Annotated in this window: 56 protein-coding genes, 1 tRNA gene and 1 riboswitch (2 of these 58 running past the window's edge); of the genes, 29 read left to right on the plus strand and 28 right to left on the minus strand. The window is 66.5% G+C overall.

What is annotated here, in order from left to right; translation table 11 throughout:
* From glmM to Q8M85_RS17465, 9 genes are all read right to left on the minus strand, one after another.
* Positions 1-574, minus strand: partial view of a phosphoglucosamine mutase gene (gene glmM, locus Q8M85_RS17425; RefSeq protein ID WP_305546928.1) — the 5' end (the start) only. It extends 770 nt beyond the left edge of the window; 574 of the gene's 1,344 nt are visible here — the first part of the coding sequence; it begins with the start codon at positions 572-574; its stop codon lies beyond the left edge, outside the window.
* A complete protein-coding gene (folP, locus tag Q8M85_RS17430; RefSeq protein WP_305546931.1) occupies positions 571-1,590 on the minus strand; it encodes a dihydropteroate synthase in 1,020 nt (339 codons plus the stop codon). The genes glmM and folP overlap by 4 nt, the downstream gene beginning before the upstream one ends.
* Before the next feature lie 45 nt (positions 1,591-1,635).
* The gene (locus Q8M85_RS17435; protein WP_305546933.1) at positions 1,636-2,544 is read right to left on the minus strand and encodes a dihydroneopterin aldolase; all 909 of its coding nucleotides are present in this window, start codon (positions 2,542-2,544) and stop codon (positions 1,636-1,638) included.
* Between the two features lie 85 nt (positions 2,545-2,629).
* Positions 2,630-3,244, minus strand: coding sequence for a cell wall hydrolase (locus Q8M85_RS17440; protein WP_305546936.1), 615 nt, complete (start codon positions 3,242-3,244; stop codon positions 2,630-2,632).
* A gap of 185 nt (positions 3,245-3,429) precedes the next feature.
* Positions 3,430-5,976, minus strand: a complete 2,547-nt coding sequence (locus Q8M85_RS17445) for a putative PEP-binding protein (protein WP_305546938.1) — start codon at positions 5,974-5,976, stop codon at positions 3,430-3,432.
* Between the two features lie 163 nt (positions 5,977-6,139).
* Positions 6,140-8,287 carry a glycine--tRNA ligase subunit beta gene (glyS, locus tag Q8M85_RS17450; protein WP_305546940.1) on the minus strand — a complete coding sequence of 716 codons (2,148 nt, stop codon included), beginning with the start codon at positions 8,285-8,287 and terminating at the stop codon, positions 6,140-6,142.
* A 9-nt stretch (positions 8,288-8,296) separates the two neighbouring features.
* A complete protein-coding gene (locus Q8M85_RS17455; protein ID WP_305546942.1) occupies positions 8,297-8,962 on the minus strand; it encodes an FkbM family methyltransferase in 666 nt (221 codons plus the stop codon).
* A 2-nt stretch (positions 8,963-8,964) separates the two neighbouring features.
* Complete coding sequence (locus tag Q8M85_RS17460) at positions 8,965-9,483, minus strand: DUF6446 family protein (RefSeq protein WP_305546944.1); 519 nt, start codon at positions 9,481-9,483, stop codon at positions 8,965-8,967.
* Positions 9,438-10,364, minus strand: a complete 927-nt coding sequence (locus Q8M85_RS17465) for a glycine--tRNA ligase subunit alpha (protein ID WP_305546946.1) — start codon at positions 10,362-10,364, stop codon at positions 9,438-9,440. The genes Q8M85_RS17460 and Q8M85_RS17465 overlap by 46 nt, the downstream gene beginning before the upstream one ends.
* A 187-nt stretch (positions 10,365-10,551) precedes the next feature.
* On the opposite strand from Q8M85_RS17465, the gene Q8M85_RS17470 reads away from it, so the two are divergent.
* A complete protein-coding gene (locus Q8M85_RS17470; RefSeq protein ID WP_305546947.1) occupies positions 10,552-12,327 on the plus strand; it encodes a serine protease in 1,776 nt (591 codons plus the stop codon).
* 86 nt (positions 12,328-12,413) lie between these two features.
* Here the strand turns inward: Q8M85_RS17470 and Q8M85_RS17475 are convergent, their stop codons facing one another.
* The 3 genes from Q8M85_RS17475 to metZ form a co-directional block, all read right to left on the minus strand.
* Positions 12,414-13,862, minus strand: a complete 1,449-nt coding sequence (locus Q8M85_RS17475) for a TrkH family potassium uptake protein (protein ID WP_305546950.1) — start codon at positions 13,860-13,862, stop codon at positions 12,414-12,416.
* Positions 13,863-13,903: 41 nt separating this feature from the next.
* The gene (gene folE2 / locus Q8M85_RS17480; protein ID WP_305546952.1) at positions 13,904-14,989 is read right to left on the minus strand and encodes a GTP cyclohydrolase FolE2; all 1,086 of its coding nucleotides are present in this window, start codon (positions 14,987-14,989) and stop codon (positions 13,904-13,906) included.
* 243 nt (positions 14,990-15,232) lie between these two features.
* Complete coding sequence (gene metZ / locus Q8M85_RS17485; protein WP_305546954.1) at positions 15,233-16,414, minus strand: O-succinylhomoserine sulfhydrylase; 1,182 nt, start codon at positions 16,412-16,414, stop codon at positions 15,233-15,235.
* Positions 16,415-16,477: 63 nt separating this feature from the next.
* Positions 16,478-16,556: riboswitch (SAM riboswitch) on the minus strand.
* 130 nt (positions 16,557-16,686) lie between these two features.
* On the opposite strand from metZ, the gene Q8M85_RS17490 reads away from it, so the two are divergent.
* Positions 16,687-17,616, plus strand: a complete 930-nt coding sequence (locus Q8M85_RS17490; protein ID WP_305546955.1) for an alpha/beta fold hydrolase — start codon at positions 16,687-16,689, stop codon at positions 17,614-17,616.
* Positions 17,603-18,793 (plus strand): tetratricopeptide repeat protein, encoded by a 1,191-nt coding sequence (locus tag Q8M85_RS17495; protein WP_305546957.1) that lies wholly within the window; start codon positions 17,603-17,605, stop codon positions 18,791-18,793. Before Q8M85_RS17490 ends, Q8M85_RS17495 begins: the two co-directional genes overlap by 14 nt.
* A 45-nt stretch (positions 18,794-18,838) precedes the next feature.
* On the opposite strand, the gene Q8M85_RS17500 is transcribed toward Q8M85_RS17495, so the two are convergent.
* The 6 genes from Q8M85_RS17500 to ftsY form a co-directional block, all read right to left on the minus strand.
* On the minus strand, positions 18,839-19,471 hold the full coding sequence (locus Q8M85_RS17500; protein WP_305546959.1) for a hypothetical protein: 633 nt from the start codon (positions 19,469-19,471) through the stop codon (positions 18,839-18,841).
* A 95-nt stretch (positions 19,472-19,566) separates the two neighbouring features.
* Positions 19,567-20,175: an inner membrane-spanning protein YciB gene (locus Q8M85_RS17505; protein WP_305546961.1), complete on the minus strand. Its 609-nt coding sequence runs from the start codon at positions 20,173-20,175 to the stop codon at positions 19,567-19,569.
* A complete protein-coding gene (locus tag Q8M85_RS17510) occupies positions 20,175-21,074 on the minus strand; it encodes an EamA family transporter (protein WP_305546963.1) in 900 nt (299 codons plus the stop codon). The genes Q8M85_RS17505 and Q8M85_RS17510 overlap by 1 nt, the downstream gene beginning before the upstream one ends.
* Positions 21,071-21,952, minus strand: coding sequence for a hypothetical protein (locus Q8M85_RS17515; RefSeq protein ID WP_305546965.1), 882 nt, complete (start codon positions 21,950-21,952; stop codon positions 21,071-21,073). The genes Q8M85_RS17510 and Q8M85_RS17515 overlap by 4 nt, the downstream gene beginning before the upstream one ends.
* The gene (locus Q8M85_RS17520; RefSeq protein ID WP_305546967.1) at positions 21,942-22,856 is read right to left on the minus strand and encodes a hypothetical protein; all 915 of its coding nucleotides are present in this window, start codon (positions 22,854-22,856) and stop codon (positions 21,942-21,944) included. The genes Q8M85_RS17515 and Q8M85_RS17520 overlap by 11 nt, the downstream gene beginning before the upstream one ends.
* A complete protein-coding gene (gene ftsY, locus Q8M85_RS17525) occupies positions 22,853-24,028 on the minus strand; it encodes a signal recognition particle-docking protein FtsY (RefSeq protein WP_305546969.1) in 1,176 nt (391 codons plus the stop codon). Before ftsY ends, Q8M85_RS17520 begins: the two co-directional genes overlap by 4 nt.
* A gap of 705 nt (positions 24,029-24,733) precedes the next feature.
* On the opposite strand from ftsY, the gene Q8M85_RS17530 reads away from it, so the two are divergent.
* The 7 genes from Q8M85_RS17530 to Q8M85_RS17560 all read left to right on the plus strand — a co-directional run bounded on the left by Q8M85_RS17530 (position 24,734) and on the right by Q8M85_RS17560 (position 28,139).
* Positions 24,734-25,828 carry an alkane 1-monooxygenase gene (locus tag Q8M85_RS17530; protein WP_305546971.1) on the plus strand — a complete coding sequence of 365 codons (1,095 nt, stop codon included), beginning with the start codon at positions 24,734-24,736 and terminating at the stop codon, positions 25,826-25,828.
* A gap of 56 nt (positions 25,829-25,884) precedes the next feature.
* The gene (locus Q8M85_RS17535; protein WP_305546973.1) at positions 25,885-26,277 is read left to right on the plus strand and encodes a hypothetical protein; all 393 of its coding nucleotides are present in this window, start codon (positions 25,885-25,887) and stop codon (positions 26,275-26,277) included.
* A 72-nt stretch (positions 26,278-26,349) separates the two neighbouring features.
* Positions 26,350-26,580, plus strand: coding sequence for a hypothetical protein (locus tag Q8M85_RS17540; RefSeq protein WP_305546975.1), 231 nt, complete (start codon positions 26,350-26,352; stop codon positions 26,578-26,580).
* Positions 26,581-26,583: 3 nt separating this feature from the next.
* Positions 26,584-26,973 (plus strand): hypothetical protein, encoded by a 390-nt coding sequence (locus Q8M85_RS17545; RefSeq protein ID WP_305546978.1) that lies wholly within the window; start codon positions 26,584-26,586, stop codon positions 26,971-26,973.
* Positions 26,973-27,356 (plus strand): hypothetical protein, encoded by a 384-nt coding sequence (locus tag Q8M85_RS17550; protein ID WP_305546981.1) that lies wholly within the window; start codon positions 26,973-26,975, stop codon positions 27,354-27,356. Before Q8M85_RS17545 ends, Q8M85_RS17550 begins: the two co-directional genes overlap by 1 nt.
* Before the next feature lies 1 nt (position 27,357).
* Positions 27,358-27,750: a hypothetical protein gene (locus tag Q8M85_RS17555; RefSeq protein ID WP_305546983.1), complete on the plus strand. Its 393-nt coding sequence runs from the start codon at positions 27,358-27,360 to the stop codon at positions 27,748-27,750.
* Positions 27,750-28,139 carry a hypothetical protein gene (locus tag Q8M85_RS17560; RefSeq protein WP_305546985.1) on the plus strand — a complete coding sequence of 130 codons (390 nt, stop codon included), beginning with the start codon at positions 27,750-27,752 and terminating at the stop codon, positions 28,137-28,139. Before Q8M85_RS17555 ends, Q8M85_RS17560 begins: the two co-directional genes overlap by 1 nt.
* A 183-nt stretch (positions 28,140-28,322) precedes the next feature.
* Here Q8M85_RS17560 and xseA read toward each other — a convergent pair whose 3' ends face one another.
* From xseA to Q8M85_RS17575, 3 genes are all read right to left on the minus strand, one after another.
* A complete protein-coding gene (gene xseA, locus Q8M85_RS17565; RefSeq protein ID WP_305546987.1) occupies positions 28,323-29,891 on the minus strand; it encodes an exodeoxyribonuclease VII large subunit in 1,569 nt (522 codons plus the stop codon).
* A gap of 80 nt (positions 29,892-29,971) precedes the next feature.
* On the minus strand, positions 29,972-30,532 hold the full coding sequence (locus Q8M85_RS17570) for a type 1 glutamine amidotransferase domain-containing protein (protein ID WP_305546989.1): 561 nt from the start codon (positions 30,530-30,532) through the stop codon (positions 29,972-29,974).
* 96 nt (positions 30,533-30,628) lie between these two features.
* Positions 30,629-30,901: a hypothetical protein gene (locus Q8M85_RS17575; protein ID WP_305546991.1), complete on the minus strand. Its 273-nt coding sequence runs from the start codon at positions 30,899-30,901 to the stop codon at positions 30,629-30,631.
* Between the two features lie 64 nt (positions 30,902-30,965).
* Here Q8M85_RS17575 and purD point away from each other — a divergent pair, with 64 nt between their 5' ends.
* The 4 genes from purD (at position 30,966) to Q8M85_RS17595 (ending at position 35,430) form a co-directional block, all read left to right on the plus strand.
* The gene (purD, locus tag Q8M85_RS17580) at positions 30,966-32,234 is read left to right on the plus strand and encodes a phosphoribosylamine--glycine ligase (protein ID WP_305546993.1); all 1,269 of its coding nucleotides are present in this window, start codon (positions 30,966-30,968) and stop codon (positions 32,232-32,234) included.
* A complete protein-coding gene (locus Q8M85_RS17585; protein ID WP_305546995.1) occupies positions 32,231-33,109 on the plus strand; it encodes a bestrophin family protein in 879 nt (292 codons plus the stop codon). The genes purD and Q8M85_RS17585 overlap by 4 nt, the downstream gene beginning before the upstream one ends.
* 75 nt (positions 33,110-33,184) lie before the next feature.
* Positions 33,185-34,441, plus strand: a complete 1,257-nt coding sequence (locus tag Q8M85_RS17590) for an aspartate kinase (RefSeq protein WP_305546997.1) — start codon at positions 33,185-33,187, stop codon at positions 34,439-34,441.
* 179 nt (positions 34,442-34,620) lie between these two features.
* The gene (locus Q8M85_RS17595; RefSeq protein WP_305546999.1) at positions 34,621-35,430 is read left to right on the plus strand and encodes a class I SAM-dependent methyltransferase; all 810 of its coding nucleotides are present in this window, start codon (positions 34,621-34,623) and stop codon (positions 35,428-35,430) included.
* 134 nt (positions 35,431-35,564) lie between these two features.
* On the opposite strand, the gene Q8M85_RS17600 is transcribed toward Q8M85_RS17595, so the two are convergent.
* On the minus strand, positions 35,565-36,464 hold the full coding sequence (locus Q8M85_RS17600; protein WP_305547001.1) for an NAD(P)/FAD-dependent oxidoreductase: 900 nt from the start codon (positions 36,462-36,464) through the stop codon (positions 35,565-35,567).
* 168 nt (positions 36,465-36,632) lie between these two features.
* Here Q8M85_RS17600 and ptsP point away from each other — a divergent pair, with 168 nt between their 5' ends.
* The 3 genes from ptsP (at position 36,633) to Q8M85_RS17615 (ending at position 40,173) form a co-directional block, all read left to right on the plus strand.
* On the plus strand, positions 36,633-38,879 hold the full coding sequence (ptsP, locus tag Q8M85_RS17605) for a phosphoenolpyruvate--protein phosphotransferase (RefSeq protein WP_305547003.1): 2,247 nt from the start codon (positions 36,633-36,635) through the stop codon (positions 38,877-38,879).
* 78 nt (positions 38,880-38,957) lie between these two features.
* The gene (locus Q8M85_RS17610) at positions 38,958-39,353 is read left to right on the plus strand and encodes a RidA family protein (protein ID WP_305547005.1); all 396 of its coding nucleotides are present in this window, start codon (positions 38,958-38,960) and stop codon (positions 39,351-39,353) included.
* Positions 39,354-39,438: 85 nt separating this feature from the next.
* Complete coding sequence (locus Q8M85_RS17615) at positions 39,439-40,173, plus strand: YafY family protein (protein ID WP_305547128.1); 735 nt, start codon at positions 39,439-39,441, stop codon at positions 40,171-40,173.
* 79 nt (positions 40,174-40,252) lie between these two features.
* Here Q8M85_RS17615 and Q8M85_RS17620 read toward each other — a convergent pair whose 3' ends face one another.
* A complete protein-coding gene (locus Q8M85_RS17620) occupies positions 40,253-41,443 on the minus strand; it encodes a PqqD family peptide modification chaperone (RefSeq protein WP_305547007.1) in 1,191 nt (396 codons plus the stop codon).
* A 125-nt stretch (positions 41,444-41,568) separates the two neighbouring features.
* Between Q8M85_RS17620 and Q8M85_RS17625 the strand changes: the two genes are divergently transcribed.
* Positions 41,569-41,712 carry a hypothetical protein gene (locus Q8M85_RS17625; RefSeq protein WP_305547009.1) on the plus strand — a complete coding sequence of 48 codons (144 nt, stop codon included), beginning with the start codon at positions 41,569-41,571 and terminating at the stop codon, positions 41,710-41,712.
* Positions 41,713-41,963: 251 nt separating this feature from the next.
* On the opposite strand, the gene Q8M85_RS17630 is transcribed toward Q8M85_RS17625, so the two are convergent.
* The 3 genes from Q8M85_RS17630 to Q8M85_RS17640 form a co-directional block, all read right to left on the minus strand.
* The gene (locus Q8M85_RS17630) at positions 41,964-43,436 is read right to left on the minus strand and encodes an AMP-binding protein (protein ID WP_305547011.1); all 1,473 of its coding nucleotides are present in this window, start codon (positions 43,434-43,436) and stop codon (positions 41,964-41,966) included.
* Positions 43,437-43,493: 57 nt separating this feature from the next.
* Complete coding sequence (locus Q8M85_RS17635; protein ID WP_305547013.1) at positions 43,494-44,240, minus strand: EcsC family protein; 747 nt, start codon at positions 44,238-44,240, stop codon at positions 43,494-43,496.
* Positions 44,241-44,306: 66 nt separating this feature from the next.
* On the minus strand, positions 44,307-44,792 hold the full coding sequence (locus Q8M85_RS17640; protein WP_305547015.1) for a GNAT family N-acetyltransferase: 486 nt from the start codon (positions 44,790-44,792) through the stop codon (positions 44,307-44,309).
* A gap of 110 nt (positions 44,793-44,902) precedes the next feature.
* Between Q8M85_RS17640 and Q8M85_RS17645 the strand changes: the two genes are divergently transcribed.
* The 6 genes from Q8M85_RS17645 (at position 44,903) to Q8M85_RS17670 (ending at position 48,549) form a co-directional block, all read left to right on the plus strand.
* Positions 44,903-45,490, plus strand: coding sequence for a flavin reductase family protein (locus Q8M85_RS17645; protein WP_305547016.1), 588 nt, complete (start codon positions 44,903-44,905; stop codon positions 45,488-45,490).
* On the plus strand, positions 45,487-45,906 hold the full coding sequence (locus Q8M85_RS17650) for a PACE efflux transporter (protein WP_305547018.1): 420 nt from the start codon (positions 45,487-45,489) through the stop codon (positions 45,904-45,906). Before Q8M85_RS17645 ends, Q8M85_RS17650 begins: the two co-directional genes overlap by 4 nt.
* A gap of 153 nt (positions 45,907-46,059) precedes the next feature.
* A complete protein-coding gene (rpsF, locus tag Q8M85_RS17655) occupies positions 46,060-46,503 on the plus strand; it encodes a 30S ribosomal protein S6 (protein WP_305547020.1) in 444 nt (147 codons plus the stop codon).
* A gap of 20 nt (positions 46,504-46,523) precedes the next feature.
* Complete coding sequence (gene rpsR / locus Q8M85_RS17660; RefSeq protein ID WP_103256213.1) at positions 46,524-46,751, plus strand: 30S ribosomal protein S18; 228 nt, start codon at positions 46,524-46,526, stop codon at positions 46,749-46,751.
* A gap of 13 nt (positions 46,752-46,764) precedes the next feature.
* The gene (gene rplI, locus Q8M85_RS17665) at positions 46,765-47,334 is read left to right on the plus strand and encodes a 50S ribosomal protein L9 (RefSeq protein ID WP_305547025.1); all 570 of its coding nucleotides are present in this window, start codon (positions 46,765-46,767) and stop codon (positions 47,332-47,334) included.
* A 270-nt stretch (positions 47,335-47,604) separates the two neighbouring features.
* Positions 47,605-48,549, plus strand: coding sequence for a DMT family transporter (locus Q8M85_RS17670; protein ID WP_305547026.1), 945 nt, complete (start codon positions 47,605-47,607; stop codon positions 48,547-48,549).
* Between the two features lie 27 nt (positions 48,550-48,576).
* On the opposite strand, the gene tig is transcribed toward Q8M85_RS17670, so the two are convergent.
* Together tig and Q8M85_RS17680 are read right to left on the minus strand one after the other, a co-directional pair.
* The gene (gene tig / locus Q8M85_RS17675; protein ID WP_305547027.1) at positions 48,577-49,911 is read right to left on the minus strand and encodes a trigger factor; all 1,335 of its coding nucleotides are present in this window, start codon (positions 49,909-49,911) and stop codon (positions 48,577-48,579) included.
* Positions 49,912-50,059: 148 nt separating this feature from the next.
* A tRNA-Leu gene (locus tag Q8M85_RS17680) sits at positions 50,060-50,144 on the minus strand.
* Positions 50,145-50,389: 245 nt separating this feature from the next.
* Between Q8M85_RS17680 and Q8M85_RS17685 the strand changes: the two genes are divergently transcribed.
* From Q8M85_RS17685 to pstA, 5 genes are all read left to right on the plus strand, one after another.
* Entirely contained in the window at positions 50,390-50,809 is a 420-nt protein-coding gene (locus Q8M85_RS17685; RefSeq protein ID WP_305547028.1) for a Hint domain-containing protein, read from the plus strand.
* Between the two features lie 174 nt (positions 50,810-50,983).
* Positions 50,984-52,576, plus strand: a complete 1,593-nt coding sequence (locus Q8M85_RS17690; protein WP_305547030.1) for a GMC family oxidoreductase — start codon at positions 50,984-50,986, stop codon at positions 52,574-52,576.
* A 110-nt stretch (positions 52,577-52,686) separates the two neighbouring features.
* Complete coding sequence (locus tag Q8M85_RS17695; protein WP_305547031.1) at positions 52,687-53,736, plus strand: substrate-binding domain-containing protein; 1,050 nt, start codon at positions 52,687-52,689, stop codon at positions 53,734-53,736.
* A 58-nt stretch (positions 53,737-53,794) separates the two neighbouring features.
* Complete coding sequence (pstC, locus tag Q8M85_RS17700; RefSeq protein WP_305547032.1) at positions 53,795-55,255, plus strand: phosphate ABC transporter permease subunit PstC; 1,461 nt, start codon at positions 53,795-53,797, stop codon at positions 55,253-55,255.
* Positions 55,252-55,423, plus strand: the start of a protein-coding gene (pstA, locus tag Q8M85_RS17705; RefSeq protein WP_305547033.1) for a phosphate ABC transporter permease PstA. Its footprint extends 1,181 nt past the window's final position; only the first 172 of its 1,353 coding nucleotides appear in the window; its start codon is at positions 55,252-55,254; its stop codon lies off the right edge, out of view. Before pstC ends, pstA begins: the two co-directional genes overlap by 4 nt.

Here is a 55,423-nt window from a genome sequence, read left to right on the forward strand (position 1 = left end):
GCGCCGCCTTGTAGGCAGCCCCGTTCGCGCAATCGATCACCACCTTCAATCCGTCCAGGCGCAGGCCGTTGGGGAAGGAGGTCTTGACGAATTCCTGATACCGGCCCCGCCCGTCCTCGATCCGCTTCGCCCGCCCGATGTTCTCCGGCTTGGCAGGCTGGATCTCGCCCTCGACCATCGCCTCGATCTCGGCTTCGGCACTGTCCGAAAGCTTGAAGCCATCCGGCCCGAAGAACTTGATCCCGTTGTCCTGGTGCGGGTTGTGGCTGGCGCTGATCATCACCCCCACATCCGCCCGCATCGACCGCGTAAGATACCCCACCGCGGGCGTAGGCACCGGACCCAGCAGGAGAACATTCATCCCCGTCGAGCAGAACCCCGCCGTCAGCGCGTTCTCCAGCATGTAGCCAGACAGCCGGGTGTCCTTGCCGATCACCACCCGATGCGCCGATGACCCATCCCGGCGGAAATACCGCCCTGCCGCTGCCCCCAGCTTCAAAGCAAGTTCCGCCGTCATCGGCCAGCTGTTCGCACGCCCCCGGACGCCATCGGTACCAAACAGCTTGCGGCTCATGCCTCGTCCTCCAGATGATCGGTGTTCATCGCCTGCCACAATCGCAGGGCCTGCCTTGTCTCGGGCACGTCATGCACGCGGACGATCTGCGCCCCTTGCGCCACCCCTGCCAGTGCAGTGGCGATGGACCCCGGCGCCCGGCTCTCTGGCGCATCGGCCTGCCCGATCCTTCCGATGAACCGCTTGCGCGAGGTGCCAAGCAGAATCGGGCAGCCAAGCCCGTGGAACAGCGCCAGGCCGCGCAGCAAGGCAAGGTTGTGCGCTTCCGTCTTCCCGAAGCCGATGCCCGGATCAAGCACGATCCGTGCCCGGTCGATCCCCAACGCCTCGGCCCGTGCGAGGCGGGTTGCAAGCGCGTCGTAGACGTCCAGCAGGACGTCTCCATAATGCGGATTGTCCTGCATCGTTGCGGGCACGCCCTGGGCATGCATCAGGACGACCGGCACGTTCCGCTGCGCTACCAATGGCCCTAACGCCGGATCGAAGTCGAAGGCCGAGACGTCATTCACGATGGAGGCACCGGCCTCAAGCGCCGCTGCAGCGACCAGAGCCTTGCGGGTGTCGATGGAAATCGGCGCAGTCAGTCCCCCGTCCCGCAGCGCCCGGATCACCGGGGCGGTGCGGTCGATCTCCTCCTCGACCGGGACCTCAACTGCACCGGGACGGGTGCTTTCGCCGCCGATGTCAATGATCTCGGCCCCTGTCGCCATCGCGCGGGCCTGCGTCCCGGCGGCCTCGGCCCCCAGGAACTTGCCACCGTCGGAAAAGCTGTCCGGCGTCACGTTCAGGATGCCCATCAGCCGCGGCCGGTCCATCGCCACCCCGGCAAAGTCGGGTCGACGCGCGGTCAGCCGGTGCAGAACCGATGCGGGGACTTCTGACGCGGGAACGATCCGGGCCGCCGCGGCGCGCGACAGGACCTCGACCCGGTCAAACCAGCACCAGCCACCGGCCAGCACGAAAGCCGCTGCCGGACGGGCGGGATCGGTCATCGCGATGGGGCGGAAGTATTCCATGCCCCCGGAGTGGCCGATGGTCCGCCGCTTTTCAAGGGGGAAGCTTCAGGCGCGCCGCACCGGAACGCGGCTTCCTGCCGGGACTGCAACGTCGCCGTGAACAACCAGCGCCGAGGCCGACATTGTTTCCGCCAGCCACAGGGCAAGGCTGACCGGCTCGGATCCCTTCGGCCCGTCCACGGCATCCAGCACCAGCTTTGATGGTGCCCAGACGACCGATTGCCCGCGCTTGATCGCCCAGTCGATTTCCGTCCGCGTCGCCACCACCACGCAGCGCGGGTCGCGGGCGGCAAGGGTCCAGGCGTTCTGCTCCATTGCCAGCAGATCCACCCGGCGCTGGGTCGGCTTGTGGCCGGTCACCGGGCGCGGCAGGTCGGGCAGTCCGACCGCCAGGATCAGTGGCAGCCCCTCGGCCAGCAGCGCATCCAGCCGGGCCGAAAGGTCGGGCGCATGGATCGACAGGTTGTCAAGATAGACGACCAGCGGATGCACCGCCTCCATCCCTTCGTCGCCGGCCTTCTGCACCGGGCGTTCAGCGCGCGACCGAACGATCTCGACCCCCAGGGCATAGGGGCCGATGTCCAGCTTCTCGATCCGCACGAAGACCCGCATGGCAGCGGGCTCGGCCAGAATTCGCTCGGCCACCCGTTCGGCCAGCGTTTCCAGAAGGTTCAACCGCTCGGCCGCAAGTTCCGCGTCGATCGCCTCGGTGATCCGGTCGTATGAGAGGATGCGGTCGACGTCATCGTCCAGCGGCTCGGTGACCGGCCGGACTTCGACCACCACGTTGAAGCGCAAACGCTGCTTGTGGCCGCGCTCTTTCTGGAACGCCCCGATATCGGCTTCGACCACATGGTCGCGCAAACTGATCCGGTCGCGCGGGGCAGCCCCTGCCGAGGCCTCGGCCCGATCTTCGGGATGGGCGAAGGCAAGCTCGATATCGGACATGGTCATGGGCGCCTCCGCAGTTCCGCCCGTCATAGCATGCAGCGCGCGGTGGCCAAGCGAGAAGGCGTCACCGAACGCGCAATACCCGACATCAGCCCCGAGTGCCGGGCTGGCGGTAGAAGAGATGCGCGCCGATGGCTGCCGTCCGGGCAAACCGCTTCGACCAGCTTGGCTTGACGGCCCGCGTATGGAAATGCGTGGCCCCGTCGGTCAACAGCCGTGGCGCGCCGTCCAGCATGGCGTGCGCGATCCGACCTGCAAGATCGGCGGCGCGCGTCTCGCGCATCTTCACCATGCCCTGACAGACGTATGAGAACTGGCACCCCCCGCCACCGCGCTGCTTGACCACGCCGCAGATGGTGCGGGGATAAAGCGGGCTGTCGACGCGGTTCAGGATGACTTCCGCCACCGCGATCTGCCCCTCAAGGCTTTCACCGCGCGCCTCGAAATACAGCGCCTCGGTCAGACATTTCCACTGCTCGTCGCCGGTCGGCTCGGGGCGGGACATCAGCCAGTCCTCGGTGATCCCATCGGTCATGGCGATGGCAGGCAAGGGGCCGGTCAGATCGGGCGCGGGCAGGCGTTTCAAGTCGGGACTCAGGGCGGCCGACTGAAAGCCGAACATGCTGGCTGGCCAGCTGCCATCCGCCGTGGCGGCCGTGGCTGCCAAAGCCATCGCCAGCGCGAGGGTCAGAACGCGTTTCATCTGCTCAATTCCGTCTTTGGTGGTGGCGGACGTATCCCCGCCTTTGCAAGCAGCAGGCCACCTAGGGGTTCTGTTCCCGCCGGTCCACCGCTGTTGCCCAAATGTCACGGAATTCGATGCTGCGTAAGCGAAATGCCGCCTAAAATCGGGGGATTCTCTTAAGAAATGGTTATAATTAACTGATTTTAAACGTTTTTCGCCCTATCGTTGAGCGCAAGGTGCGCCGCAGCCAACCGCGCCATCGGCACCCGGTAGGGCGAGCAGGACACGTAATCGAAGCCCGCCTGCCGACAGAAATCGATCGACTCCGGGTTCCCGCCATGCTCGCCGCAGATGGAAAGCGTCAGGTCTTTCCGCGTCTTGCGGCCCCGCTCGGCTCCGATGTGCAGAAGCTCGCCCACCCCGTCGATGTCCAGGATGTGGAACGGGTCCTCGGGGAAAACCCCCAGCCGGACATAGGTGTTCATGAAGCGACCGGCGTCGTCGCGGCTCAACCCATAGGTCATCTGGGTCAGGTCGTTGGTGCCAAAGGACAGGAAGGCGGCGTGCTGGGCGATCTCTCCGGCCCTTAGTGCGGCGCGGGGGGTTTCGACCATGACACCCAGCTTGAAATCGAAGCTTGCCCCGGCCTTGGTGCGCACCATCGCCGCCACCGCGTCGATCCGGGTCTTGACCAGCTCGACCTCACGCCGGGCGCTGACCAGCGGGATCATGATCTCGGGCACCACGGGGGCACCCCGGCGGGCGGATTCCAACGTCGCCTCGAAGATCGCCTGGGCCTGCATGTCATAGATTTCCGGCAGGACCACCCCCAGCCGGACCCCGCGCATCCCAAGCATCGGGTTCACCTCGGTCAGCGCCTCGGCGCGGCGGGTGACTTCGCTAAGCGGGCGGTCCAGGGCTTCGGCCAGATCGCGCAGCCCCTCACGGTCCGAGGGCAGGAATTCGTGCAGAGGCGGGTCAAACAGGCGTATGCAGACCGGAAGTCCCTGCATGATTTCAAAGAGCTGCACGAAATCGGCCCGCTGCATCGGCAACAGCCGCGCAAGTGCCGCCGCCCGGTCGCCGGGGCTGTCGGCGAAGATCATCTCGCGCATCACGATCAGGCGGTCTTCGTCGAAGAACATGTGTTCGGTCCGGCAAAGCCCAATGCCCTCGGCCTCGAACTTGCGTGCGGTTTCGGCGTCGGCGGGGGTGTCGGCGTTGGCCCGGATGCCGATGTCGCGCACCTCGTCGGCCCAGGCCAGCAGCCGGCGGAAACTGTCGTCCAGAGCAGGGGGCAGCATTTCGGCCGCGCCCGCCAGCGCCTCGCCCTTGGTGCCGTCCAGTGTCACCAGGTCGCCCTCGCGGAAGACGCGTCCGTCCGCTGCCGTCAGTTTCTTGTCCCGTGTGTCCATCCGCACTTCGGACGCACCCACCACGCACGGAAGACCAAGCCCCCGCGCGATCACCGCCGCATGGCTCGTCATACCGCCGCGTTCCGTCAACACTGCCGCCGACGAATGCATCCCCCGGATGTCCTCGGGCGCCGTTTCGCGCCGCACCAGGATGCAGGCCTCGCCCCGCGCCGCGGCCGCCTGCGCTGCCGAGGACGAGAACACCAGAATTCCCGTCGCCGCCCCAGGGGACGCCGCGATCCCCCGCGCGATCACGTCGCGCTCTCCGCGTGGGTCGACCTGATGGTGCAGAAGCTCCGACAGCGCGCGCGGTTCGACCCGCAGCACAGCCTCGTTGCGCGGGATGATCCCGTCCTCGGCCAGCGCCACGGCGATCCGCAACCCTGCGCGGGCCGAGCGTTGTACCTTCACCGCGTCCAGCACGGCCAGGCGGCCATCCTCGATGGTGAACTCGATCTGCATTTCCTCGCGCAGGCGCTGGCGGCAGACCGTCCCGTGCTCCACCAACCGGGCGAAGATCTCGGGGGCCACATCTTCCAGCGACGGGCCGCGCGCATCGCGGGTCAGATACAGTGCTTCGGTCGTCTTCAGCGCGTCACGACCCTGGCTCTGGCCCAGGTACCGCCCGGTGATCTGCGGCTGGCCGGTCACCGGATCGACGAACTGCATGACACCCGAGCCCGAGATCCCCTGCCCGATCCCCTGCGCCATTTCCTGCACGACCAGCCCAAGCGCCGCCTCCTCGGGCGCACCCTTGGCCTGGCGCAGAAGCCGGGCCGAGGTCCCCTCCCAGGCCCGCGCCATCGACCGCAAGACCTCGGACAACTGGCGGGAGGGCTCTTGCGGGAAGGGCTCGTCGGTTTCGACTTCGTATTCGCGCAAGGCGTCGCGCAGGGCACCCGGCCCCGGCTTCAACCCATCAAAGACCTCGGGGTCCAGCCGCGCCACATGGATCGCATAAGCCTGCACGAAGCGCAGATAGAGCGCATCCGCAGCCGCCTCGCCATGCGTTTCGGCCAGGCGCGCATGGCGCTTGGCGTTCAGCCCGATGTTCAGGATCGTCGCCGGGCCGCCCCAATCCGGGTTGGCAGGGCTGGGGCGCACGCTGATCAGCGGCCCATCGCCGAAATTGTCAAGGATTCCAGCCGCATCCACCCCATGCCCGGCCGCGATGGCGCGCACGGTGGTCGAGGGCAGCGCCACGGATTTCGGCACGGGAAGGTCCAGCCTCACCAGCCGCTGCAGGCATTTGGCCCGCCAGCCGTGGTTTGCGGTCGCGATCTGCGCGCTTGGCGTGATCTGCGCAAACTCCGCGATGGGGTCATGTTTCTGCACTGCAGCACCTTTTGTTCAGGTGCAGAATACGCCGAAACCCCTGTCAATCAAGCGTGACATGTCAGTTGGATGACGAATCTTTGGGCAAACGCGAAACCCGCCCCGGACTTGATCCGGGGCCTCCCCTTCTCGCACAAGGCCCCGGATCAAGCCCGGGTCGGGTTCACCCTTCGATGCGCGTCAGATCCGCGACGCCGGAACAGACCGCCCGGATGCGGTGCAGAAGGTTCAGCCGGTTGCGCCGGACGATCTGGTTGTCGCTGTTGACCTGAACGGCGGTAAAGAACGCGTCGATCGGCGCGCGAAGGGCGGCCATCGCCGCCATCGCAGTGCCGAAATCCTCGTTCGCCATCGCCGGGGTGATCGTCGCCTCGGCGGTGTCGAGCGCCGCGAACAGCGCCCGTTCCTCGTCCGTCTCGGCAAACTTCGGGTCCGCGCCGAACGAGTATTCGACACCGTCCTTGGCCTCGGCCTGGCTGAGGATGTTGTTCGCCCGCTTGAAGCCCTGCAACAGGTTCGCCCCGTCCTCGGTCTTGAGCGTTTCGGAAAGCGCTGTGGCCCGCTTGACGAGCAGCGTCAGGTCGTCGTTCCCCGGCATGGCAAGGCAGGCGTCGATGATGTCGTGCCGCACGCCCTGGTCCTTGAGGTAGACCTTGAGGCGGTCGTGGAAGAAGGAGAGGAGGTCGGGCGCAAGCGATGACCCTGTTTCATGCAGAGCCGCCGAATACCGGTCTGTGCCGACATCCTTGGACCGTGCTTGGTCAAGAATCTTCGCCGCAAAGCCCAACTGAACAACGAAGTAGGAGACTTTCTGAGCGAGCCTTATCCGCACCCCATTCCCGAGCACCAACCGAATAACCCCAAGCGCCGCCCGCCGCAGCGCAAACGGGTCCTTTGACCCCGTCGGCTTCTCGTCAATCGCCCAGAACCCGGTCAGCGTGTCGATCTTGTCGGCCAGCGCCACGGCGACTGACACCGGCTCCGAAGGCACCCCATCACTCTCCCCCTTCGGCCGCCAATGGTCCCGCGCGGCATCTGCAACGGAAGCCTTCTCCCCGGCCTCCAGCGCATAGTAGCGGCCCATCACGCCCTGCAACTCGGGGAACTCGCCCACCATCGCCGAGCGAAGATCCAGCTTCGCCAGCTTCGCGGCGTGGGCAGCATCGTCAGCATCCGCCCCCACCAGCGGCGCAATCTCGCGCGCCAGCGCCGCGATCCGCTCGATCCGATCCGCCTGCGAGCCAAGCTTGTTGTGGAAGGTAACCGCCTTCAGCCCCTCCACCCACTCACCCATCCCGGACTTCGCGACGCGCAAGTCATTCTCCCAGAAGAACTTCGCGTCCGAGAGACGCGCCGCGAGGACCTTCTGGTTGCCCTTCAGGATCACCTCGCCGCCATCCGCCGCCTCGATGTTCGCCACGGTGACAAAGCCCTCGATCCGCCCGGTCTTGGGGTTCTTCACCGAAAAGAACTTCTGGTGTTCCTTCATGCTGGTCTGCAGCACCTCGGGCGGCAACGAAAGGAACTGGTCCGCAATCCGGCCCATCAGCGGCACCGGCCATTCCACCAGCCCCGCCACCTCGGTCAGCAGACCGGTGTCAGGAACAACCTCCATCCCCGCCGCAAAGGCCAGGTTCTGCGCGCCCTGCCAGATCGCGGCCTCGCGCTCGGCGCTGTCCAGCACCACCTTGGCGCGCTTCAGCTTGACGGCGTAGTCGTCAAAGCCCGTCACCACAAAGCGCCCCATGCCCATGAAGCGGTGGCCCTCGGTCACATTGCCCGAGACGATCCCGTCCACCGTCAGCGGCACGACATGCGCGCCGGTCTCATCCGACAAGAGGCAGAGGATCGACTGCAAGGGCCGGACCCAGCGCAAACTGCCCGCGCCCCAGCGCATCGACTTCGGCCAGGGGAAATTGCGGATCACCGCTTCCAGCACCTCGGCGACGATCGCCGACGCCGCACGGCCCGGCTTTTCCACCACCGCATAGAAGGTCTCGCCCTTCTTGTCCGCCCGCCGCTCCAGTTGGTCCAGCGTCAGGCCCGTCGACCGCAGAAACCCCTCCACCGCCTGCGCGGGGGCCAACACCGACGGCCCCTTGCGTTCCTCCCGCACCGGGCGGCTTTCCGCGGTCAGCCCCTCGACCGACAGCACCAGCCGCCGCGGGGTCGAGAAAGCCCCGGCAGAGGCATAGGTCAGCCCGGCCTCGACCAGCCCGTCGGTCACCAGCTTGCGCAGGTCCTCGCGGGCGCGGGCCTGCATGCGCGCCGGGATTTCCTCGGAGAAGAGTTCGATCAGAAGGTCGGGCATGTCAGGTTCCTAGATCCAGTCGAGGTTCACGCGGGCGGGCGGATAGGCGGCGACGATGGCGGCGCGCAGGTCGGCAAAGCGCGGGCGCAGGTCCTTGAACTTGCGCTCATGGGTCTCGGCGACGGTCAGCTGGATATGGTCGAAAAGCCGCGCCTCCAGCATGGCGCCCAGAAGGTCCAGTTCGGCCCCCTCGATGTCCATCTTGATAAAGGCGACCCGGTCGTGCGCGTCCAGAAGTCCGCGCAGGAAGGCCGGGAAGTCGATCAGCGCCACGTCGATCCCCTCATCCTCGGCGATATTGTGCCCCCCAGCGACGACCGTGCTTTTCACCGACGCGAAGTCCGGGTTGTCGTCCCAGTTCGCCGCCCGCATCAGCCGCACGGTCCCGGCTTCCACCCCTACCGCCGCCGCATGCAGCACCACGTTCGACGCGGTGGCGAAGCGGTCCTGCAGATGCGCCAGGTTGTAGGGGTCGGGCTCGAAGGCATGGACCGTGGCACCGGATGCGGCCAGCACCTCGGTCACATCGCCCCGGTTCGCGCCGCAGTCCACCACCACATCCCCCGGCCGCAGCATCGAGACGACGCCCGCCAAAAGCCCCTCGGCCCGCGCATGGCGCAGGTCGCGCTTGTGACGGCGCTTCAGCTTCCTCAGGGCGTCCTCGGCCTCGGCCATGCTCACTCCGCGAGGTTGCCGTTCAGCTGGTGCCAGGCGAAGGCGCGCCCGTCGGGGAAGACGGCCACGACCCGGTCGACGCCGGGATGGATTTCGGGCTCGGACAGGAAGGCCAGCGCCTCGCCCGCCTCAAGCGCCTTGCCGATGGCCTGCGCGTCAAAGCAGTCGAACCCGCGCGGGGCGACCAGCGGCTCGGCTGCGGGATAGTCGCGGTAGGTCTCGGTCAGCATCGCCAGCGACAGCGGCGTGGTGAAACAGGCGCGGAACTTGATGGGAGAGCTGGCCGCGTCGATCCCCTCGACCCTCTCGACCACGATGGCTTCGGGCTGGTCGCCGGTCAGCGGCACCAGCCGGATTTCGGCACCGGGCTGGAAGGCCACGGGTTCATAGAAAGCGCGTTCGGCGGTGTACCACAGGAACCCGCCCGCGACGGCTGCGACGATCAAGATGGCCCCCACGATGATCTTGCCACCATTCACTGATCCGCCCCCGCTTCGGTCAGGCGGAAGGCGTCGGCGCATTGCTTTGCCAAGGCCCGCACCCGACCGATATAGGCCTGCCGTTCCGTGACCGAGATCACGCCGCGCGCGTCCAGCAGGTTGAACAGGTGGCTGGCCTTGATCGTCTGGTCATAGGCGGGATGCGCCATGATGATGCGCTTGCCCGACTTGGGGTCCTGCGGTTCAAACGCCAGCAGACGCTCACATTCCTTTTCGGCCGCCTCGAAATGCCGGAACAGCATTTCGGTATCAGCGCCGTCAAAGTTGTGGCGGCTGTATTCCTCTTCGGTCTGGCGGAAGATGTCGCCGTATTTCAACGGGATCGGGCTTTGGGGGTCGTTGAACGGCATGTCCATCACGTGATCGACGCCCATCACGTACATCGCCAGCCGCTCCAGCCCATAGGTCAGCTCGCCCGAGACCGGCTTGCAGTCATGTCCGCCGACCTGCTGGAAATAGGTGAACTGGCTGACCTCCATCCCGTCGCACCAGACCTCCCAGCCCAGGCCCCAGGCACCCAGCGTCGGGCTTTCCCAATCGTCCTCGACAAAGCGGATGTCGTGCAGGCCAAGGTCGATGCCGATGGCCGCCAGCGAACCCAGGTAAAGCTCCTGCAGGTCGGGCGGGCTTGGCTTGATGATCACCTGATACTGGTAATAGTGCTGCAGGCGGTTCGGGTTCTCGCCATAGCGCCCGTCGGTGGGCCGACGCGAGGGCTGCACATAGGCCGCCGCCCAGGGCTTTGCCCCCAGGGACCGCAGGGTGGTCGCCGGGTGGAAGGTCCCGGCCCCGACTTCCATGTCATAGGGCTGCAACACAGCGCAGCCCCGCGACGCCCAATAGGATTGCAGCCGCAGGATGATTTCCTGGAAGCTTCGGGGCGTGGCGGGGGCTTCGGACATGGGCAGCCTCTGGCAGGGGGCGTTGGGCGGGGACGTTTAGCGGGTGTGGAACGTGCCGCCTTCCCTATCCACTGGGGGCCAAAGGGTCAATTCAGGAAAGAACCGGCGCAAACGTGACCGGTTTCACCCTTGCCGCCGCACGCGCACTGTCTAAAGGTGCACGAAACGCCCAGTTCAGGACCGCCTCATGTTCAGACCCGTTGCCCTGTTTGCACTACTTCTGTCCGCCCTGATGCTGGTGTACCCCAAGGCAGGTGTTGCCCAGGACGGCCGGGTCTACATTCAGGTCGAGGCGCTGCCCGACCGCGCCACCGCCGAAACCCGCGCCCGGGCCTATAGCGCGCTCTTCCCCGAAACTGCCGGCTTCGGGCTTCGCTCCGGCTGGTTCGGCATCCTCCTTGGGCCCTACCCGCCCGCAGAAGCGGCCGCGCTTCTGGCCAGCCTGAAATCCGAACGCCTGATCCCGTCCGACAGCTTCATCGCCTTGCCCCGCGACCTGCGTGACCCGTTCTGGCCCGCCGAGGGCACCGCTGCGCCCGCGCCGGTCGAACCCGCCGCAGACTCTGGTGTGGACCCGGCAACCGAGACGACAGCCCTAGAACCTGCCCCGGTCCCCCAGCCGGTCCAGACCCCGGACGAAGACCGGCAACAGGCCCGCGACAGCGAGGCGCTCTTGACCCCCGAGGACCGCCGCGACCTCCAGTCCGCGCTGCAATGGTTTGGCTACTACCCCTCGGCCATCGACGGCGCCTTCGGGCCCGGCACCCGCAACTCCATGTCCGCCTGGCAAGAGGCCCGGGGCTATGAACCGACCGGCATCCTGACCACCCGCCAGCGCCGCGCACTTCTGGACGCCTGGCAGGGCGAGCTTGCCGCCTTCGGCTTCCAGCAGGTGATCGAGGCCGAATCCGGCATCACCGTCACCCTGCCCCTGGGCCTGGTGGAATTCGATCACTACGAGCCGCCCTTCGTCCACTACCGCGCCAAGATGGACGGTGCGCCGATGATCGTGCTGATCTCGCAGCCCGGCGACCAGGCCGCGCTTTACGGCCTCTATGACGTGCTGCAGACGCTGGATGCCGTCCCGCTTGACGGGGCGCGTGACCGCGACGACCGCAGCTTCCGCATCCGTGGCACTTCGGCCAAGGCCGATACGACCGTCTATGCGACGCTGAACGGCGACCGGATCAAGGGCTGGATGCTGCTGTCCACCCCTGGAAATGAGGGTCGTGACGCCCGCATCCTCAAGGTTCTTCAGGACAGCTTCTCGCCGGACGGCGATAGCGTCCTTGACCCCGGCATGGTCGCAATGGACGCTGGCGCGAAGGCCGGCCTCCTTGCGGGGCTTGAAGTGCGCAAGCCGAAGCTCAGCCGCACCGGGTTCTTCGTCTCGGCCGATGGCCTGGTTGCCACGACGGTTGAGGCGGTGGCCCAATGCGGCCGCGTCACGATCGACCGCACCACTGACGCCGAGGTCACGCTCGCCGACGCCACCTCAGGCCTTGCGCTGCTCAAGCCCAAGTCCGCCCTCGCCCCCCGTGCGGTGGCCGCTTTCGCCACTGCGTCAACCCGCCCCGGCAGCGAGGTCGCCGTCCCCGGCTATTCCTACGAAGACCGTCTGCCCGCCCCGGTCCTGACCTTCGGGACCTACGAGGATGCCCAGGGCCTGAACGGCGAAGCCGACCTGTCGCGCCTGTCACTGCAATCGCTTCCGGGTGACGCGGGCGGGGCGGTCCTGGACGGGACCGGCGCAGTCCTGGGCATGCTGTTGCCCCCAGCGCCGACGGGTGGCAAGCAGCTTCCTGCCGGGGTGGCCTTCGCGCTGTCGGGCGCCGAGATTGCCCGCCTTCTGACCGCAAACGGCCTTGCCCCGCAGACCCCGACGGCACCCGCCCCGCTGACCCCCGGCGCACTGGCCGAGGTGGCGACGGGCATGACCGCGCTCGTCTCCTGTTGGGAGTGACCTCGCGGGCCGCCTGCCGGTGACTGCGTTTGACTGGGCGGCGGCCCGTCCGAGGAGGAGACGCAGTCGAACGACGAGGTTTGCCTTCAGCGCCGCCAGAAGCTTGGCAGCACCATGACAAGGATCGCCAGCAGGCCCAGGCGGCCCAGGATCATGCACAGCGTCATGATGGCGATGGCACCAGGCGGAAAGTCGATGAAGGTCCCGGTCCGCTCGACCATCGGGCCGAAGCCGTAGCCGACGTTGCCCAGCGTGGTCCAGACCGCGAACAGCGCCGATACGCTGTCCACCCCCATCAGCGTTATTGCAACGCTCATCACGCCCAGGATCAGGATGAAACTGGACACGAAGAGGATCAGCGCGTTCAGCACGTCCTCTTCGACGGGGCGACCGTCATAGCGGATCGGATCGACCGCCGAGGGATTGCCGATCCGCCGGACCTCGCGCTTCAGGACGGCCACGACCAGTTGCACGCGGAAGACCGACAGTCCCGCCGCCGATGATCCCGAACAGGCACCGATCACTCCGATGACAAAGGCCACAACCAGCATGAATCCGCCCCAGCCGGAAAAGCTGGCCGTGCCGAACCCGGTCGACGACATGATCGAGGTCAGGTTGAACAGGCTCTCGCGGAAGGCCAGTTCCACCCCGATGTTGGTCGTCCAGATCCGCCACAAGGCGACAGCCGCCACCGCCGTTCCCAGCCAGCGCGCATAGGCACGAAGCTGGGCGTCCTGCCACAGCGGGACGGCCGATCCGTTCATCAGCTGGACGAAGCGGATGTAAGGCAGGCTCGCCAGGAACATGAACAGCGCCGCGGCATAGAGGATCGAGGCGTTGTACCGGGTGAACGAGTCGTCGTTGCTGGAAAAGCCACCCGTCGCGACCGTTGCCAGGCCATGCACCACCGCCTCGAACGCCGGCATGCCAAGAACGGCATAGACCACCATCGTCGCAACAGTCAGCGTCAGATAGACGATCAGCAGTTGCTGCGCTATGTCGGTCGCGCGCGGCAAGACCTTGCCGAACGTGTCGAAGCCCTCGGTTCGAAAGAACTGCATGCCCCCGATGCGCATCAGGGGCAGGAAGATCATCGCAATGAACGCGATTCCAAGCCCCCCAAGCCAGTTCAGCATCCCGCGCCACAGGATCACCCCGCGTGGCAACTCGGCCAGGCCCGAGATGACCGAGGCCCCGGTGGTGGTGATCCCCGAAACAGCCTCGAAATAGGCGTTGTTCAGGCTAAGGCCCGGCGCCCCAATCCAGAAGGGCAGTGCGCCGAAAAAGGGGACCAGCGCCCAGATACCGGCCGTCAGCAGATAGGCCTGCCGGGTGTCCAACCCATGTCCCAGCGCATTGCCCGTGGACAAGGTCAGCGCCGCGCCCACGACGCCGGTCAGGGCGGCGCTGGCCAGAAAGTCGTAGCCATTCGCCAGCCCCGCGCGCCAATCGATGATTGCGGGGGCCAGCATCAGGATCGCAAGCACGATCAGGATGCGGCCGATGACGTAGGCGACAGGGCGGAAGTCAACCATGGTCGGGCATGGCTACGCGGCCCCGCGCCTTAGGTCAATCGTCAGCGCGCGTGGATCAGTGTCCGAAACAGATGCGGGTCCAGGCTTGCCGCGGCAAAGGTCTCGCCCTCGGTCAGAAGGCTGATGGCGTCGTGGCTGTGCAAAGACTCCTGGTGGCTGGCGACAACCCGGAAATCGCCGATCCGCCCGTCACGCCGCAGCGCCTCGCAGAACAGACGCGCTGCGTCCTCGACGAAGATCGGATTTGCCGCGTTCAGTTCCGCGAAGGCCTGCTCGTCCTCGCGCTTGACCATGACCTGCGTCTCGGTCACGACCGCGCCGCGCGCAAGCTCCACCAGGTCTTCCAGCGCCATCTCGCCGGTCAGCACCACCGACAGCCGCGCCACCGACCGCTGCGAATGTGGCGTGGCAAGTTGGCCGCGCACCATGCGGGCATGCTCCGACAGCTCCAGACTGCACGGGCAGGTCGAGGAATACACATAGTCCAGATGCACGATCCGCTTGCGGACCCCTGCCTGCTCTACCAATTCCAGCGCGATGTCGTAGTACTGCCAGCCGGTCAGGTCCGACCGCAACGACACCATCTGCATCGGGAACGACAGCCGCATCTGGATGCGCGCATCGAAGGACCCAAGGTCGGCCTTGTAATCATCCAGCGCAGCCTCGATCACGCCAAAGGAAAACTCCTTCTCGGCATGGACATAGAACGACCGCATGATGCGGCTCATGTTGATGCCCTTCTTCTCGGCCTCCAGGCTGACTGTCCCCGTGACCGAGGTTTCCAGCACCACCGGCGCCCCGTCGCGGGTCGCAAAGCGGACCGGCAGGCGGAAATTGGAAATCCCGACATGCTGGATGCGCGACTTGGCACCCCGGATCAGGCTGGACGGACCGTTCTGAAGGTCCGGCATCGACGCCTTGTAGCCCGCATCGGGGCGAAACGCCTCGGGATAGATCCGGCCCAGTGCCGGATAGCCCTGGCCGGGCAAAAGCCAGCCCACAGCGGAATCCAGCTTGGCGATGTCCTCGTCCGAGGATTTCCCCGCCCACTGGCGCAGCACGGCCAGCGCCGCTTCGGCCTCTTCGCGCGAAGGAAGACGGTCAAGCTCGGGAGTATGGATGTTCATCTGGGCAGGTCCTTTCGGTTCGGGCGTGCCCACGGGCCGACGCCTTCAATTTCCGGATAGTTTACGTGCAGACCCCGCCGCCGGATCACCCTGGTCCGAGGCAGATGTCCATCAGATAGGGATTCCCTGACGGGACGCAAGACAAATCCCGACGCGGTCACGCCCTTTGTGACCGCCGCCCTTTGTGACCACCACCACGCAATCCGCAGACTGCGGCCCCAGGCCCCAGGCCTGGGCGCCACCTCAGGCGGCAGCCAGCGCCTGCGCAAGGTCGGCGATCAGGTCGCCCGCATCCTCCAGCCCCAACGACAGCCGGATCAGGCCGGGAGTGATCCCCAGCGCATCCTTCTGATCCTGCGGCAGGCGCTGGTGCGTCGTCGTCGCAGGGTGCGTCGCAATCGACTTGGCGTCGCCCAGGTTGTTGGAAATCTTGGCGATCTCCAGCGCGTTCATGAACCGGAAGGCCGCCTCTTTCCCGCCTGCCACCTCGAAGGTGACCAGCGTCCCCCCCGACCCCATCTGCGCCATGGCCAGACCGTGCTGCGGGTGGCTTTCCAGGCCCGGATAGATCACCTTCGTGACCTTCGAGTGCGCCGTCAAAGCCTTGGCCACCGTCAACGCCGTATCCGCCATCGCCCGGCAGCGCAGGTCCAGCGTCGCCATGCCGTTCAGGTGCATCCAGGCCGTGAACGGGCTCATCGATCCGCCGGTATGCTTCATGTAGGGTTCCAGGGTCTTGCGCACGAACTCCTTCGTGCTGCAGACCACGCCGCCCAAGGCACGGCCCTGACCGTCGATGTGCTTGGTCGTGGAATAGACCACGACGTCGGCCCCCTGCTCCACGGCACGAGAGAAGATCGGCGTCGCAAAGACGTTGTCGCAGATCACCAGCGCGCCCGCCGCGTGGGCGATATCCGACACCCCCCGGATGTCCACCAGCTCCAGCGTCGGGTTCGACATCGACTCGAAGAACACGGCCTTCGTTCCGGGGGTCACCGCCTTGCGCCACTGGTCCAGATCCGCGCCGTCCACGAAAGTCACCCTCACGCCAAAGCGCTGCAAGACCTCTTCCAGCACATACAGGCAGGACCCGAACAAGGCGCGCGCCGAGACCACATGGTCCCCCGCCCGCAGGCAGGACATCAGCGCGCCCGAGACCGCCGCCATGCCGCTGGCTGTGGCAAAGGCATCCTCTGTCCCCTCCAAGGCGGCGATCCGCTCTTCGAACATCCGGGTCGTGGGGTTGCCGTAGCGGGCGTAGATGAACTCGTCCTCGCCCGCCTTGAGGAAGCGGGCCTCGGCGGCCTCGGCGGTCGGGTAGACGAAGCCTTGGGTCAGGAAGATCGCCTCGGCCATCTCGCCATACTGGCTGCGGCGCGTTCCTTCGTGCACCAGGCTTGTGCGGGTCTTCCAGTCCTTCGTCATCGCCCCATCTTCCCCAGTATGGCCCCTCGGCCAACAAAAAGCCCCGGACAACCGAAAGGTGCCGGGGCCATGCCCTTCACCTCTTTAGCGGCTTGTTTAACGTGGCCCGCAATCCGGAGGACAAATCGCCACGGCGCCTGAATACGCCTGCAAGGGGGTGTGGTCAACCCGCCACAACATCTGGTGCGTCATGCGTCTGTCACCGCCGCGTCACCGCCGCGTTTCCGGGGCGGGCGAGAGATTGGACAACAAGCCCTGGTGGTGCCATCGCCATGACCCACGATCCCCAGCCCATCCGCGCCGATGCCGAACCCGGTGGGCTGCGCCTGGACCAGGACCGCCTGGCGCGCAAGCTGGACGCCCTGCCCCCCGAAGCCCCCGTCGTCGTCATGATCCACGGCTGGCGGTATGCCCCCGGCTTCGCCCGCGACTGCCCGCATGGCTCGATCCTCTCGCTCGACCCCGCGCCTGGGGACCGCCGCGCCGTCAGCTGGCCCCGGCACCTGGGCCTCGACGGCACCCAGGGTCTGGGCATCGCGCTTGGCTGGAATGCCCGCTGCAATCCCTGGCGCGCCCAACATCGGGCCTTGCAGACCGGCGCCGCACTGGCCGAAATCGCGCGCTGCGTGCATGACCGGACCGGGCGCGGCGTGCAGGTGATCGCGCACTCGATGGGCGCCCGCGTCGCACTCGCCGCGCTGCCCTTGGTCAAGCCCGGCCAGATCACCCGCCTGATCCTCCTGGCCGCCGCCGAAACCCGAGGCCGCGCGCTGAAGGCGCTGCAGACCCCCGCCGGACGCGCCGCCCAGGTGATCAATGTCACCACGCGCGAGAATGACCTCTTCGACGCCTTCTTCGAATGGGGCATCCATCTGGGGTTTCGCACCTCGATCGGCCAGGGGCTCGGCGTTGCAGGACGGGGCCAGACCAGGGCGAACTGGCGCGATCTCTGGATCGACCAGCCGGCCACGCTGAAGGTGCTTGCCGCTCTGGGCCATCCTCTCTGTGATCCGCCGCGCCGGATCTGCCACTGGTCGCCCTACCTGCGGCCCGGGACCATCGCTCTTTATCGTGCCCTGATCGACGGTCGTGTCTGCCTTGGCGAGCTGCCTGTGGCCCGTCCCGGACGGCGCTGGTCGCGCCTGGTCCTGGGCGCAGGCGGCTTTGGCCTGGAGGCCGGAAAGCCCCTTGGCCGGACTTGATTTCTGCCGCCGGGTAAAGGACGCTGCCCCCGAAGTCGCCCCTGACCGCAAGGCCCCCATGCGCCGCCTGATCTTCGTCCTTGCCACCCTCGCCCCCGTCGCCCCCGCCTGGGCGCAGTCCTGCACCGACCGCGTGGCCGCCCCCGAGACCCAGGTCAGCCTCTGCGACCAGGCCTTCCAGGCTGCCGCCACGCCCGAGGACGCCTCCCTCGCTCTCGCCTACAAGGGCGAGGCGCAGCGCATGCTCGGCCAGTACGATGCGGCCGCCGCAACCTTGCAGCAGGCGCTTGGCTACACCCCCGCAAATGCCTGGGTCTGGGTCGAACTGGGCAATGTCCGCTACGACCAGGGCGACAGTGCCGGGGCGCTGGCGCATTACTCCGCCGCCCTTGCGACCGAAGACTACATCTCGGCCTGGGCCAATCGGGCCGAGACCTGGTGGCAGTTCCGGGAAGGCCAGCGCTGTTCGGATGACGCCGACAACGCGCTGCGGCTTGATCCGCACTACGCCTATGCCAACGAGATCAAGGGCCGCTGCCTGATCGATCTTGGCCGCGCGGACGAGGCGCTGTCCTATTTCGACACCGCCATCTCGCTCGCCCCCGGCTACCAGAACGCCTACCGCAACAAGCTGGCCGCGCTTGCCGCCCTGGGACGCCACCAAGAGGTCGTCGCCGTCGCGGATGAGGCGCTGCGCCCCGGCACCGTCCCGGACCCGAATCCCGTGATCGAAGCGGACATCCTTGCGCGCCGTCTGCTGGCCCTTGGCGAATATGCGCCCCCCGCCACAGTGGCGACCGAAGTCGCCGCCCTTTTGCAGCGCTTCCCGCAGAACTTGGCCGCGCTCAACGTCCAGGGTGCCGCCCTTCTGGCCGACGGCAAGGTGGCAGAGGCGGACCAGGTCACCCAGGTCCTGCGCCAGAACCCCGACGGCGCCCGGATGGAGGCGGTCTACCACGACACCCTTGCCCGTATCGACGCAAGCCTGGGCCGGATGGAGGACGCCTTCGCCAATTACGAGGCCGCGATGTCCCTCGACGCGGCCCTGTCCAGGACCTACGCCCGCAAGCTGTCGGAACTGGGCTTTTTGCCGCTGTCGAACGCGCCCGCAGGCGTTCTGACCGCGCTGCGCCGCTGCATCGACGTCAAGAAGGCCGCCTGCGTGATGGCGAAATGACAAAGGGCGCCGTTGGGGCGCCCTTTCGATCCATGTCGGGGTGGGTCAGGCCTCGTGGCCGGCGTCCAGGTTGATCACGGTCAGCACCATGGCCCGCAGAACCATGTGGCCGATGACCGGCAACACCGCCCAGAACAGCAGCCACTGCGACGGCTCGACGAGGCGGATCATGGTTTCGTTCAGCATCAGGAAGGTAAAGTTGTAGACCACCATCATCTTGGTCAGGTTCGGCAGGTGCGCCCGCATTTCCTCATGCGGCCAGAAGCTTGCAGCGGTCGCAGTGCGGCCGTTCAGCACGTCCTGCAGGAAGACCCCCGCGATCACCACATAGAACAGGCTCTGCATCCGCTGGCACCACAGCGGATCGTCCGCCAGCGCCAGAACGGCCAGCGGCAGCCCGGCGAAAAGCAGCGCGAAGACGACCGCCTGGGTCGGCGAATAGCGGGTCAGCATCCGCTTCACCATTCCCTCGAAGCCCATGCCGATCTTGACCGCCAGCGCCGCCAGGAAGGCCGTGGCGAAGGCCTGGCCGTTATGATCCGGCCCCAGCAGGACCGACAGCACCGGATAACCGATCAAGAGCACCGCGCCCGGCAGGTACAGCGACCGCGACAAGGGCGGCAGGTCCTGGAACAGGCTAAGGAAGAGACGGAGCAGATCAAGTGGCGAGCGATACATGGCAGGACCCTTCTGACGTGTCCTGAAGCTAGCCACGCATCAAGGCAGACCTGCGGCAGAAGACGGTCCCTGAGGGGGCATTTGCCCCCACTCCGTCACTCTTTCTCGGCCTCCGGGTCGATGAGGTAGCGCTGCAGCGCCATGAAGTTTCCCATCAGAAACAGAAACAATGCCGCGGGCATCGCGAAAGTCTCCAGCTTGACCCAAAGTTCGGTCGACTGGGTTCGCCAGATGATCTCGTTGGCCACGGCAAGGGCCGCGAACATACCCGTCAGGCGCCGAGTCAGGATCATCCAACCCTCTGGTTTCATTGGCAAAGCCTCGGCCATTACCCATTGCAGCAGACTTGTCCCGCGCATCAGGCCGATCCCCAGGATCACCGCAAAAGTCCCGTAGACGATGGTCGTCTTCATCTTGAAGAAGCGTTCATCGTTGAACCAGGCGGTCAGCCCGCCGAAAAAGATCACCATCACAGCCACGAAAATCTGCATCCGGCTGATCGTTCCCGTCAACAACCACAGCGTAAGCGTCGAGGCCAGCAAAAGCGGCACCAGGATCAGGGCCGCCACAATGAAGCCAGAATACTCGGTGCCCGCGAAGCTGTAGCTGTCGTCCTTGATCCGCATGTAGACCAGGAAGAACAGAATCGTCGGCCCCAGCTCCAGCGCCTGCTTCAGTATCGGGTTGATCTTCCGCTCGGCCATTATCCCGCCCATTCCATGACTACCGCGCCCACCGCGATCAGGGCCATCAGCCCCGCCCGCACCGGCCCCACCTTCTCGCCCAGAACCAGCCAGCCGATCAAGGCGGCAAATACGGTCGAGGTCTCGCGCAGGACCGCCGCCTCGCCGACCTTGTCCAGCCGCGTGGCCAGCATGATCGAACCAAAACTGAAATAGGCGACGAAGGCGCCCAATACACCCCGCTTCAACAAGGGCACGATCTCGGCGGCGGGAAGCTGCCGCCAGCGGCGATGCGTGACGACGGGGATGAAGATCCCGTCCAGCAGGAAGAACCACGCGAGAAAGGTGAACGGGTCCGCCGTCGCCCGGATGCCATAGGCGTCATAGGTCGTATAGGCCGCGACCATCGCCCCCGTCGCCACGGCAAGCCACAGCGCCGGGACCATCGTCGCGCGGTCCATGGTGACGTGGCGCAGGTTCCAGGCCGCCAGCCCCAGGATGCCGCCCACCAGCAGCAGCACCCCCGCCCACTGGCCGGGCGCAAAGGTCTCGCCAAAGACGAAGCCCGCCCCGATCACGGTGAAGAACGGCCCCGTGCCGCGTACCACGGGGTAGACCACGGTAAAGGCGCCCCGGGTATAGGTCATCGCCTGCAAGACCTTGTAGACCGCATGGATCACGAAGGCCCCCGCAAAGATCGGCCACATATGAGGTTCCGGCCAGGGCACGACAAAAAGCGCGAACGGCAGCGCGATGACGCCATAGCTGACATCAATCGCCGCGCGCGAAAGCCAGGGATCGTGCCGCCCCTTCTGCAACGCCCCGAACAGCGCATGCAGGACGGCGGCCAGCAGCGCCAAGGCCAGCGCCATGTCATGCCCCGCCGGGGTGCCCTCGATCGACCGCAGGAAGTCGGTCAAGGGGCCAGTCCCGGCTGCCAGTCCACCGTCATTTCCGCCCCGGCGAACAGGCGCGCCAGCGCCTCGGGACCCAGCGGGTCGCCCGACAAAGCCGCCATCGCCACCTGCGCCGCGCCGATCCCCCGGGTCGAGCGGAACTCCAGTGCCAGCCGCCCACGGCCCTGCGGCAGGGCGGCAAGCGCGTCCTCCAGCCTGTCCTGTCCCTCGCCCTGAAACAGCGACCCCGGCAGGTTGCGCGCGATCTGCCGCAAGGCCAGCCGCGCCGCGTCGACGGCCGCGCCCCCGTCAGCTCCGTCCACCAGGCTTTCGCCCCAGCTTTCCATCACCGGCCGGAAAAGCCGGCCGTCGTTGCGCCAGTCCAGCCTTGCCCAGGTCAGCCGCCCCGGCAGCAGCGATCCCGCCGACAGTCCTGCCCCCGCGACATCCGCCTCGACCTCGACCACCGTCCCGCCGGAAAGACGCAGCCGCCCGCCCCGCACGGCAAGCCCCTCCGGCCCCGCCGTCGCCATGAAGGCAAGGTCGGCCACCTGCAACCGCAGCGTCTCGCGCAGGATCGGGTCAAGGTCCCGCTGGCCCAGACCGGGTGCCAGCCGGACGCCGCCCGCCTCAAGCGCAAGGTCGATCACGTCCGTCGCCACCGCGCCCCGCAGCCGCAACCGTTCAGCCGCGATCTCGGGCGCGCCCCTTGCGGTCAGCACCGCCCGGTCGAACACGCACCATCCGCCCTGCGACCCCGCAACCGGCGCGGCGATCCGATAGCCTGTCAGCGTCTCAAGCCGGTCTGCCAGGTCCGCGCAACCGGCCGGCTCGGCGGCGGCCGCTCCTGCTGCCGCACCCGTCAGCGCAGCAGCCAGTATCCATCCGCGTCTAAGGCGCATCCGCATGGGTCCAGCCCACCTCGACCGTCACCCCGTCCAGCACCCCCGCCGCCTCGCTCACCGTCCGCGGCACCCCGGTCATCGCCCAAGGCATCAGCCGCGACGGCCCGAACCCGGCCTCGGACCGCAGGGAAACCGTCAGATCACCCGAGGGGTTTGGCAGCTCGTCGATCAACGCGCCAAGCGCCGCCTTGCTGGCGTCCGGGAAACTGTTTCCGGGCAAGTCCGCCACGGCGGCACGCATCTCGGCGCGAAGGCCCTCCGCCGCCGCGTCCATGTCGCCCTCATAGGGCAACATGCTAGGTCCCAGCGCCATCAGCACATACCATTCGAACAACCCATGCGTGGTGATCCGCGCATCGAACTCGGTCAGCGCGAAGCTGGTCGCCGACATCTGCGCAGCCCCGGTCGAGGACAGGTCAACCCCCGCCACGACCGCCGAAAGCTCCACCAGGTTTTCGCCCGGAAAGTCGATGCTCAGCCCCTCCAGCCGCAGTTCCCGTGCCGCCGCATCCCAGGACAGCGACGTCTCTGCGCGGATGGCGTTGGGCCGCGCCTGTGCGGCGAAAAGCCAGTCCATCTGCGGGTTTCCGGTCTGGACCACCAGCCGCAACCCCTCGACGCCGATCTCCAGCCCGTCAGGTGCGCCCGCCCCCTCTACCAGCCAGCCCAGCGCCGAGCCCCGCATCCGCAGTCGGTCCGCGTGCCAGTCCGGCAGATACTGCCCATCCAGGTCAAGGATCACACCCTGAACGACACACCAGTCGCCCTCTTGCCCCACGGTGCCGCTGACCGTTCCAAAGGACACCAACCCGGCCAAGACCTTCTCCCAGGCCGCATCGCACAGCCCCTCCGCCCCCGCCGGCCCCGCCAGCAGCAGCACGAGAACGCCCGCCCGGATCACCCCTCGGCCCCGACCAGCGCGCGCGCAAAATCCTCGGGGTCGAAGGGGGCAAGGTCGTCGATTTGCTCGCCCACGCCAATCGCATGGATCGGCAGCCCGAACCTGTCGGCCAGCGCCACCAGCACGCCGCCCTTCGCCGTCCCGTCCAGCTTGGTCATCACCAGACCGCTGACATCGGCGATCTTGCGGAAGATATCGACCTGCGCCACCGCGTTCTGGCCCGTGGTCGCATCCAGCACCAGCAGCGTATTGTGCGGCGCCGAGGGGTCGACCTTGCGGATCACCCGCACGATCTTCGCCAGTTCCTCCATCAGGTCCTGCCGGTTCTGCAACCGCCCCGCCGTGTCGATCATCAGAAGGTCCGCGCCATCCGCCCGCGCCTTGGTCAACGCATCGAAGGCCAGGCTTGCGGGGTCCGACCCTTCGGGTGCGGTCAGCACCGGCACCCCGGCCCGCTGGCCCCAGATCTGCAACTGTTCCACCGCCGCCGCGCGGAACGTGTCGCCCGCCGCGATCACCACGGTCTTGCCCGCCGCCTTGAACTGGCTGGCCAGCTTCCCGATCGTCGTGGTCTTGCCCGAGCCATTCACGCCCACGACCAGCACGACCTGAGGCTTCTGCGGGTACAAGGGCATCGGCCGCGCCACCGGCTCCATGATCCGCGCCACTTCCGCCGCCAGCGCCGCCCGCAGCTCGCGGGTCGAGATCCTCCGCCCGAACCGGCCTTCGGCGATGTTCGCCGTCACCCTGACCGCCGTATCCACGCCCATGTCGGCCTGGATCAGAAGCTCCTCCAGGCTTTCCAGCATCGCATCATCCAGGATGCGCCGCGGCTCTTCAACCGTCGTCCGGCCGAAAAGCCGCCCCAGCAGCCCCGGCTTCGCCGGCCCGGGCTCGGGCGCCACCACAGTCATGCCGCCCTGGTCGATCGGCATCGGATCTTCGGGCATCGGCAGGTCCGGCTCGACCTCCACCGGCTCCGGCAGTTCGGGCAGGTCCGGCTCCGGCAGCTCGGGCGCAGGCGGCTCGGGCAGCTCGGGTATCCGGTCGGGCAGTTCCCGCAGCGGGTCTTTCGGCCCCTCGGCCCCTTCTGCCACCAGTGCATCCAGGCCCTCGCCGATCTTGTCCGATGACCGGAACATCCGCTCCTTGAGCTTCTTGAAGAACGACATGGGCAGGCTCTCCGGGCTGTTTCCTTTCACCTAGTCCCTTTGGCAGGCCATTGGAAGGCCGTGACACCTTAGGGCAAGCTCCTCGTTCGACTTCATCTCCTCGTCGCAGGACCGCACGGTGCGATGAGTGTCGAAGTCATCGACGAGCCCGCCCGATCAGCTCCTGCCCGGCCCATCAGGCGGGCCGAAGCGTCAAAGCAAGTCCTCGCCGCAGACCGTCCCGCTTCACCACGAACCGCTGCTGCACCATCATCAGGGCCGAGCCAATGAAAAGCCCCGCTCGAAGTTGCCGGACGCCCCGCCCGGATGCGCAGGCAGCACCGCCGCCGCCGCGCCCATCCACCCGATCAGCCCGACGCAATCCCGCACCAGCCACCGCCGGGCGCCCTGCCGGACAGATCCTCCCGCCGTCACAAGGCAAGGTCCAGGCTCCAGATGCCACCACACCGAACCTCTGGCCCCTCAACTCGCCCACGCCAAAAGCGCCCCCGTCCCAAATGCTCCGCCGAAGGCGTCTTTCCCACCCGTAGCCCACCCGGCTCCCCCCATTCCGCCCGGACATCCCGTGCCTTTGGGCCAATGTCGTCGCCAGCACCATCATTGCAGTTGCACCCGCCAGCGTTTCGCCCAATTTGTCGGGCATCCTCCCCGGCGCTGCCAGCCCTGCGCTGCCAGCCCCTTCACTTCACGGGACCCCCGACCTCGATGCCGACCCGCCCCCTGCCAATCTTCGCCTTCGCTCTGGCAACCCTCTTGCCGCTGCCGCTTCTCGCGCTTGGCATGGCGCTTGGGGGTGCCTGGCTTTGGGGGGCCTTTCTTTACATGGCGGTCCTGACGTTGCTTCTTGACCAGCTTGTGCCCCTGACCACCGGCACCGCCGACGCAGCCCACGCAGCCGAGTTTCCCGCAGCCGACCTTCTTCTGGTCCTGGTGGCCCTGGGTGCGCTTGGCCTTCTGCCCATTGCCACCTGGGCCATCGCCGGAGACAGCGCCCTTGATGCGGGCGAGAAGGTGCTTCTCTTCTTCGCCGTCGGCTTCTGGCTGGGCCAGGTCGCCCATCCCGCCGCGCATGAGCTGATCCACCGCTCCCGACGCAACCTGTTCCGCCTCGGAGCCGCCTTTTACGCCGCGATCCTGTTTGGCCAGCACGCCAGCGCGCACCGCCTGGTCCATCACCGCGCCGTCGCGACCCGTGACGATCCCAATACCGCCCGCGACGGCGAAAGCTTCTACCGTTTCGCCCGCCGAGCCTGGATCGGCAGCTTCCGCGCGGGCGCGCGCGCCGAAACCGCGCTTCGGGCCAACCGCCCCGGCCTCCACCCCGCCCGTCTCCCCGCCCTTCACCCCTACGCGCTGTATCTGACGGCCAGCGCCGCCGCCCTGCTCTTTGCGACGCTGATTGCCGGTCTTCCCGGCCTTCTCGCCTGGAGCGGCCTGGCCCTGCATGCGCAAAGCCAGATCCTCCTGTCCGACTACGTCCAGCACTACGGCCTGACCCGCGCCCGCCTGCCGAACGGAAAGCTGGAACCCGTGGGGCTGACCCACAGCTGGAACACCGCACACTGGTTCACCTCGGCCCTGATGCTGAACGCCCCACGCCATTCCGACCATCACGTCAACCCGTCCCGGCCCTATCCCGCCCTCCGCCTGCCCCAGGACGCCCCACGCCTGCCCTGGCCCCTGCCGCTGGCCTGCATGCTGGCCCTTGTCCCCCGGCTCTGGCGGCGTGCGATGGCCCCGCACCTTGCGCGCGTGCGGAATTCCCCACCCCGCAGGACCACTGCGGACACGGCGGCTTGACTGGCCATCCGGGCGCGGCTCTGGCACTCTCCCGAAGATTTCGAACGGAGCCCCGGATGCGTAGCCTTATCCTGTCGCTGATCCTGTCCTCGACCCCGGCCTTGGCCGAGACGCCGCTGAATGGCGACCAGTTCGACGCCGCCACCCGCGGCGACACCATCACCTACGACTACGGCGGCGGCCTTTTCGGCACCGAAGAATACCTCGACGACCGCCGCGTCCGCTGGGCATTCGAGGGCGACCTGTGCATCTACGGCGTCTGGTACCAGAAGGAAGACCAGATCTGCTTCGAATACGAAAACGACCCGGGTGCCGCCTGCTGGCTGTACTTCCTGGAGAACGGCAAGATCCGCGGTCGCTACATGGGCGACGGCGGCGGCTGGGAGATCCTGGAATCCTCCCGCGACGGCGGACCGCTGCCCTGCGCCGGGCCGGACGTGGGGGTCTGATGCGGGCCGACCAGTTCACCGCCTGCAGGTCCGACCCGCTGCGCGCTCCGGGCCCGAAGGTCGAAGCCTGATATGCTCCGGCCGACCCTCGCCCCCGCGACCCGTGCCGAACAGCCGGTGACCGCCGACCAGATCAAGACCGAAGTCACGCGCAAGCCGCGCGGGCGGTCCGCCGCAGATCGGGTCATCCTTTCCAGGCGCCACATCCAAAGGACCAGGAACGACACCTCACCGAACCGCAGACGCGGGGCTTCGGCAACGAAGGCCCCCCGCGCCTGCCACGGCAAACCTGCAGGACTCTGACCGATGCGCCATCTTGCCCTTGCCCTCCTGCTTGCCACCCCGGCCCTTGGCGAAACTACGATCACCGCCGACGGCTTCGAGGCGCACGTGACAGGCAAGACCGTGACCTACCGGCAGTTCGACTATGTCTTCGGGACCGAGGAATACCTGCCCGACCGCCGCGTCCGCTGGTCGACCGCGCCCGACCAGTGCCAGTACGGAACCTGGTATCCGAAAGACGACAACATCTGTTTCGTCTACGAATACGACCCCACCCCGCATTGCTGGACCTTCTGGCTGAAGGACGGCGCGCTCGTCGCGATGTCGGCGGACGGCCTGCCCGGCGAAGAGCTTCACGAGGTCTCGGCCACCGACCAGCCGCTCCCCTGTCCGGGGCCCGAGGTCGGCGTCTGATGCGGCTCGCCCTTCCCCTGCTCTTTCTCGCCCCGATGGCCTTGGCCCAGGAGATGACGCCTGACGAATTCGCGACCTTCGCCGCTGGCCGCACACTCGACTATGCCGTGGATGGCAAGGTCCTCGGCTCCGAGGCGTATTTCCCCGACCGCAGCGTGCGCGACGCCGACACCGGCGGTCCCTGCCGGAGCGGGTTTTGGTATCCCGACGGCCCCGCCGTCTGCTTCCTCTACGACGGCAGTGACCAGCGCCATTGCTGGCTTTACTGGCGCGAGGGCGGCAAGGTCCGTGCCAAGCCTCTGCTTTCCGAACCGGGCGACCCCGTCCAGACCGTCACTCCCGCCGCCGCTCCGCTCTCCTGTGCCGCCGAAGTGGGCGTCTGACATGCGCGCAGCCCTCACAGCCCTCCTCCTTCTCGCCACTCCGGCATTGGCCGAGCCCCCGCTTACCGCCGAGGACTTCGAGGCCCTCACCCAGGGCCGCACCATGACCTGGGCCGAGTTCGGCCAGGTCTACGGGGTCGAGCACTACCTCCCGGACCGCCGGGTCCGCTGGACCGTGCTGGGCGAGGACTGCAAGCTTGGACACTGGTATCCGCAGGGCCAGATGATCTGCTTTAAGTACGAGGACGACCCTGATCCCGATTGCTGGACCATCACCGAAAACGGGACCAGTCTCTTCGCCCGTTTCGCTGGCACGGCCGACGACTCGACGCCGGTCGTGGTGACCGAGACCACCGAACCCCTCGCCTGTTTCGGACCAGAGGTCGGCGCCTGATGATACGATTTGCACTTGTCCTGGCCCTTCTGCCCGCCACCGCAAGCGCCGACGCCGACCCGCCCCTTGCCGCCGATGACTTCGAGGCCTTTGTCCAGGGCCGCACCTTCGACACCCACGACCAGACCGGCCGGTACGGGGTCGAGACTTTCCTGCCCGGCCGCCGCGCGATATGGCGCGATGCGGGCCAATGCCTGGAAGGCACCTGGCGCGCGCAGGGCGATCAGATCTGCTTCGACTACCAGGGCGATCCGACGCCCTATTGCTGGACCTATCACGACCGCGGCGACTGGCTGATGGCCTGGCTGGATGGCGACCGGACCCGCGTGCCGATCCTGCTTTATCCCGCCGACGACGTGGTGACCTGCGAAGGCTACTTCGGTGTCTGACCCTGAGCGCGCCGTGTCCACCCGCGCCACCCAAATTTCTCAAGCAAGAAATTTGTCAAATTCCTTCCTCAAGGAATTTGGCGCGCACTGTCCGCGCCAAGGTGGTCAAGCGTTTCCTAACGCCCACAGGCAAGGTGCTGACGCCAAGGGAAAACCCATATCCGTCCAGCGTGGACACTGCGGTCAGAACAGGCTGCCCTGCCCGCCATCTCCATCCCCCTTCGCCCGTCTTCCGGCCCGACCGCCGACCATCAGCCGCCCGTCCCGGAACTCGATCTCCAGCGTCGCCGCCTTCTCGGCCCCGGCTTTCGAGGTCACGACCGCCCCGTCCCCCCGCACGACCGCATAGCCCCGCTTCAGGGTCTCGGCATAGCCCAGCGTCACCCGGGTCCGGTCCAGCGCCTCCAGCCGGTCAGAGAGCCGCGCGAACCGCTGCCGGGGGGCTGTCTCCAGCCGGTCGGCCAGCCGCGCCAAGTCGCGCCGCCCGTCCCCGACCTTCCGCTCCGCCTCTCCCAGAAGCCGGGCCAATCCCGGCGCCAGCCGCGCCGCAAGCGCCTCCAGCCGCTCTCCCCGCCGTTCCAGCCGCAGCAGGATCGCCCGCGCCAGCCGCTCTTCCCGCGCGGTCAGAAGATCGCGCTGCCGCGCCACCAGCCCGCGCAGCGCCTGCGGCTGCAACCGCCCCGCCACCCGGTCGAACTCGCGGTGCTTCTTCGCCACCGCCAGACCCAGGGCAGAGCCAAGTCGCATCCCCGCCGCGTCCAGCCGCTGCCGGGGCGTCGCCACCAGCGTTTCGACCCGGGGCAAGGCCCGCGCCAGATCCCGCAGCCGCTGCTGTCGCAAGGTCACCCCCTGCCCGATCCCCCGCACCAGCCGCGCCCCCAGCGCCTCCAGCGTCGCAAGCAGCTCCAGCCGCACCGGCACCGCCAACTCCGCCGCCGCCGTAGGGGTCGGGGCCCGCAGGTCCGCTGCATGGTCGATCAGCGTGGTGTCCGTCTCGTGTCCCACGGCACTGATCAGCGGGATCGCCGACCCCGCCGCCGCCCGCACCACCACTTCCTCGTTGAACCCCCAAAGGTCCTCCAGCGACCCGCCGCCCCGCGCGACGATCAGCACATCGGGGCGCGGGATCGGCCCCCCGGGTTCCATCGCGTTGAACCCCCGGATCGCGGCTGCCACCTGCGCCGCACAGTCCTGCCCCTGCACCGCCACCGGCCAGATCAGCACATGCCGGGGAAAGCGGTCCCTCAGCCGGTGCAGGATATCCCGGATCACCGCCCCGCTGGGAGAGGTCACCACTCCGATCACCTTCGGCAGATAGGGAATGGGCTTCTTCCGCGCTGCATCGAACAGACCCTCGGCCCCCAGCGCCGCTTTCCGCTTTTCCAGCATCGCCATCAACGCGCCCGCCCCCGCAGGCGCCACGTCATCGACGATCAGCTGATACTTCGACTGGCCCGGAAAGGTGGTCATCCGCCCGGTGGCGACAACCTCCATCCCCTCTTCGGGCCGGACCTGCATCTTTGCCACCTGCCCCTTCCAGCTGATCGCCGCGATCACTGAACGGTCATCCTTCAGGTCAAAATACAGATGCCCCGAGGCCGGACGCGACACCCGCCCCACCTCGCCCCGCACCCGCACAAGGCCGAATTCGCCCTCGATCACGCGCTTCACCGCGCCCGAAAGCTCGGACACGGTGTATTCGGGCTGGTTGCCGCTGGGTCGGGGACCGTCGTCTTCGAAAAGCTCGCTCATGGCCCATTGATGCCCGATCCCGACGCGAAGATGAAGCGCCGGAATCGGAAAGGATAATCGGAAAGGACAATCGGAAAGGATCAGGCCGCCGCGCGCTGGTGGGTGCCTTCGGCGATCTCTTCGACCAGCTTGGCGCAGAAGGCAGGCAGGTCCTCCGGCTTGCGACTGGTGACAAGGCCTTGGTCCGTCACCACCTCGGCGTCGATCCAGTCTGCCCCGGCATTCTTCAGATCGGTCTTTATCGACCCGTAGGAGGTCATCTGCCGTCCCTCGGCGATCCCCGCCTCGACCAGCAGCCAGGGCGCATGGCATATCGCGCCGATGACCTTGCCGGCCGTCCAGAACGACTTGATGAAAGAGATGGCTTCGGCCTCGACCCGCAAAAGGTCCGGGTTGATCTGCCCGCCCGGCAGCACCAGCGCGTCATAGGCCGAGGCGTCCACTTCGGACAGCACCGCATCAACCGGCACCGCATTGCCCCAGTCCTTGCCCTGCCAGCCCCTGATCTCGCCCGATTTCAGCGACACGACATGGACCTCGGCCCCTGCGGCGCGCAGGTGCTTGACCGGCACCTCCAGTTCCGACTGTTCGAACCCGTTGGTTGCAAGAATGGCGATGCGCTTGCCTTGGATGCTCGGCATGGAATGTTCCGTTTCCTGTAGGGGAGTGTCGCGCAGTCAACGTCAAACCGCTGTGCCGGGTTCCGCCGCCGGATTATTGCAGCGTGGATTCGGCGACTACTCGCCACCGCCGTCGGCATCCGGGCTGTCTGGTCCAGAGCCGGGTCCGCGGTCCAAGGCCAGCCTGTGCGTCCTGCGGTACAGCGTATAGCTTGCCAGGATCACACCCCCGCCCAACGCAGCCAGCCAGAAGCGTGAGGTCGCCAGCCCATAGATCACCAGACCCAGGCCCGCCATCTCCAGCCCTCGAACAAAAGACGAGGGGCGTGGCTTTCGCACAGCGCCCGCGCCTTTGTCCTGTTCGATCCCAAGGCTTGCTTCCGGGTCCATGCTTGCCTCCCTGCCCACCTGACCCTATGACGCGGGCAGCAGATTTCCAAGCGGAGGCGCAGCCATGAACATCCTCATTCTGGGCTCCGGTGGCCGCGAACATGCTCTGGCATGGGCAGTGAAGCAGAACCCCAATTGCGACCGGCTGATCGTCGCCCCCGGCAATGCGGGCATCGCGATGCTGGCCGAGGTGGCCTCCATCGACATCCTTGACGGGGCAACCGTGGTCACCTTCTGCGAAGAAAACGCCATCGACTTCGTCATTGTCGGACCCGAGGCCCCTCTGGCCGCCGGGGTCGCCGATGCCTGTCGCTCGGCGGGCCTCCTGACCTTCGGCCCCTCTGCTGCCGCCGCGAGGCTGGAGGCGTCAAAGGCCTTTACCAAGGACATCTGCGACGCCTGCGCCGCCCCGACGGCGGCCTATGCGCGGTTCACCGAAGCCGCCCCCGCCAAGGACTACATCCGCGCGCAAGGCGCCCCCATCGTGGTCAAGGCCGATGGCCTGGCCGCAGGCAAAGGCGTCATTGTCGCGATGACCGAAGCCGAAGCCCTTGCCGCCATCGACGACATGTTCGGCGGCGAATTCGGCGCGGCGGGTGCGGAAGTCGTGATCGAGGAATTCATGGCGGGCGAGGAAGCCAGCTTCTTCATCCTCACCGACGGCACCCACGCCCTGCCCATCGGCACCGCCCAGGACCACAAGCGCGCCTTTGACGGCGATACCGGCCCGAACACCGGCGGCATGGGGGCCTATTCTCCGGCTCCGGTCCTGACCGAGGTTCTGCAACAACAGGCGATGGACCAGATCATCCTGCCCACGATCCGCGAAATGGCCCGGCGCGGCACACCCTACCAGGGCGTCCTCTATGCCGGGCTGATGATCGAAAACGGCAAAGCCCGTCTGGTGGAATACAACGCCCGCTTCGGCGACCCGGAAGCCCAGGTCCTGATGATGCGCCTTGGCGCACAGGCGCTGGACCTGATGCTTGCCACCGCCGAGGGACGGCTGGATAAGGTTCAGGTCAACTGGGCCGACGACCATGCCCTGACCGTGGTCATGGCGGCGCAGGGCTACCCCGGAGGCTACCAGAAGGGCAGCCAGATCCGCGGCCTCGAAGAACTCCCGGAAGACAGCCGCCACATGGTCTTCCACGCCGGCACTGCCCAGCGTGACGCCCAGATCATCGCCTCGGGCGGGCGGGTCCTGAACGTCACCGCCCGCGGCGAGACGCTGCAACAGGCCCGCGACGCCGCCTATGCGCTGGTCGACCGCATCGATTGGCCCGGAGGCTTCTGCCGCCGCGACATCGGCTGGCGGGCGCTTGACGCATGATCATCCGCGACAAGCCCGGGATCCTTGCGCTGCTCTTTGCCGTGCGCGGCTCGGTCCTGCCGCATATCGCACCGCAGCTGCTGTTCTTCGGCCTTTTCGCCGCCGCCATCGTCACCATCGACCGCTATGTCCTGACCCTCCCCCATGTCCAGGCCGCGCCCCTTGCGGTCTTCGGCGTTGCGCTGTCGCTGTTCCTGGGTTTCCGCAACAACGCCGCCTATGATCGCTGGTGGGAGGCGCGGCGTCTCTGGGGCGGCCTTCTGGCCGACGCCCGCAGCATGGCGCGTGAGGCGGAACTGTTCCTTTCCGACCCGGCCGACCGCCGCCGCCTCCTGACCGCGATGCGCGCTTTCCTGCACCAGCACCGCTGCGCCCTTCGCGGCCTGCCAAACGACGAACCCGCGCTCCGCGACACCCCGGCCGCGCCCACCCCCGACGCTACCCTCGACGCGATGGGCAGCTTTCTCGCCGATGCCCTTCACAGCGGCCGGATGGACGGATTCGGCGCCCGCACCCTGTCCACCCGCCTGTCCTCGATCGCCCTCGCACAGGCCGGATGCGAGCGGATCAAACTGACGCCGCTGCCCTATGTCTATTCGCTCCTCATCTTCCGCACGAGCTGGCTCTACTGCCTGCTGCTGCCCTTCGCCCTTCTCGAACCGACCGGCTGGCTGACCCCGCTGTTCGTGGTGATCGTCGCCTACACCTTCTTCGGCCTCGCCGAGGTCACCGAAGAGCTGGCCCACCCCTTCGGTTTGACCGCCAATGCCCTGCCACTGGACGCGATCTGCCGCACTGCGGAAATCTCGCTGGCACCCCACCTTGGCGAACCCGCGCCCCCGCCGCTTTTGCCCGTGGACTACCGGCTGGATTGACCTTTCGCGCCCCTTGCGCCCAGTCAAGCCCCCGCATAAGAAGCGGGCGTTTTGAACCCCAAGGGGGAGGCGCGGATGCCGCTTCTGGTGATGAAATTCGGCGGAACCTCCGTGGCGGACCTCGCGCGGATCGAGAACGCCGCGAAGAAGGTCCAGAAAGAGGTCGAGCGCGGCTATGACGTGATCGTCATCGTCAGCGCCATGTCGGGCAAGACCAACGAGATGGTGGGCTGGGTCGAACAGACCTCGAAACTCTATGACGCGCGCGAATACGATGCCGTCGTCTCATCGGGCGAGAACGTGACCGCAGGCCTGATGGCGCTGCGCCTGCAGGAAATGGACGTGCCCGCCCGCTCCTGGCAGGGCTGGCAGGTGCCGATCAACACGACCAGCGCCCACGGCCAGGCCCGCTTTGTCTCGATCCCGCGCGAAAACATCGACGCCAAGTTCGCCGAAGGCTTCAAGGTCGCCGTCGTGGCGGGCTTTCAGGGCGTCAGCGCCGAGGGCCGGATCACCACCCTTGGTCGCGGCGGCAGCGACACCACTGCCGTCGCCTTCGCCGCCGCTTTCGGGGCGGAACGCTGCGACATCTACACCGACGTCGATGGCGTCTACACCACCGACCCCCGGATCAGCCCCAAGGCCCGCAAGCTGGACAAGATCGCCTTCGAGGAGATGCTCGAGCTTGCCTCGCTTGGCGCCAAAGTCCTGCAAACGCGATCCGTGGAACTCGCGATGCGCTACAAGGTCCGCCTGCGGGTGGTGTCTTCCTTCGAGGAGGTCGACGAGACCTCTGGAACCCTGGTCTGCGACGAGGATGAAATCATGGAATCGAAAGTTGTGTCCGGTGTCGCCTATTCCCGCGACGAGGCGAAGATGACGCTGCTGAAGGTCGAGGACCGGCCCGGCGTCGCCGCGGCAATCTTCGGCACGCTCGCGGACGCCGGGGTCAACGTGGACATGATCGTTCAGAACATTTCGGAACAGGACGACCCCACCGACAAGCGCGCCCATACCGACATGACGTTCAGCCTGCCGACGAACCAGGTCGACCGCGCCAGGAAAGCCATCGAGGATGCAGCGGCTGCGGGTGCTTTCGTCTACACCACCCTTGTGACCGACAGTGACGTTGCCAAGGTCTCGGTCGTTGGTATCGGGATGCGCAGCCAGGTCGGTGTGGCGGCAAAGATGTTCGCGGCGCTGGCGGCCGAGAACGTGAACATCAAGGTCATCACCACGTCCGAGATCAAGATCAGCGTGCTGATCGACCGGAAATACATGGAACTGGCCGTCCAGGCGCTGCACGACACGTTCGAGCTGGACAAGGCCTAAGCCAGCGTCGCCGGCCGAAGTCGATCGCCGAAGTTGATCATTGCCAGACCTGTCGGGGCATGAGACCCTGCTCCGACATGCCGAGGTTCGGGTGGAGATCGGCATTGCCTCCCAAGCGCTGACCTGCGGCACTCCGTCTGGGGGACCATTCTGCCATCCTGATCATGGAAGGCAACCCAATGGCACACCAGGACAGCGCGTTTACGGGTTCGATCCCGGTCAACTACGACCGGGTTCTGGGGCCGATGCTGTTTGCTCCTTACGCCTCCGACATGGCGAAACGTGTCGTCGCGGTTGGGCCGGAGGCGGTTCTTGAAACTGCGGCAGGCACCGGAATCGTTACTCTGCGACTGGCCGACAGCCTGCCGCTTTCCACGCAGATCACCGCGACAGACCTGAACCAGGCGATGATCGATTTCGCTGCCACAAAGCCCGCACCGCGCCAGATCACATGGCAGGCCTGCGATGGGACCAAACTGCCGTTCGACGACGCCTCGTTCGACTGTGTGGTCTGTCAATTCGGCGTCATGTTCTTTCCCTCGCAACTGACGGGCTTCCAAGAGGCGTTCAGGGTGCTGAAACCCGGCGGCCATTATCTGTTCAGCGTCTGGGACCACATCGACGCGAACCCGATCGCCCTGGCCATGTCGGACGCATTGGCTGATCGTTTTCCAGACGACCCGCCTTTGTTCCTGCGTCGCACCCCTTACGGTCACTCGGACATCGACGTCACCCGCCAGCAACTCGCCGAGGCCGGTTTTGCCAGCGTCGAAGCAGACATAGTGAGCTTTGCAAATTCCTGTCCATCGCCCAGGGACGCCGCCAACGGCCAATGCCACGGTTCCCCCGTGCGGGGCGAGATCGAGGCCCGCGACCCAAATGGCATTGCCGGCGCGGCCGAGGCGATGACCGCCTTCCTTGCCGAACGGTTCGGGCCCGGACGCATCGACAGCACGATGCGGGCGATCATCTTCACCGCCCGACGCTGACCGTCGCTGGTGCCTCCTGCCGCAGGCTGGCCCGAAGCGAAGCCGGGCATACTCCTGCCGGGCGCTTCCCTCCCCGCCAACGGGTCCTGCAAGCTGAACCTGCCGTAGGGGGCGATATCGCCCACCCTACCCCCTCACTCCAATATCCCCAGCAGGTCCTGATGACAGGCCGCCCCCGCCCGATTCCCCGTCGACGCCGCTTGCGTGGCTGACGGAAACGGCCGCGCGAGGTCCCCAGCCGCGAAGACCCCCGGCACCGTGGTCCGCTGGTGGTCGTCCACCATCAGATGCCGCCCCATCGGCGTCTCCACGATCTCGCAGCCAAGGGCCTTGGCCAAGGGCGAGGCCGGCTCCTGCCAGGTCACCAGGTACAACGCCCGCATCTCCACGCGCTCACCCCCCTCCAGTTCCACCGCCTCGATTGCCCCCTCCGAGTGATGCACCCGCACCACCCGGCCCGCCTGCCGCCGCAGGCCCGGTCGGTCCAGCCGCTCCGCGTCGTCCGTCGTCACCTCGACGCCGTTCTCCAGCAGGATCAGATCATCGGTCCAGTCCCGCAGGTGCACCGAATGATGCATCGGGATCGCCTCCCAGGCCAGAAGCCCCGTTGTCCGGTCCGCCAGTTCATAGCCGTGGCAATAGGGGCACTGCGCGACCGTCTTGCCCCAGCACTCCGCCAGTCCGGGGATGTCCGGCAGCCTGTCGCGCTGCCCGAAGGCCAGGATCACCCGCGCCACGCGGACCTCCTCCGGTCCCTCCAGCACGAAGGCCCCCACCTGCCCCCGGATCGCCGTGACTCGCCCCTTCAGATGCTGCCCCGTCGGATAGGCGAGCACCTCGGCCAAGCCCTTTTCCCGGATCGCTTCCGGCGCCGCCCCGTCCATCCCCAGAAACCCGTGCGAGGCATGGGCATAGCGGTTCCGCGTCCGGCCCTCGTCGATGATCACCACCCGACGCCGCGCCCGCGCCAGCATGATCGCCGCAGACACCCCCGCAAAACTGCCGCCGACCACAGCCACATCCGCCTCGATCATCACTCGCTCCTGACCAGACCCACACAGTCAAGCGCGCGGCCCCGGTTCAGTTCCCTCTGCCCAATCCGCAGGCAGCCTGCCCAAGGCACGCACAATCCGCCGCAATTCCGTTTCCATCCGCCGAAACGGCCCCTATAGAAAGGGGAAGACCCCGGAAGGACCCTCCTCATGCCCGAACGCACAGAAAGCGAAAGCCGCAAGCTTCTGCGCCGCCTGCGCGACGTGCTTTCCGTCCCGGGCGAAGGCCAGGACCGGCTTGACCGCATCACCCATCTGATCGCCGACAGCATGGGCACCGAGGTCTGCTCGATCTACCTCTTCCGTGACCCCGAGACGCTTGAACTTTGCGCGACCGAGGGCCTGAAGAAGGAAGCCGTCCACCAGACCCGGATGAAGCTGGGCGAAGGTCTGGTTGGCCGCGTGGCCCGCTTCGGACAACCCGTCAACACCGCCGACGCGCCTTCCGAAAAGGGCTTCCGCTACATGCCCGAGACGGGGGAAGAGCTGTTCTCCTCCTTCCTCGGCGTCCCGATCCAGCGCGTCGGCGAAAAGCTTGGCGTCCTTGTCGTCCAGTCCAGGACCGCCCGCCAGTTCAACGAGGACGAGATCTACGCCCTTGACGTCGTCGCGATGGTTCTGGCCGAGATGACCGAACTTGGCGCCTTCACCAGTGACCAGGGCGGGATGCGCGCGCTGCACAAGCAGCCGGTGATGTTCCGCGCCACCTCGGGGCAAGAGGGTGCCGCCGAGGGCCGGGTCTGGCTTCACGAACCCCGAGTTGTCGTGACCAACCCCGTCGCCGACGACCCCTTGACCGAGATCGACCGCATCAAGGCCGCCGTGGGCGAGTTGCGCGTGTCCATCGACGACCTGCTGGAGGCGCAGCAACTGGACAAGGACCAGAAGCAGGTCCTGGAAGCCTACCGCATGTTCGCCCATTCCCGCGGCTGGCTGCGCCGGATGGAGGAAGACATCATGCGCGGCCTGTCCGCCGAGGCGGCGGTGGAAAAGGAACAATCCGCCGCCCGCGCCCGGATGGAACAGGTCCCCGACCAGTACTTGCGCGAACGGCTGCAGGACCTGGACGACCTGTCGAACCGCCTGCTGCGCATCCTCACCGGCCAGGGCAAGGATACCGGGGCCGAGATGCCCGACAATCCGGTCCTCGTCGCCCGCAACATCGGCCCGGCCGAGCTGCTGGAATACGGGCGCAAGCTGAAGGGCGTCGTGCTGGAAGAAGGCTCGGTCGGCAGCCACGCCGCCATCGTCGCCCGCGCCCTGGCCATTCCCCTGGTCATCAACGCCCAGCGCCTGGTGGCCGAGGCGCTGAACGGCGACCATATCCTTGTCGACGGCGACCAGGGCATCGTCCACCTGCGCCCCGAGGAAACCGTCGCCCGCGCCTTCCGCGACAAGATCGCCATGCAGGCCGAAGCGCAGAAGCGCTACGCCAGCTTGCGCAACCTGCCCGCCACCACGACCTGCGGCACCACCATTTCGCTGCACATGAATGCAGGCCTGATGGCCGACCTGCCCAGCCTGGACGGTTCGGGTGCGGACGGCGTCGGCCTCTTCCGCACCGAACTGCAATTCCTCATCCGCTCGAAGATGCCGCAGCGGGCCGAACTTGCCCGGCTCTATGCCCGCGTGATGGACGCGGCCAAGGGCAAGCGCGTGGCCTTCCGCACGCTCGACATCGGATCGGACAAGGTCCTGCCCTACATGAAGCCGCCCGAGGAACCGAACCCGGCAATGGGCTGGCGCGCGGTCCGCGTCGGCCTGGACAAGCCCGGCGTCTTGCGGATGCAGGTCCAGGCCCTGATCCGCGCCGCCGCCGGACGCCCGCTGACGATCATGTTCCCGCTGATAACCGAACACAGCGAATTCCAGGCCGCCCGCGCCCATGTCCTGCGCGAACTGCACCGCGAAAAGTCGCTTGGCCACCCGGTCCCCGACCGGATCGAGATCGGCGCGATGATGGAAACGCCATCGCTTGCCTTCGCGCCGAAAAGCTTTTTCGAACTGACCGATTTCATCAGCGTCGGCGGCAATGACCTCAAGCAGTTCTTCTTCGCCGCCGACCGCGAGAATGAACTGGTGCGCCGCCGCTACGACACGCTGAACCTGTCCTTCCTGGCTTTTCTCGAACAGATCATCGCCCGCTGCGCCGAAACCGGCACCCCCCTGTCGTTCTGCGGCGAGGATGCCGGTCGTCCGATCGAGGCGCTGGCGCTTGCCGCCATCGGCTTCCGCAGCCTGTCGATGCGCCCCGCCTCGGTGGGCCCGGTCAAGGCTCTCCTCCGGCGGATCAACCTGGCCGCGGCCCGCGCCGTGATCGACCGTGCGCGCCAGGACGGGGCAGAAAGCGCCCGCCCGCTGCTGATGGACTGGCTCGCGACACAAGAGACCGCCTGATGACCAAGTCTCCTGACACCACGCTGTCAGGAGAGCCGTGCTTTCCTTCCGGTACTCGAAACCGGAAAGGACAGTTTCATGCACCGCACCCCCGTCAATCCCTGGCCCTGGTCCCTGCCCCTTGGCTACAACCAGGCCGAGATCGTCACCGGCCAGACCCGGCAGCTGATCTGCGCCGGGCAGACCGCCGTCGACGCCACAGGCGCGCCGCAGCATCCGGGCGACATGCGCGGGCAGTTGGCACTGGCGCTCGACAATCTGCAGACCGTGGTGGAAGCGGCGGGAATGTCTCTTGCCAACATCGTCCGGCTGACCGTCTATGCCACGGACGTCGACACGGCGATGCGGAACTTCGATCTTCTGGGCCTGCGGTTCGGGCCTTTGGGCGTGGCCCCGCCGATGACGCTTCTTGGCGTCACTCGACTTGCCCTGCCGACGCTCTTGGTCGAACTTGAAGCCACCGCCGCCGACTGACCGCGCTTCCCGGCCGTGCTAGTCTTGCGGCCGGGACACCCTTGAAAGGACCTTTCAGATTCGCCGCGCCGAAAGACTGTTCAGGCTGGTGCAGGACCTGCGCGACCACGGGCTTGCCCGGGCCGAGGATATGGCGCGCAGGCTGGAAGTCAGCACTCGCACGATCTACCGCGACATCGCGCATCTTCAGGCCTCGGGCCTGCCGATCGAAGGCGAAGCCGGGATCGGCTACCTGCTCCGTCCCGGCTTCGACCTTGCGCCCGTCGCCTTCACCCATGACCAGGTCGAGGCGCTGGCGCTTGGACTTGCCTATGCCGAACGGGCCGGCGATCCGGTGCTTGCCCATGCCGCGCGCGAGGCGCGGGCAAAGCTGCAGGCCGGGATGCCCCGCCCCGAGGACCGGAGTTTGGCCGACGCCCCCTACTTCAGCCTGCACGCCCGGATGCCGCCGCAGGCCCGAGCCTTGCGCGAGGCGATCCGCAAGCGGCGGGTCGTGCAGCTGACCTACCGCGATGGCAGCGACCGCGGCTCGGACCGTCGGGTCCGCCCGCTTGCGATCTGGAGCTTCCCCGAAGGCTGGATGTTCACCGCCTGGTGCGAGCTTCGCGCCGATTACCGGACTTTTCGCATGGACCGGATCGTCGACCTGGCGCCAACCGCCGAAATCTTCGTGGAAACCGAAGCCACCAGCCTTGCGACCTTCCTTGCACGCGACACCTGCGAAGGCCCGGCCGCGCCTGCGCCGCCGGTCCGCCCGGCCCAGTTTCCCATATCCGCAGCGCCCGATCCGGCTTTCGGGACAACCTTGCCAAATCCTTAACGTCCGCGACCAAGTAATTGATTTCGTTTGACAGCCATAGATTGTCCACCGTGGACACTTCCTGTGGACCGGCCTCCACCTAACCCAGCAGACCCGCCTCCACCAGCCCGGCAAGCAGCGCGAAAATATCCGCCGAGATCTGCACCCGAGGGGTGTCCGGGAAGGCTTCGACCAGGGCCTCTTCCAACTCTTCCGGGGGTACCGGTTCCTCCAGCATCCCCCAGATCGCCGCAGCCAGCGGGTCCATCCGCTGGATCGCCCGCCCCTCTGGATCGGCCAGGTAGAGCACGTCGCCGATCCACCGCTCCACGCAGCCCTCCCGCTGGGAAAGCATCGTCCCCACCGGGCCGGGCCTGTACTCCATCACCGCGGGTCCGAACCGCCACTCCTGCCCGCCGGGCAGCATGGCAGCAGCCTGACCCGCGAACCCCGCTTCCAGACATTTCACCGCCTCGTCCAGATCCGTGTAGGTCAGCTGCCAGACCGGGGCCGCCGCGAGAGTGGCCGCGACCACCTCCAGCACCGCCCCAGAGTGCCGGTCGCGGGTGAAGTTCTGATGGAGCAGCGCATCCATCGCCACATCGGGCGGCACCGCGGTCAGGCGCGCGGCGGTCGGGGCGTCGCGCCGGTCCAGAAGCACGAAGGCCCCCACCGGCAGTCGCGTGCCATGCGCGGGCTGCCCGGGAAGCGGAAGGTAGTGGTACTGCCGGTTTCGCGGTCCCGGCATCGCCTCGGCCCAGGAGCGGAAATCGGCGGGAAGGGTGTCGGGCAGCGGCAGGCGCAGGCGTGGAGCGATCCCCATCGCATGACCGACCGCCACCCCGCCCGAGGGGAAGGACAGCGGCACCACATCGTCGCTGAAAATGGGGTGACCCGCCCTGGCCAGAGCAACCGAAAGCGTGCTTTTCCCGGCGCGCCGGAGGTTGGGGAAAACGACCAGTTGCCCCGCCATCTCGACCCCGGCCGCGTGCAGGCAGATCAGATGCGGGTCCGACAGTGGCAGTGCGACTGCAAGGCTTGCCATTGCATCGCAGACCGCGTTCACCGGATCCCAAAGCTGCGCCGGGCGGTCTTCGACATGGCTTTCACAAAGCAGCTTGCCTTGCCCGAGGTCCCCCCTGATCGTGAAGAAAGGGTCCGCCAGAAGGTCGGCGTCCACCAGCCGGTACGGCCAGGCCGCAGCGATCTCGGCCACAATCGGCAGGATCGCCCCGGCCCCGTCAAGGCGCAAAGGCGCGGTGACGCCCTGGAAGAAAATATCCCGCTTCACCATCACACCTGAGCTTTCCCCTTCGACCCAGAAAACCCGGCCGAAGGGGATGGTTCAGCAATTACGGGCTGGTGGTTGCGCAGCCGGCGTCATCGTCGGTCGGGCCCGAGCAGACGCTGGGCGACGTGCTCGACGAAGACGAAGACGACGAGCTGGTCTTGCTCGGCGCAGACGTCGGGCTGGGGCTGCTGGAGCCGCTCGACCCACTCGAGCCGCTCGACCCGCTGGCCTGGGCCATGCTGACGGTGGTCATCGCGGGCGCCGCATAGGCCGCCAGTGCCAGGGCGCCGATCCGGCCAAGGGCCTTGCGGCGGGAGAATAGGCTGTCCTTCGGTTCGCTCATGTTTCTTTTCCTTCTGCTAGGAGGTGTCCCACATCTGTCCCGATCCGGGGTCTTCTGCCCCATCAGGTTCCTCTGGAGTGCGGCAGGAAAATGGCGTTGGCCAGTTACCCAGGGTTTAAACAGGCCATTTAAACCCAAGGTATAAGCGGCAACCTGCCTTCAGGGTCCCAAAGGGGCTTAGAGGTCGACAAACAACGCTTGGTATATACGCCGAAGCTCGGCCTTCTGGACCTTTCCCATCGCGTTGCGCGGAAGGTCGTCCAGAATCAAAACCCGCTTCGGCAGCTTGAACGCCGCCAGCCGGTCACGAAGCGCGGCGCGGATCGTGGTTTCGGACAGGATCTCCCCCGGGTCGGGGACCAGGCAGGCCACCACCGCTTCGCCAAAGTCGGGATGCGGGACCCCGATCACGGCCGAGGCTGCAACTCCCGGCAGATCATCCAAAGCCGCCTCGACCTCGGCCGGATAGACATTCAGCCCGCCCGAGATCACCAGGTCCTTGGCCCGCCCCAGGATCGACAGGTAGCCCCGCGCATCCACCGCGCCCATGTCGCCGGTGATGAACCAGCCGTCGCGGAATTCCTCGGCGGTCTTTTCAGGCAGCCGCCAGTAGCCCTGGAAGACGTTCGGACCGCGCACTTCGATTGCCCCCGCCTCGCCCTGCGGCAGGGCCTTACCGTCCGGGCCGGTGATCCGCACCTCAACCCCAGGCAGCGGCATCCCTACGGTGCCCGCACGGCGCGCGCCGTCGTAGGGGTTCGAGGTGATCATGTTGGTCTCGGTCATCCCGTAGCGTTCCAGGATCGCGTGGCCGGTGCGGTCCTGCCATTCGGCATGGGTCGCGGGCGACAGGGGGGCCGAGCCAGAGATGAAGAGGCGCATGTGCGCGGTGGCGGCGCCCATCTCTCCAGGGTCGGCCAGAAGCCGGGTGTAGAATGTGGGCACGCCCATCATCACCGTCGCCTGCGGCAGGGCTGCCAGCACGGCGGCAGGCTGGAACGCGCGCTGGAAGATCATCGACGCGCCGGAATAAAGGACGCAGTTCGTCGCCACAAAAAGCCCGTGCGTGTGGAAAACCGGCAGCACGTGCAGCAGGACGTCGCGGTCGGTGAACCGCCAAAGCCCGACCAGCGCTTCGGCATTCGACGCAAGGTTTTCACGCGTCAGCATTACGCCCTTCGATCGCCCCGTGGTCCCCGAGGTATAAAGGATCGCCGCCAGATCGTCCGGCCCTTGGGCGGGATCGGAGAAGTCGGCACCCTGCCTCTCGGACAGCGCCAGCAGTCCGGGCAGGTCGATCACCCGTGCACCAAGCGCACGCAGCCCGTTCACCCGGCCCGGATCAGTCACGGCCAGCGCGGGTTCGGCGTCGTGCAGGAAATGCTCGGTCTCGGCCACGGTGTAGCCTGGGTTGACCGGGAGGAAGATCACTCCCGTCCGCAGGCAGGCGAGATACACGGACAACACCGCCTCGCATTTCTCGACTTGCACAAGCAGACGGTCGCCTTTTTCCAGGCCCAGTGCGACGAGTGTATTCGCCAGCCTCCCGGTCTCGGCCAGGAGTTCGCCATAAGTCAGACCACCGACCAGCCAGACCCGGGCCGGGTCCGCTGCCATCTGCTTCAGCTTTGCGATTACGTCGGTGCTCATTCCGCCCTCCCCTGCTCAATGGCATTTACCCAAGGGGCGGGGCGGATCGCAACCGGATCAGGCCCGGATCACCTTCGGCGGCGTGGTGGCAAGGCGGAATTCGGCTTCGACGGCATCGGCCCCGTGAACCTGGCCAAGCTTCACCAGCTCAAACCGGACCCGCGCTACCTCACGGTAATAAGAGAGGAAAGCGGCGTTCAAGGCGGCCCCCGACACGGCCCCAAGGATCGGCACCGCCTGCGCCGCAAGCTTCTGGCCCAGCACCGCCGCCAGCTTCGGCGCAATACTGGTGATCAGGCTTTGCACAGCGGACCCTGACATCGCCAGGCGCGAGCCGAGGAAAGAGGTGTTCACCCCGTCGTCCTGCGCCAAGGGACTGCCGGCGGCAAAGACCTGCAGACATTCGGCACGCACCCAGTCCTCGTCGGGATCAAGCCCCGCCTCCCGCGCCACGCTGCGGATCGTGTTCAGAAACAGCGTCACCGTCATCGGCAGCTCGGCCAGAGAGGTGGCCAGCCCGCCCGCACCACCTGCCGCGCCCGCCGCCATTGCCGCGACCATCGGCGTGCGCTGGCCCAGGTCTGGCGCCCGCGCGGCCAATCCATAGGACGTCTCCAGCGCCTGCGCGGTCAGTCGCTCGATCTGGCCACGGACGCCGCCGGGCAGGGCCGAAAGCTGGTTCTCCAACGAACCGCCAAGCCGGTTCACCAGGCGCATCACCGGGCCGTTCGCCCGTTTGTAGCGGCGCGCAAGGTCGGCAACCTGGGCGGGAAGGTCGGGGGATGTGGGCAGATACTTGTCCATCGCGTTGATATGGGGCCGCTTGCCCCCTGCGCAATGGGAAATCGGGGCAATGGGAATACGGACGGCTCAGGTCGCTTTGGCGACCATGCCGGTCACGCCGTTCCAGGCCCCGGCCTTCAGCTCCAGCCCCAGGATGCGGTCGGGGTTTGTCGGCGGCGGCATCTCGATCCCGTCCAGCTTGCGGAAACCGAAGCGGCTGTAATAGGGCGCGTCGCCGACCAGCATCACCCGCTCCCAGCCCAGCCGCCGCGCCTCGGCCAGGCTTTCGTTGATCAAGAGCGCACCCAGACCTTCGCCCTGGTGGGTCGGGTGGACGGCAATCGGGCCAAGGAGCAGGATGTCATGCTCGCCGATCAGCGCGGGCCAGTACCGGATGACTGCGGCCAGCGCACCGCTGTCGTCACGCAGGGTCAGGCACAGCGGGGCAACAGTCGGGACACCATCGCGCAGACGGTACGACGAAAGCGCAGTTCGGCCTGGGGCGAAACACAGGTCATAAAGGGCTTCCACCTCCCACCAGTCGTCCTCTGTCTCTTCCTCAAGCCGGTACACGCGCTGATGATCCCACCCGAAATGCTTGCCGAATCCACTGGTCCGAAATCACTGGAATCGCGCCGTAACATGGCGCAGTGTCACGATCAATTTGTGAAGCAGGGTTCGTCATGTTCTACCGTCCCGCCGATGGCCACGGGCTGCCACACAGCCCGTTTTCGGCCATCGTCTCGCCCCGGCCCATCGGCTGGATTTCCAGCCGCGCTGCGACTGGCGACAACCTGGCACCCTATTCCTTCTTCAACGCCGTGGGCTACACCCCGCCACAAGTGATGTTCGCGGGCGACTGCCGCGACAGCATGGTCAACGCGCTGGAGACGGGCGTCTTCGCGGTGAACATCGTCGCCGAAGCGGCGCTGGAGGCGATGAACGCCACTTCCGCCCGCTTCCCGCGCGGCACGGATGAATTCCTGGCTGCCGGGGTGGCCAAGGCCGAATGTGTCGCCATCAACTGCCCGCGCGTGGCGGATGCTCCGGCCACGCTGGAATGTCGCGTGGTCAAGCTGGTGGACCTGATCGGCCCCGAGAAACTGATGCTGGGCGAGGTGGTGGGCATCCACATCCGCGATGACTGCCTGGTGGACGGTCGGCTTGATCCGACGCGCTATCATCCGGCGGCACGGCTTGGGTATCACGATTATACCTTCGTCCGCGAAGTGCGCGAACTGCGCCGTCCGAAAGACCCCGCAAAGGGATGACCCCCACCCACCGCAAGATCGTCTACGCCGTCAGCTTCGAGACGCTGGGGACGCTGGTCGCTTCGGCCTTTCTCTGGACCGTCTCCGACGCCAGTGCCGGGTCGTCGCTGGCCCTGTCGATCCTGACCGCCACCATCGCGCTGTGCTGGAGCGTCGGCTTCAACACCGTCTTCGAGTCCTGGGAGGCGCGGCAGGCGGTGCGGGGCCGCTCCCTTCGCCGCCGCACGGCCCATGCGCTTCTGTTCGAGGGCGGCCTCGTCCTGATCTGCATCCCGGTCATGGCCTGGTGGCTGCAGGTCGGCTACCTGCAGGCGCTGGTCTACGAGGGCGGGCTGATCGTGGTCTTCCTCCTCTACACCTACCTTTTCACCTGGGCCTTCGACCGCTTCTTCGGCCTGCCTGCCTCGGCCCGTTAGCCTTTCCGCCCTTTGGCCTTGCGCGGGCGGAGCACTTCTGTATAAGGCCGCATCTTTCCGCTTATCCATGAACCGGCGATGCCTCTCGTGGACGGGCTGCGGAGAGGGTCTTTGCCCGTCCTATGAAGCCGCCCCGAAACGAAGGAAGTCTGCATGCCTCTGTATGAGCATGTCTTCATCGCGCGCCAGGACCTGTCCAACGCGCAAGCCGAAGGCCTTATCGAACACTTCTCGACCGTCCTCGCGGACAACGGCGGCAAAGTCGTTGAGAACGAGTACTGGGGCGTCAAGACGATGGCCTACAAGATCAACAAGAACCGCAAGGGCCACTATGCCTTCCTGAAGTCGGACGCGCCTGCCGCTGCCGTTCAGGAAATGGAACGCCTGATGCGGCTCCATGACGACGTGATGCGTGTCCTGACCATCAAGGTCGACAAGCATGTCGAAGGCGTTTCCGTCCAGATGCAGAAGCGCGACGAGCGCGAAGAGCGTGGCGACCGGGGCGGCTTTGGCGGCGAACGTCGCGAACGCCCCAGCTTCGGTGGTGACCGCGGCGACCGTGGCGACCGCCCGTCGTTCGGCGCTCCGCGTCGTTGATCTGAGAAAGGACACACAAAATGGCGAACAAACCGTTTTTCCGCCGCCGCAAGGTCTGCCCCTTCTCGGGCGACAACGCTCCGGCGATCGACTACAAGGACACGCGTCTGCTGCAGCGCTACATCTCCGAGCGCGGCAAGATCGTCCCGTCCCGCATCACCGCAGTCTCGGCGAAGAAGCAGCGTGAACTGGCCCAGGCCATCAAGCGCGCCCGCTTCCTGGCCCTGCTGCCCTATGCCGTGAAATAAGGAGCACCAGACCATGCAAGTGATCCTTCTGGAACGCGTGGCCAAGCTTGGCCAGATGGGCGAAGTCGTCAACGTCAAGGACGGCTATGCCCGCAACTACCTGCTGCCGCAGGGCAAGGCGCTGCGCGCGAACGACACCAATGTGAAGTCGTTCGAGGCGAAGAAAGCCCAGCTGGAAGCCACCAACCTGGAAACCCGCAAGGAAGCCGAAGCTGTCGGCGGCAAGCTGGATGGCCAGACCTTCGTGGTGATCCGTTCGGCGTCGGACGCCGGGGCGCTCTATGGCTCGGTCACCCCGCGCGATGCCGCTGAAGCCGCGACCGAAGCAGGCTTCACCGTCCACCGTGGCCAGATCATCCTGGATCGCCCGATCAAGGACCTGGGCCTGCACACTGTCTCGGTGCAGCTGCACCCGGAAGTCACCGTGAAGATCCGCCTGAACGTTGCCCGTTCGGTGGAAGAAGCGGAACTCCAGGCGTCGGGCAAGTCGATTGCCGAGCTTGCGGCCGAAGCGGAAGCCGAAGCCGAGTTCGAAATCGCCGAGCTTTTCGACGAAATGGGCGCTGCGGCGAACGACGAATAAGTCCTTATCCCGCAAGGGTTCTGGAAACCGCGCCTGGGCAACCGGGCGCGGTTTCTGTTTGGGACCGACGGATCGAAAGTCTGAAACGCGCAGGCCAGAAGCGCCGCATCGGTCCAACGCTGCTGCAATGAGACCGTTGATGCCCTGGCAGTTGGAGCGCGTCGAAATACCGAAACCTATGCCACAGACCACCGCAAAGCTTGCCGCGCGTTGACCAGCACTTGTCGGAGGCAGAATAGCCAGACGTCCCTGCCTGGTTAGCGTGGCCCCATGCAGATGACAGCCACCACGCGCGGCATCCTGGCCCTCGTCGTAGGGATTGCGGTTTTCTCCTTGCAGGATGTGATCCTCAAGCGGCTGTCCAGCGAATATCCCCTGTATCAGGCGATGATCATCCGCAGCCTGACCGCCGTGCCCCTGCTGCTGATCATCGTCCGCTGGCTGGATGGCCGCCTGACCACCATCACAACCCACAACTGGGGCTGGATGCTTGCGCGCGGGGTCCTGAACTTTGTCGCTTACACCGCCTATTACCTTGGCCTCGCCGCCCTGCCGATGGCGGACACCGTCGCGCTGTTCTTCACGGCCCCCCTATTCATCACGATCGCCGCCGCGCTGGTCTTCAAAGAGCGGATCGGCCCGACCAACCTGCTGGCGCTGGTCGCCGGGTTTCTGGGAATGCTGATGATCTTCAATCCCAGCGCCAGTCTCTTCGACCCAGCCGCGCTGCTGCCGGTGCTCGGCGCGCTTGGCTATGCGCTGACCCAGCTTGCGACCCGTGTGCTGGGCCGGACCGAGACGGCGGGGGCAATGACCTTCTGGGGCAACCTGACATTTCTCGCCAGCGCCCTGGCGCTTGCCGTCGTCTTCGGCAGCGGAGCCTATGACGGTGCAAGTCACCCTTCGCTTGCTTTCCTGACGCGGGGCTGGCAACCGATGCCGGCCGGCGATCTTCTGCTTTTCATGGCCTGCGGACTGATCGCTTCAATCGGGCTGTCGCTCTTGACCTATGCCTATCGCGTTGCGCCCTCGTCCTCGGTCGCACCCTTCGAATACAGCTTCATCATCTGGGGGGTGCTGTGGGGCTGGCTGTTCTGGGCCCAGCTTCCTGCGGCCCTCGCCTGGGCCGGGATCGCCCTCTTGATCGGGGCCGGGCTCTTGGTGATCCGGGCCGAGACGCAAAACGAAAAGGCCGCACCCGAAGGCGCGGCCTGATCTTCCCTGTCGGACCTGGAGGTCCGCTTACATTTCGTCCAGCGCCTCGACGGCTTTCTGAAGTTTCTCTTTCGAGATTTCCTTGTCGCTCACCTTGGCAAGGCTCACCAGGTGATCGACGACCTTGTCCTCGAACAACGGCGCGCGCAGCTGCTGCTGCATCTGCTGGTTCTTCTGCACGAATTCGAAGAACTGGCGCTCCTGACCCGGATACTGGCGGGCGGCAGCCAGCACGGCCTGGGTCATCTCGGCATCGGTCACGGTGACCTCGGCCTTGCGACCGATCTCGGCCAGAAGAAGGCCCAGACGCACGCGACGCTCGGCCAGCTTCTTGTGCTCATCCGTGGTCTCGATGGTGCCGTGGTTGTGGCCGTGCTCTTCGGGGTGCTCTTCGTGCCACAGCTGGTGCGCGATCTGGTTGGCTTCCGCCTCGACCAGGTTCGCGGGCAGGTCGAACTTGACCATCCCGTCCAGCTGATCCAGGAGCGAGCGCTTCAGCACCGCGCGGGCCGCGCCCTTGTATTCGGCTTCCAGACGCTCGGCGATCTGGGCCTTGAGGGCAGCCAGGTCGTCCGCGCCGAACTTCTTGGCCAGCTCATCGTCGATTTCGGCCGGTTTCGGCTCTTTCACCGATTTCACGGTGCAGGCAAAAACCGCAGCTTTGCCGGCGAGGTGCGCCGCGCCGTAGTTTTCCGGGAACGAGACGTTCACCGACACTTCGTCACCAACCTTGGCACCGACCAGCTGGTCCTCGAAGCCGGGGATGAAAGACTTCGAGCCCAGCACAAGCGGGTAATCCTCGGCCGAGCCGCCCTCGAACAGCTCACCGTCGACCGAGCCCTTGAAGTCGATCACGATCTGGTCGCCGTCCTTGGCCTTGGCGCCCTTCTTGCGGTCGTCGAAGGATTGGGCCGAACCTGCCAGGTTCGTCAGCGCTTCCTCGATGGCCTTGTCGTCGGCCTTCACGATCAGGCGGTCCAGCTTCAGCTTGCCTGCATCGACCTCGGGGATCGGGGGCAGCGCGTCATAGGTCATCTCGACCACGACATCCTGGCCTTCTTTCCAGGTCTCTCCGCCGACCATCTTCACTTCGGGCTGCAGCGCGGGGCGGTCACCGGACTTGTCGAAATGGTCCTTCATCGCGCTGTCGATGGCTTCCTGCATCGCGTCGCCCATGATCCGGGTGCCGAACTGCTTTTTCAGGATCGCCAGCGGGACCTTGCCCTTGCGGAAGCCCTTGATCTCGACCTCGGGCTGCGCTTCCAGAAGCTTTTCCTGGACCTTCGCGTCGAGTTCGGCTGCCGTCACCGTGATGGTGTAGCCGCGCTTGAGGCCTTCGTTCAGGGTCTCGGTGACCTGCATGGGGGGACGTCCTTCCTGGTTCATTCGGGCGCGGATGCGCAATACTCCGCGGGCACAGAGCGGAACCCTGCGCGCGTTGGCGGGCCTGATAGCAAAGCTTTCCGTCCGATGTAAGGGGGAATCGCCAGCCGGACGCACGGGGTGGGGCTGGTGCGGGTGAAGGGACTTGAACCCCCATGCCTTGCGGCGCCGGAACCTAAATCCGGTGCGTCTGCCAGTTCCGCCACACCCGCCGACCAGCCCTGGCCTTCTAGCAAAGCATCGCCGGGGGCGCGAGGGGGCAAATGCGCTGCCCCATTTGCGACACAGCCGCCGATTTGCGGCCACATCTGCCCCGAAATCACCGAACTGGCATCGAATACCCAACACAAACCCGGACCAGAACTGATGCAGGGACAGTAGAAGGAACGTGGGAATGGACTCCGAAGCTCCGTTTTCCAGATCGGCCGGCGGCGCGGGAAGTGACCCGCAGCCCGGAATGATCGCCGGCACAATGGTGCGGACGCTCGATGGGGTCCTGCCCGTCGAATACCTGACCCCGGGCGACCGGATCGTGACGCGCAGCGGCGCGCGGCGGCTGACTTCGGTGTCGGTCCAGGCGCGCAAGGTTGTCGATCTGGTGCGCATCCGCGCTTCGACCATCGGCCATGACCGGCCCGAGCAGGACCTGCTGGTGTCCACCGGCCAGCCGATCCTGATCCGCGACTGGCGGGCCAAGGCGATCTTCGGCGTGCCGGTGGCTGCAATTCCGGCATCGCGCCTGGCGGATGGCGAATTCGTCTGCCTTGAAACCCATGCCCAGGTCCGGCTGTTCACCCTGCGCTTTGACGAGGATGAGGTGATCTATGCCGAAGGGCTGGAGCTGGCCTGCCCGGCCTTCCTGCCCGAACTGGCCTGACCCCGAAACTCCCCTAACCACGAACTCGCCTGACCCTGCCCTCGCCTGACCCCGCCCTAACCTGACGCAGCGTCGCACTAGGCCTGCAGCGCCAAATCGCTACTATCGCGGCATGACGCGCGCCCTTACGGACCTCTGTCCCTGTCCAGCCTCGACGCCCGTCCGGCGCCCGGGATGAGCTTTGACTACATCATCGTCGGGGCAGGCTCGGCAGGTTGCGTCCTTGCCAATCGCCTCAGCGCCAACCCCGCGACCCGGGTCTGCCTGATCGAAGCCGGTCCCGCCGACCGCAATCCGATGATCCACATGCCCTTCGGCCTGGCCGCGTTGGCCCATATGCGATGGTTGAACTGGGGGCACGAGACCGACGCCGAAGCGCAGCTGCACCACCGCCGCCTGTTCTGGCCGCGCGGACGGGTTCTGGGTGGGTCCAGCTCGATCAACGCGATGATCTACATGCGCGGGCATCCGCAGGATTATCGCGACTGGGCCAGACTTGCAGGGCCCGATTGGGACTGGCCGCGCGTCCGGGCGATCTTCAAGGACCATGAGGACAACCTGGCTCTTCGGGACGACCACCACGGCCAGCATGGCCCGTTGACTGTCAGTGACCTCGCCCAGCCCAACCCGCTGTCCCGCGCCTTCGTCCGGGCGGGCGTCGAATCCCGGCTGGCCGAAAACCCCGACTTCAACGGCACCTCGCAAGAGGGCGTCGGCCTTTATCAGGTCACCCAGCGCGGTGGTCGCCGCTTATCCTCGGCGCAGGCCTTCCTTGTTCCGGTCCTGGACCGGCCGAACCTGACCCTGATCACCAAGGCGCAAGTCCACCGCGTCGCGTTCGAAGGCCGCCGCGCCACCGGCGTCCAGCTTCGCGACCAGACCCTGCCCCTGGCCCAGGGCGGCGAAGTGATCCTGAGCGGCGGAGCGATCAACTCGCCGCAGCTACTCATGCTGTCGGGCATCGGTCCCGGGGCGCATCTGCAGGCGATGGACATCCCGGTTCTGCACGACGCGCCCGAAGTCGGGGCGAATCTGGCCGACCACCTGGACATCACTGTCCAGGCCGCGCTGAAGGGCCGCGAGGCGATCGGCATTGCGCCCGGCTTCCTGCCCCGCGCCCTCCGCGCGACCTGGGCCTACCTGCTCCGCGGTCAGGGAGAGTTCACCTCGAACGTCGCCGAGGCCGGGGGCTTTGCCCGCTCGGACCCCAGCAGGGAACGGCCCAACCTGCAGTTCCACTTCATCCCGGCCTACCTTCATGACCACGGTCGCCGCCTTTCCCTGGGCTACGGGCTGACGCTGCATGTCTGCGATCTTCTGCCGAAAAGCCGGGGACGGATCAGCCTTGCTACGCCCGACCCGATGGCCCACCCCCGGATAAACGCCAACTACCTTGCCGACCCCGAGGACCTTCCCACCCTTCTCGCCGGCTTGAAACTCGCCCGCCGCATCCTGAACGCCCCGGCCCTTGCCTGCTACGTCGCAACGGAAACCCTTCCGGGCGCAAGGCTCGTCAGCGACGCCGACCTCAAGGCCGACATCCGCACCCGGGCCGAGACGATCTACCATCCGGTCGGCACGTGCCGGATGGGCCTTGACGCAGGCTCGGTCACCGATCCCGAAGGCCGGGTGCGGGGCACCGAGGGGTTGCGGGTGGTGGATGCCTCGCTCATGCCGCAGATCATCGCGGGCAATACCAATGCACCGACGATGATGATTGCCGAGACCATCGCCCGGCGCATCCTGCGGCAAACGCCTGCAACCTGACTGTCATACAGCTTTTACAATTCTGCAATCTAAGCGTCACGCGACGGGACTAGAGCCGGGACAGGCCGACAGGGCCACACAAGATGCTGCACGAAATCAGGAGTGCCTCGATGAAATCCTTCCACCTCACCGTTTCGGTGCTGGCCTTCGCCGCCGCGATGCCCGCCGCTGCCCGCGACCAGATCCAGGTCACCGGCTCGTCCACCGTGCTGCCCTACGCCACCATCGTCGCCGAGGCCTTCGGCGAAAACTTCGACTTCCCGACCCCGGTCGTGGAAGGCGGTGGTTCGGGTGCAGGCCGCAAGAAGCTTTGCGAAGGCGTCGGTGAAAACACCGTCGACATCGCCAACTCGTCCAGCCGGATCTCGCAGTCGGATATCGACCTGTGCGCTGCGAACGGCGTGGCCGAAGTCATGGAAGTCCGCTTTGGCTATGACGGGATCGTCTTCGCTTCGGCCGTCGATGGCCCGGAATTCGCCCTGACCCCGGCAGACGTCTACAATGCCGTGGCTGAAACCGTGCTGAAGGATGGCGCTCTGGTCGCCAACCCGAATGGCACCTGGTCTGCGGTCAACGCGGCTCTGCCTGACCAGAACATCCTGGTCCTCGTGCCGGGCACCAAGCACGGCACCCGCGAAGTGTTCGACACCAAGGTGATCATCGCCGGTTGCAAGGAAACCGGCGCGCATGATCTGTTCGTGGCGGCTGCCGAAGGTGCGGATGACAAGGAAAAGGCCGCAAACGCGGACAAGGCCTGCATGGAACTGCGCACCGACGGAAAGTCGATCGACATCGACGGCGACTATACCGAGACGCTTGCCCGCCTGGATGCCGACAAGAACGCCGTGGGCGTGTTCGGTCTGTCGTTCTACCAGAACAACACCGACAAGCTGAAAGTTGCGACCATGTCGGGTATCGTTCCCTCGACCGAGAGCATCTCTTCGGGTGAATACCCGGTGTCGCGCCCGCTCTACTTCTACGTCAAGAAGGCGCATATCGGCGTGATCCCCGGCCTGAAGGAATACATCGAGTTCTTCGTGTCCGACGACATGGCCGGCCCGGACGGCCCGCTGGCGGAATACGGCCTCGTGTCCGACCCCGAACTGGCCGCGACGCAAGAGATGGTCGCCTCGGAAACCCCGATGGCTCCGCTGCAGTGATCTGACAACGGGCGGGATCTTCGGGTCCCGCCCCTCCCTTTCGAACCCGGAAGCCCGCATGTCCGTCCTGATGATTCTTGCCGCCGTAGCTGTCCTTGCTATCGCCGCTTTCTTCCTGGCACGGCAGCGCTCGCTTGCCTCGACCCAGGGCAACCCCCGGCTTCTGCACTCGCTGCCCGGCTACTACGGCTGGTACGGCGCGATCTCGGTCCTTGTCCCGGCCCTTGCGGCGCTGATCCTCTGGCTGATCGTGCAGCCGATGGTGATCGAGGCCCGCATCTCTGCTACACTTCCCGCCGAGTTTGTCACCGACGCCACCAAGGCCCAGCTGACAATGGCCGACGTTCGCCGTGTCGCGGGCGGCCTTGATACGGCCATCGCCAGCGGCGCAATCAGCGAAACCGACGTCCAGGCCCTTGCAACCGGATCGACCGACATCCGCGCCCTTCTGGCCGGGTCCGGCGTGGCGCTGGCCTCCGAGGTGTCACCCGCCGTCCTGATCGCCGCGCAGGATTACCGCACGCAGTCGCACTGGGGGGCCGCGGGCCGCACGGCGCTGATCCTGGTGCTGTCGGTCCTTGGCCTGTTCTGGGGCGTCAAGCGCGCAGAGCCCGACTTCCGCGCCCGCAACCAGGTCGAGCGTGTGATCCTCGCCCTTCTCATCGCCGCCTCGTCGATTGCGATCCTGACGACAGTGGGCATTGTCTGGTCAATGGTGTCGGAAACCTTCGACTTCTTCAGCAAATACCCGTTCCAGGACTTCTTCTTCAGCCTGAAATGGTCGCCGAACTTCCGCGGTGGATCCGACCTAGGGATCATCCCGCTGATCTGGGGCACGCTTTACATCACCCTGATTTCCATGCTGGTCGCGGTCCCGATCGGTCTCTTCGCTGCGATCTATCTGGCGGAATATGCCTCCAGGCCGGTGCGCAACTGGGTCAAACCGCTGATCGAAATCATCGCCGGTATCCCCACGGTCGTCTTCGGCATCTTCGCTCTTGTCACCGTAGGCCCTGCCCTCCGCGACTGGTTCGCCCAGCCGCTGGGCCTTGGCAACTCGGGATCCTCGGTCATGACCGCCGGTATCGTCATCGGCATCCTGAACATTCCCTTCATCTCTTCGCTGTCGGACGACATCATCAACTCGGTCCCGCAATCGCTGCGAGACGGCAGCCTGGGCCTGGGGGCCACCAAGTCCGAGACGGTGCGCCAGGTGATCCTGCCCGCAGCACTGCCCGGCATCGTCGGTGCGATCCTGATGGCCGCCTCCCGCGCCATCGGCGAGACGATGATCGTCGTGATGGGCGCAGGTGCCGCCGCCAAGCTGTCGCTCAATCCTTTCGAGGCGATGACAACGATGACCGTCAAGATCGTCGGCCAGCTGACGGGCGACACCGACTTTGCCGCCCCGGAAACGCTTGTCGCCTTCGCGCTTGGCATGACGCTTTTCGTCATCACCCTTGGCCTGAACATCTTTGCCCTCTGGATCGTGCGGAAATACCGGGAGCAGTACGAATGACCGACATCAGCGCCGCAGGGCCCGGCATCAGACGCCCGAAGCAGTCGATCCTGACGGCAAGCGACAACATGAAGCGCCGCAATGCCGCCGAGGTCCGCTTCAAGGCCTATGGTCTTCTGGCGATCACCGTCTCGCTGACGATGCTGGCGATCATGCTCTTCACCATCT

It is taken from the genome of Tabrizicola sp. (assembly GCF_030694085.1).
GTDB lineage: Bacteria > Pseudomonadota > Alphaproteobacteria > Rhodobacterales > Rhodobacteraceae > Tabrizicola.

Bases quoted from the DNA above. Each gene is read 5' to 3' on its own strand.
- Q8M85_RS17460 (WP_305546944.1), bottom strand. From the start codon at position 9,483: ATGCGCCGACGCCTTCCGCCTGACCGAAGCGGGGGCGGATCAGTGAAT.
- Q8M85_RS17535 (WP_305546973.1), top strand. From the start codon at position 25,885: ATGCGTAGCCTTATCCTGTCGCTGATCCTGTCCTCGACCCCGGCCTTG.
- Q8M85_RS17560 (WP_305546985.1), top strand. From the start codon at position 27,750: ATGATACGATTTGCACTTGTCCTGGCCCTTCTGCCCGCCACCGCAAGC.
- xseA (WP_305546987.1), bottom strand. From the start codon at position 29,891: ATGAGCGAGCTTTTCGAAGACGACGGTCCCCGACCCAGCGGCAACCAG.
- tig (WP_305547027.1), bottom strand. From the start codon at position 49,911: ATGCAGGTCACCGAGACCCTGAACGAAGGCCTCAAGCGCGGCTACACC.
- Q8M85_RS17435 (WP_305546933.1), bottom strand. From the start codon at position 2,544: ATGACCATGTCCGATATCGAGCTTGCCTTCGCCCATCCCGAAGATCGG.
- Q8M85_RS17465 (WP_305546946.1), bottom strand. From the start codon at position 10,364: ATGTCCGAAGCCCCCGCCACGCCCCGAAGCTTCCAGGAAATCATCCTG.
- Q8M85_RS17595 (WP_305546999.1), top strand. From the start codon at position 34,621: ATGGCACACCAGGACAGCGCGTTTACGGGTTCGATCCCGGTCAACTAC.
- ftsY (WP_305546969.1), bottom strand. From the start codon at position 24,028: ATGTCGTTCTTCAAGAAGCTCAAGGAGCGGATGTTCCGGTCATCGGAC.
- Q8M85_RS17570 (WP_305546989.1), bottom strand. From the start codon at position 30,532: ATGCCGAGCATCCAAGGCAAGCGCATCGCCATTCTTGCAACCAACGGG.
- ptsP (WP_305547003.1), top strand. From the start codon at position 36,633: ATGCCCGAACGCACAGAAAGCGAAAGCCGCAAGCTTCTGCGCCGCCTG.
- glyS (WP_305546940.1), bottom strand. From the start codon at position 8,287: ATGCCCGACCTTCTGATCGAACTCTTCTCCGAGGAAATCCCGGCGCGC.
- rpsR (WP_103256213.1), top strand. From the start codon at position 46,524: ATGGCGAACAAACCGTTTTTCCGCCGCCGCAAGGTCTGCCCCTTCTCG.
- Q8M85_RS17540 (WP_305546975.1), top strand. From the start codon at position 26,350: ATGCTCCGGCCGACCCTCGCCCCCGCGACCCGTGCCGAACAGCCGGTG.
- Q8M85_RS17470 (WP_305546947.1), top strand. From the start codon at position 10,552: ATGTTCAGACCCGTTGCCCTGTTTGCACTACTTCTGTCCGCCCTGATG.
- Q8M85_RS17575 (WP_305546991.1), bottom strand. From the start codon at position 30,901: ATGGACCCGGAAGCAAGCCTTGGGATCGAACAGGACAAAGGCGCGGGC.
- Q8M85_RS17645 (WP_305547016.1), top strand. From the start codon at position 44,903: ATGTTCTACCGTCCCGCCGATGGCCACGGGCTGCCACACAGCCCGTTT.
- Q8M85_RS17635 (WP_305547013.1), bottom strand. From the start codon at position 44,240: ATGGACAAGTATCTGCCCACATCCCCCGACCTTCCCGCCCAGGTTGCC.
- purD (WP_305546993.1), top strand. From the start codon at position 30,966: ATGAACATCCTCATTCTGGGCTCCGGTGGCCGCGAACATGCTCTGGCA.
- Q8M85_RS17630 (WP_305547011.1), bottom strand. From the start codon at position 43,436: ATGAGCACCGACGTAATCGCAAAGCTGAAGCAGATGGCAGCGGACCCG.
- Q8M85_RS17690 (WP_305547030.1), top strand. From the start codon at position 50,984: ATGAGCTTTGACTACATCATCGTCGGGGCAGGCTCGGCAGGTTGCGTC.
- Q8M85_RS17590 (WP_305546997.1), top strand. From the start codon at position 33,185: ATGCCGCTTCTGGTGATGAAATTCGGCGGAACCTCCGTGGCGGACCTC.
- Q8M85_RS17695 (WP_305547031.1), top strand. From the start codon at position 52,687: ATGAAATCCTTCCACCTCACCGTTTCGGTGCTGGCCTTCGCCGCCGCG.
- Q8M85_RS17550 (WP_305546981.1), top strand. From the start codon at position 26,973: ATGCGGCTCGCCCTTCCCCTGCTCTTTCTCGCCCCGATGGCCTTGGCC.
- Q8M85_RS17505 (WP_305546961.1), bottom strand. From the start codon at position 20,175: ATGGCCGAGCGGAAGATCAACCCGATACTGAAGCAGGCGCTGGAGCTG.
- folP (WP_305546931.1), bottom strand. From the start codon at position 1,590: ATGGAATACTTCCGCCCCATCGCGATGACCGATCCCGCCCGTCCGGCA.
- Q8M85_RS17530 (WP_305546971.1), top strand. From the start codon at position 24,734: ATGCCGACCCGCCCCCTGCCAATCTTCGCCTTCGCTCTGGCAACCCTC.
- Q8M85_RS17600 (WP_305547001.1), bottom strand. From the start codon at position 36,464: ATGATCGAGGCGGATGTGGCTGTGGTCGGCGGCAGTTTTGCGGGGGTG.
- Q8M85_RS17555 (WP_305546983.1), top strand. From the start codon at position 27,358: ATGCGCGCAGCCCTCACAGCCCTCCTCCTTCTCGCCACTCCGGCATTG.
- Q8M85_RS17545 (WP_305546978.1), top strand. From the start codon at position 26,584: ATGCGCCATCTTGCCCTTGCCCTCCTGCTTGCCACCCCGGCCCTTGGC.
- Q8M85_RS17650 (WP_305547018.1), top strand. From the start codon at position 45,487: ATGACCCCCACCCACCGCAAGATCGTCTACGCCGTCAGCTTCGAGACG.
- rpsF (WP_305547020.1), top strand. From the start codon at position 46,060: ATGCCTCTGTATGAGCATGTCTTCATCGCGCGCCAGGACCTGTCCAAC.
- folE2 (WP_305546952.1), bottom strand. From the start codon at position 14,989: ATGAACATCCATACTCCCGAGCTTGACCGTCTTCCTTCGCGCGAAGAG.
- pstC (WP_305547032.1), top strand. From the start codon at position 53,795: ATGTCCGTCCTGATGATTCTTGCCGCCGTAGCTGTCCTTGCTATCGCC.
- rplI (WP_305547025.1), top strand. From the start codon at position 46,765: ATGCAAGTGATCCTTCTGGAACGCGTGGCCAAGCTTGGCCAGATGGGC.
- Q8M85_RS17670 (WP_305547026.1), top strand. From the start codon at position 47,605: ATGCAGATGACAGCCACCACGCGCGGCATCCTGGCCCTCGTCGTAGGG.
- Q8M85_RS17500 (WP_305546959.1), bottom strand. From the start codon at position 19,471: ATGTATCGCTCGCCACTTGATCTGCTCCGTCTCTTCCTTAGCCTGTTC.
- Q8M85_RS17515 (WP_305546965.1), bottom strand. From the start codon at position 21,952: ATGCGCCTTAGACGCGGATGGATACTGGCTGCTGCGCTGACGGGTGCG.
- Q8M85_RS17490 (WP_305546955.1), top strand. From the start codon at position 16,687: ATGACCCACGATCCCCAGCCCATCCGCGCCGATGCCGAACCCGGTGGG.
- Q8M85_RS17610 (WP_305547005.1), top strand. From the start codon at position 38,958: ATGCACCGCACCCCCGTCAATCCCTGGCCCTGGTCCCTGCCCCTTGGC.
- metZ (WP_305546954.1), bottom strand. From the start codon at position 16,414: ATGACGAAGGACTGGAAGACCCGCACAAGCCTGGTGCACGAAGGAACG.
- Q8M85_RS17440 (WP_305546936.1), bottom strand. From the start codon at position 3,244: ATGAAACGCGTTCTGACCCTCGCGCTGGCGATGGCTTTGGCAGCCACG.
- Q8M85_RS17475 (WP_305546950.1), bottom strand. From the start codon at position 13,862: ATGGTTGACTTCCGCCCTGTCGCCTACGTCATCGGCCGCATCCTGATC.
- Q8M85_RS17455 (WP_305546942.1), bottom strand. From the start codon at position 8,962: ATGGCCGAGGCCGAGGACGCCCTGAGGAAGCTGAAGCGCCGTCACAAG.
- Q8M85_RS17585 (WP_305546995.1), top strand. From the start codon at position 32,231: ATGATCATCCGCGACAAGCCCGGGATCCTTGCGCTGCTCTTTGCCGTG.
- Q8M85_RS17685 (WP_305547028.1), top strand. From the start codon at position 50,390: ATGATCGCCGGCACAATGGTGCGGACGCTCGATGGGGTCCTGCCCGTC.